This window comes from Komagataeibacter swingsii (assembly GCF_003207895.1).
Classification (GTDB): Bacteria; Pseudomonadota; Alphaproteobacteria; order Acetobacterales; family Acetobacteraceae; genus Komagataeibacter; species Komagataeibacter swingsii.
In genome coordinates, this window is record NZ_NKUB01000006.1 from 1 (window position 1) to 57671 (window position 57671).

The window sequence follows — 57671 nt, forward strand, 5'->3', positions numbered from 1 at the left end:
GGGGCCACCATGACAGGTATGAACGATGTCCCGCCTTTGGCCTGCGCTTTGGCCCGAGCCTCTCGCCGCCAGCGAAACACCAGACTTGGATGGATCCCATACTGTGCAGCCACCTCCCTTATTGGGCGTCGGCTCTCGTAGGACGCGATGACCACTCGCGCGCGAAATTCAGGGGCGTGCCAGCGGCGGCGATCCGAAACGATCTCGATCCGCGAGGCGTCCGCCAGCCTGTCCCGCTCGCCTGTCTCTCTACCGCTCCTTTGGAGCCTCTCTGCGGTACTACCTGCGACACTCGCAGGTAGTACCGCGTCCCTATCTCTTAAATCGCTCATGCTTCATAGCTGAACCAGACCAGAAGTATTCAGCAAGGCGTCAGTCGCCGGGAGCTTACTGCTGATCGAACGGGGTGACGCATGGCGCGACAGGGAAGGGAATGTGCGCTTCCGCAAGGGGCTGCTGGCGACGCTGGAACGGCGGGAACTGGACCGTGATGGCCAGGAGCTGGGGGCATCACGCGGCACGTCATACCGCGTGATGGCAGACGGGGAGAAAATGCGCGGCACGCTGAAGGAGAAGGTCCGGCTGGCCAGCAGAGCCTACGGGCTGGTCGAAAATGCCCAAGAGTTTGTGCTGGTGCCCTGGAAGCCTGTCATCGAGAACCGGATAGGGCAGGAGATTGCCGGTGTCATGCGCGGAGGTGCCCTGGACTGGCAACTCGGGCGGCAGCGGGGGCTGGGATTGTGACGATACGTAATCCTACATTGAATTTGTGCAGGATTATTTGATTGAGAAATTCAATTCCCTGTAGAGGATGAAATCATTAATGCACGTTACGCCAAATGTCTTGCATATATCGGGTATTTTTCGGCGCGAGCGTGTTGCGCTTGGTTTGGAACCCTCTTTTGTGACGACGATGCGATCTGGTTTGACCATAGCTGCGGCAATAAGAAACGGGTCGCGGCCGATCTGTTCCATCTCAACGTCATCCAGATCAGGTGCATATCCGAGAGCTAATACACGCTGCACAGTGGCGCGATCAGGGCTTTCCTCAAGAACTAAAGCCTCCTTTACGTCCGCCCGTTTTAGCCATTCAGCGAGCGGACCGTTCGAAGGAGTGACTTCATTATAGATTTCCAGGGGTATTTTCACGCAGTTCTGGCTTCCCATTTCCAGAAGCCATTCCCAGAACTGAGGAATTCGGTCGATCGGATAGTAGTCTCCGTGAGCACGAATCAGAACGTTTGCGTCGAGCAGATAGAGCGTCATGCAGCGAAGCTTCGCTCTTGAAGAAGGGTGTCGACAGACGTCGGACGCACGCCCAGAATCTTCGCAGCTCTTGTGTGGGTCAGTGTTTCACCCTGGAGCGCACGACGAACCACATTCAAAAGGCTTGTTCCCAGGCGATGGCGACGAACCATGTAATACGAAGGACCACTACCAGTTGATTTCGACGTCCGTTGCTTCTGTTCCCGCCAACGTGCGGCGAATACCTGAAACACAGCTGCCGCAAGTTCATCGGAAATCTTGCCCGTGCTCGCGAGACGGTAGGTGACCACCGCCTGACTGACATTCCATGTCTGGGCGATATGGGTGGTAGCCGTGATAACTTCCGCTACATCGGCGTTATTCAGATCGGGGAGGAGCGGGTCGGTTTCTCGCGGCAGGAGAAACTCCCCCGCAACCTTGTTGCAGAACCGCTCGATCGCGTTTTCAGATACGCTTCCAAGTGGTCCGCTGATACCGCTTTCACCGATCCAGAGATGTGCGAGTTCGTGCATCAGCGTGAAGGCGCGAGCAGGAGCCGCGTCATTGTCGTTGATGACGACAAAAGGTGCGACGTCGTCCGCCAGGGCGAACCCACGAAAGATGTTCTCACCGATATCGGAATGATGAGAACCAAGATCGCCCAGCAGAAGGACATAAATCCCCGTCTTTTCCGCTGCCGCGCGGAGCAACGTGAATAGTGCTACCGGATCTTTCGCCGCCCGCTGCTCATCTACAGTGACGGCCAGTGCAGCCCGGATCGAAGAGACGACTGGCTGGGAGCCTCTTTTCATGGTCGCCGATCCAACGAATGGGAGGCGTAGCTCTTCGTCCTCGTCTTCCAGCACTTCTCGGAGGAGTTGTTGGCGGGCTTTTACGTCCCGAACCAGAGCGTCGAGCAACGCATTCTCTCGAACCGATCCGCGACTCCCGGCGATTGTACGAAAATCTTCGCCACGTTCTCCGCGCTGTGGAGGATGGGGAAGGTAGAACGATACCAGCGGACGCCGATATGCCGCAGCCGCTTTCTGGAGAAGTGTCTCAGTCAGGGGGCGCTCGCCCATTTCGATTGCGCGCAGTTTCTCGACGGCTGTCAGCTTCGCGCTGTCCTTCAGCGCAAGCTTTTCCGCTGCCTCCTCAAGGGATAGCCCTGCGGTCTCCCGCGCCCAGGTCATCATCCCAGGATTGATTTGCACGGTGTGGGCCATTGACTCTCAAAAATTATGCCGTCTGTTGTGACTGGATGATCGTACCTTGTGCGGAGATTACTGCCAAGCGGTGAATGCGTGCGATGCCGGCTGCCGCTCTCATGTGAGCTAATGGTTCATCTTGGATGCGTCGTCCAGAGCGGCAAGGATGACGTTTCCATTGATCCCGATGGCGGTCGTGATGTCGAGAAATTCGATCACATCGATCCGACGCTCGCCGGTTTCGTATTTCGCAACGTAAGACTGCGGCTTGCCGAGCCGCTCCGCCAGCGTAGCCTGGGTCAGCCCCCTGCCGCGCCTTGCTGCGATCAGCAGTTCCATGAGACGGTGCTGTCGCGGAGAGCGCAGCGATTTCGGCATAGGGTGCGGTTCCGGTTGAAACTGAGGAACCGTCCCAATAATCCCGTATCGGGATTATCCCATTTCAGGATATGATCTGCGGACCTGAAGGAAAGGGCAGGATCATGACGTCCCAACCCGAGAACGGAGCCGTTCCAGCCGATGAGGCACCGGACTGCCCACTGCTGACGGCGTACGACCATCTCCATCATGTCACCTATCTCCGCCTCCTCGACGCCGAGGAAGCAGGCGCCGACTGGTGCGAGGTCGCGCGGATCGTACTCGGCCGCGATCCGGCAGCCGACAGGGGCGGCGCGCGGCGATGCTGGGACTCGCATATGGCGCGGGCGCGCTGGATGCGTGACACCGGTTATCGCCAACTCCTGACCATTCCCGGCGGAAAGACGCCGCATTGAACGCTCCCTCCGATTTCTTACACAAAGACCGCCGATTGCCGCACGGCTCCTGAATTACCTTGCCCCGCGCGTGGTTATTCCTCCTGACGGACGGATCATCATCCTGTCACGGAGGTCTTCATGTCCGCGTCACCGCCGGTTTCCGGAATCGCTTCGGGCGGGTGCTGCTGTTCGATCCCACCAATCCGGCCTCGTCGGCCTATAGGTGGTACCGACGTTGTGGTGTTCGAGACCGAAGGGCTGATCGGGTCCGGCGCGGCGTCTTCCGTTCTGTCCTATCTGTTCCATCGTATTGAGGGGAGGCTGGACGGACGGCCGACCCTGCTGGTGATCGACGAAGGCTGGCTGGTGCTGGATGACGGCGACTTCGCGGGTCAGCTCCGGGAGTGGCTGAAAACTCTGCGCAAGAAAAATGCGTCGGTGATTTTCGCGACCCAATCCCTGTCGGACATTGCCAATTCCCGCATTGCGCCGGCCGTGGTGGAAAGCTGCCCGACGCGGATATTCCTGCCCAACGAAAGGGCCATCGAGCCCCAGATCATGGCGCTCTATCGCGATTTCGGCCTGAACGACCGGCAGATTGCCATTATCGCCCGAGCGGCGTCGAAGCGGGAATATTACTGCCAGACCCAGCGAGGAAACCGCCTGTTCGAGCTTGGGCTTGGTCCCGTCGCACTCGGCCTCTGCGCTGCCTCCAGTAGCCAAATGCAGCCCTGCCTAACGGTTTTGCGATCTCCTGCTACGCTTTTCCTTACAGTATCCTGACGACAGGTAGGTGTGGGAAAGGGGAAGCCACATGGCTCAGACATGGGGAGATTTTCAGGCGGTTGTCCAGCTGTCGGCTGGCCTGAATGTGGCGATCCTCAGTTTTGTGGATATCAGTCTGCCTGCCATAAAAGAGCGACGGCGCGTATTTGCCAAGGCACAGCAGGAACTGGACATGCATCGTTCCGCCCCCAGCAAGCTGACCAGCGCGGCACAACTGGAACATGATTGCCAGGTGGATGAAATGAACCAAAAGCTGTATATGTTGTGGAAGGAGTCATCCGCTTTTAGCAACGAAGAAGATTCCCTCATCCATTCTACCGGTATTCTTGGTTTCTTTGGTGCGGTGCTCAGTATGTTCCTGTTGTGGTATTCAGCGGAATACTATGATGTTGTCATTGGCATGACGGGAAAAATGATTATTTCCCTGTCATTTTGTTCCCTGGTCGGGGCATTTATCATCAACTTCATGACAGCATCACAGGCTAGCGTCTTTACTAAAAAGTGTAACGCGATCCGGCAGGAAATGCGTCAGACCCTTTAGCAGCCTGTCGGGTTGGCCATTTTGAGGGTCATAAGGCGGAGGCTAACCTGGCTTATGCTGCGTGAAGCCGTGCCATTCTTTTGCAGTTGTACCCCAACCCGACAGGCTGTTAGAGACTGTTTGAAAAGTCAGCTCATGATAGTGCTTTAAAATTAAAGGAAGTTTTTGGTGAAGCTTTTTGCAAAAGCTTCGAAAGAACGCCGCCTTTTTGAGAAAAAGGCGACACCTAAAAATTTTTATTGTTTTTTATCAATGGGTTGTTTTCAAACAGCTTCTTAGGGGCCTGCCGTGCAGTCCTGCTGGAAGCCTACCAGGAAAATCCGTACTGCATGGTGAAAGCGCGGGTACATGTTCTCTTCAATCCATGACGATTCGGATGCGCAGGCCAAGCTCTGCAACATCAGGTCACCTATGGTCATGCCAAACAGCATGTTGCTGTACATATAAATGTCCTTCACCACATAATGGTTCTGGCGGGCATAACGGTCCAGCCAGCTGGTCAGCACGTTTTCCTTGCCCCCTGCGCGCAGGCTGGTCAGGATCTGCCGGATGTCGGCCGATTCCTGTGATTCGGTAATCAGGGCGCGGATCAGGCTGATCCGGTCGGGCCGGAGAATGATCCGGCCAAGATTCATCAACAGTTCCGTCAGTTCATCCGTCGGGTTTTCACGGTAGTGGCATTTATCCGGCGTGACGTTGAACAACCGGCTGTTGATCAGGGCATGGAACAGGTCCTGCTTGGAATGGAACATCTGGTACAGCGTGCGCTTGGACATGGCGGAATGCTGCGCAACCTTGTCCATCGAGGCCGCGTGGTAGCCGCATTGCTGCAACACCTCGCTTGCGGCATCCAGAATCCGTTCCCGACGTTCGCATTCTTCCATTTCTGGCGGTCGGCCCGGTCCACGCCGGCGGCTGTCGCAATCGTGCGGCGCAGTCGCGGGGGCGTCATGTCCATTCTTGCTCATTCGTAATATGCTCCGACCGCTTTTGTGCGGGTGTCGTGCTTGACCGGCTTATGGAGACGATATAGTTTTCTATTCATTGAAAACCAAATGGTTTCGTTATTTGGCTTTCTTATGGCGGCTATGTGCGGGAAACGGCACACCCGTGATTCAGAAACATTTTATATATAACGGCCTACAAGCCGGTTGGTGACCATGATGCATTACTCCCGTGTCGTAGCCCCGGCGGCTCTGATGCTTGCCCTGGCCGCATGCCAGCGGCATGCGGCTCCGCCCGCGCTTCCACCCCAGCCGGTCAAGGTCGTGACGCTCAGGGCGGAACCGGTGGAAATCCATACGATGCTGCCGGGGCGGACCGAAGCTTTTGAAATCGCGCAGGTCCGCCCGCAGGTCAGCGGCGTCATCCAGCAGCGCCTGTTTGTCGAAGGCACCGATGTGCAGGCAGGCCAGCAACTGTACCAGATCGACCCCCGTGTGTATCAGGCGGCAGTGGACAGCGCGCAGGGCCAGCTCCTGCACGCGCAGGGCAACGAGGTCACCGCCCACGCCAAGCTTAACCGCTATGGGCCATTGCTCAAGGCCCATGCCGTCAGCCAGCAGGACTATGATGACGCGCTGGCCGCCGAACGCGCGGCCCAGGGTGATGTCCTGACCGCCAGGGGACAACTGGAACGCGCAACCGTCGATCTGGGCTATACCCACATGAATGCGCCGATCACCGGGCGCATCGGCCGCTCCATCCTGACCGTGGGGGCGCTGGTGACCGCCAACCAGACCAATAACGTCGCCATCGTGACCCGGCTTGACCCGATTTACGTGGATGTGAACCTGCCCGCGACCGAACTGCTGCGCTTCAAGCGCGAGCTGGCGCAGGGCCGGTTGACGCGTGCGGGCGACAACGCCGCCGCCATCACCATTTCGCTGGAGGACGGCACGACGTACGAACATTCCGGCCGGATGGAATTTTCGGAAGTGAATGTTGACGAATCCACCGCCACGGTCGTGGTGCGGGCCGTCATGCCCAATCCCGAGCGCCTTCTGCTGCCGGGCATGTATGTCCATGCCCAACTGGCCGAGGGAACGGACCCCACCGCCCTGCTGGTGCCGCAGCAGGCGGTGCAGCGCAATTCCCATGGCGACCCGCAGGTATGGGTGGTTGACGCCGATAACAAGGTGAACCTGCGTCCCATCACCGTCGGCCAGGCCATTGGCACGAACTGGCTGGTGACGGACGGGCTGAAGGGTGGCGACCGCGTGGTGGTCGAGGGCCTGCAGAAGATCCATCCCGGCGATACCGTGGCCCCGGCGGATGCATCCGCCCCGTCCAAGGCAGGATAAGCCCCCATGTCTCTGTCGCGCTTTTTTATTGACCGGCCCGTTTTCGCATGGGTGATCGGGCTGATCATCATGCTGGTGGGCGCGGTTTCGATCTTCCGCCTGCCTATCGCCCAGTATCCCAGTATCGCCCCGCCACAGATCGCGATTTCGGTCACCTATCCCGGCGCGTCCGCCGATACGGTGAACGATACGGTCGTGCGCCCGATCCTGCAGCAGATGTTCGGGCTGGATCATCTGGAATATATTTCCTCGCAGTCCTACGCATCGGGACAGATGGAAATCGACCTGACCTTCGCGCAGGGAACCAATCCCGACATCGCGCAGGTGCAGGTGCAGAACAAGCTGCAACTTGCGCAGCCCAAGCTGCCGCAGGAAGTGACGGCGCAGGGGCTGAGCATCACGAAGGCCGTCAAGAACTTCATGATGGTCATCGCCTTCATCTCGACCGATAACAGCATGAGCGGCGCGGACATCGCCGATTACGTGGCGTCCAACATCTCCGACCCCCTCAGCCGCGTGACGGGTGTGGGCGACCATACGCTGTTCGGTTCGGAATATGCCATGCGCATCTGGCTCGACCCGTCCAAGCTGTACAAATACGGCCTGACGGTCGGTGACGTGCAGACCGGCATCCAGACACAGAACATCCAGGTCTCGTCCGGTGAACTGGGCGGCGTGCCTGCGGTCAAGGGCGCGCGTCTGGACGCCACCATCATCGGGCCGACGCGCCTGCGCTCGCCCGAGGAGTTCGAGAAGATCCTGCTCAAGGTGCAGCAGGACGGATCGCAGGTGCGCATCCGCGATGTCGCCCATGTGGAGCTGGGGCCGCAGACCTACAACACCCATTCCTTCTACAACAACATGCCCGCATCGGGCATGGCGCTGAAACTCGCCCCCGGCGCCAACCAGCTCCAGACCGAAACCGCGGTGCGCGCGCAGATCAGGGAGCTGGAACAGTTCTTCCCACCGGGGCTGAAGACCGTTTATCCGCTGGATACGGAACCCTTCATCGTCCTGTCGATCAAGGACGTGATCATCACCCTGATCGAGGCCATCGCGCTGGTGTTCCTGGTGATGCTGGTGTTCCTGCAGAACTTCCGCGCCACTCTGATCCCGACCATCGCGGTGCCGGTGGTGCTGCTGGGTACGTTCGGCATCCTTGCCGTCCTTGGGTTTTCCATCAATACGCTGACCATGCTGGCCATGGTGCTGGCGGTCGGCCTGCTGGTGGATGACGCCATCGTGGTGGTGGAAAATGTCGAGCGCGTCATGACGGAAAAGAAGCTTTCGCCCAGGGAAGCCGCGCGTCAGTCGATGGATGAGATTTCGGGCGCGCTGGTCGGCATCGTGCTGGTGCTGACGGCGGTATTCCTGCCCATGGCGGCCTTCAGCGGGTCAACCGGGGTGATCTATCGCCAGTTTTCCATCACCATCGTCGCGGCCATGTGGCTGTCGGTGCTGGTGGCGATGGTCATGACGCCCGCCCTGTGCGCCACGATGCTCAAGCCCGGCAGCCATGAAAAGACCACGGGGTTCGCAGGCTGGTTCAACCGTCATTTCAGTCGCCTGACCAACAGCTACCAGAAGGGCGTGACCCGCGTGCTGGGGCATGTCGGCCTGTCCATGCTGGTGTTCGTGCTGATAACGGCGGGCGTGGGCTGGCTGTTCATGCGCCTGCCCGGTGGCTTCCTGCCCGATGAGGACCAGGGCCTGATCTTTGGCCAGGTGACCATGCCCGCCGGGTCCACGCTGGAGGAGACGGCGGCGGTCAACCGCAAGGTGGCCGACTATATCCTCAGGACCGAAGGCAGGAATGTCGAATCCGTCTATTCCATGAACGGGTTCAACTTCGCGGGGCAGGGGCAGAGCGCTGGCGCCTTCTTCATCCGGCTGAAGGACTGGGATGAACGCCCCGCCGCCAGCCAGACATCGGCCGCGATCGCCATGCGCATCATGATGCATTTCTGGATGGACCCGGTGGCGCAGATCTTCGCCATCAACCCGCCCGCCGTGCTGGAACTGGGTAACGCCACCGGCTTCGACCTGGAACTGGAAGACCGTGGCCACCTTGGGCATTCCAGGCTGCTGGAGGCACGCAACATGGTGCTGGGCATGGCGGCGAAGGATCACCGCCTGACAGCCGTGCGCCCCAATGGCATGGAAGACGCGCCACAGTTCCACCTGAACATCGACCGTGAAAAGGCCAATGCGCTGGGCATCACCATCGCGGATATCAACACCACGATCGAAGGCGCGCTGGGGTCGATCTACGTCAACCAGTTCCTGCGTGATGACCGTGTGAAGCAGGTCTATATCCAGGGCGAGCCGGATGCCCGCATGATTCCTGATGACCTGAACAAGTGGTATATCCGCAACGCAACAGGCGGCATGGTGCCGTTCAATGCCTTTGTGTCCGGCGAGTGGATCATGGGGCCGCAGAAGGTGGAGGACTATAACGGCCTCAACGCCTTTGAAATCCTTGGGCAGCCGGCAGCGGGCTACAGTTCGGGTGATTCGATCGCCGCGATGAAGGAAATCCTGGCCAGGCTGCCAAAGGGCGTCGGCTATGAATGGACCGGCCTGTCCTTTGAACAGATGGCGTCGGGGTCTTCCACCGGGCCGCTTTACGCGCTGGCCATGATCGTCATCCTGTTCTGCCTTGCCGCCCTGTATGAAAGCTGGGCCATTCCCTTTGCCGTGCTGCTGGTCATTCCGCTGGGCGTGCTGGGGGCGATTGTCGCGACCCTTGGGCGCGGGCTGGCCAATGACGTGTATTTCCAGGTCGGCCTGCTAACCACCGTGGGGCTGGCGGTTAAGAACGCCATCCTGATCGTGGAATTCGCCAAGGCGTTTTTCGAACAGGGCGCAACGCTGGAGGAATCCGTGCTGGAAGCCGGGCGTGAACGCCTGCGTCCCATCCTCATGACCTCCATTGCCTTCGTGGTGGGCGTGTTCCCGCTGGCGATCGCCAGCGGGGCAGGGTCGGCTGCGCGTATTGCAATCGGCACGGCGGTGGTGGGCGGCATGGTGACGGCGACGTTGCTGGCCGTCTATTTCGTGCCGCTGTTCTTTGTGGTCGTGCTGCGCCTGTTCCGTGTGCAGCGCATGTCCGAACGGACAAAGGGAGAGTAATGCAGATGACCGTTCTCCCCACGATCAGGCGCGCCGCCACGGCTGGCATGGCGGCAGTGCTGCTGGCGGGCTGTACCATGATCCCGCATTACAAGCGCCCCACGCCCCCGCTGGCCAAGGCTTGGCCGGCCTATGCCAATACCGGCGATCCAGTGCTTGAAAACCCGCTGGCGGCCGATCTGGGCTGGTCGGAATTCTTTACCGACCCCCGGTTGAAGGCGCTGATTGCCATCGCCATCCGCCAGAACCGTGACCTGCGGCAGGCGGCGGCTGATATCCGCCGGGCACAGGGGCAGTACGATATCCAGCACGCCACCCTGTTCCCCGCCATCAGCGGTGGGGGCGAGGCGATATTCCAGGGGCCATCGGATGCCGCCGGCCTGAGCTTCGCGCCGGGCCTGGATACCGGCAACCCACCCATGTTCAAATACTACCAGATGGGCATTGGTGTTTCGTCGTACGAGATCGACCTGTTCGGGCGTATCCGCAGCATGTCGCGCGAAGCGGCGGAACATGCGCTGATGCAGCGCGAAAACGCCCGTGCGATGCTGATCAGCATCATATCGCAGGTGGCCACGGCCTATATTTCCTGGCTGGGCGACCAGGCGCAGCTTCGCCTGTCGGATGAAACCATGGCCTCCCAGCAGCAGACGCTGGAGATGGTCAAGGCCCGTTTCGCGCATGGTGAGACGGATGAGATGAATGTGCGCCAGACCGAAACGCAGGTTGCGCAAAGCGGCGCCTTCCGCGATGAATCGCGCAGGCATGTGGCGCAGGATGAAAACCTGCTGGCCCTGCTGATCGGCCAGCCCATTCCCGATAACCTGCCCCCCGCGCATCCGCTGGGGCAACAGACCATCATGCAGGACCTGCCGCCGGGCCTGCCGGCGGATGTGCTGGAACACCGGCCGGACATCATGGCGGCCGAACATGACCTGCTGGCGGCCAATGCGGATATCGGCGCGGCCAAGGCTGCGTTCTACCCCCGCATTACCCTGACCGCATCGGACGGGATCAGCAGCCTGCAGCCGCACAAGCTGTTCACTTCGGCCGCTACGACATGGGGTGTTTCACCACAGTTGCAGGTACCCCTGCTGAACTGGGGCCAGAACAGCGGCAACCTGAAGGCATCGCGCGCCATGCGGGCATCCAAGGCGGCGGCGTATGAAAAAACGGTGCAGTCCGCCTTCCGTGAAGTGGCGGATGCGCTGGCCGCGCGCGATACCTACCGTGATGAAACCGCGCAGATGGACCGTTATGTATCCACAACGGGGGATGCCTACCGGCTGGCCATGCTGCGCTACAGGGCGGGGACGGATTCCTACATCACATCCCTTGTCTCGCAACGTAGCTACCTGCAGGCGCAGCAGTGGCGGATATCCATTGCGGTGTCGCGTTACCAGAACCTCGTCACCCTGTACCGTGCGCTGGGTGGCGGCTGGACCGAGCATACCCCCACGCCCCAGCCTGCCAGGGGACAGAAGGCCACGCGCAAGGGATAGTTACGGCCAGGGACCATTTTTAATGGCATGGGGGCATGTTGCGGGACGTGGCACCAGGCATGTCCCGCCGGCTGGCGGCATGAAACGGTTTTTCGGGCTGTCGCCCGCCCCCTTCAATCCGTATAACGGCCGCTACGGCCCTGCTTGATGCGACTGCGGTGCTGTTTGTTGTCCAGCCGCTTCCTGCGCTGCGTGCGTGAGGGACGTGTGGGCACGCGATATGCCTGCACGGTGCTGGCCTGCGCGATCATGTCCTGCAGGCGGGCGACCGCGTCCTCGCGGTTGCGGATCTGGCTGCGGAAACGCCGGGCCGTCAGCACGATCACGCCGTCGGCTGTCATCCGGCTGCCTGCCACCTCGATCAGCCGGTGCTTGACCCGGCCGGGCAGGGTGGGGGAGTTGCGCGCGTCAAAACGCAGCTGGGCTGCTGTTGCGACCTTGTTGACGTTCTGCCCGCCGGGGCCGGATGCCAGGATGTAGGTCACATGTAATTCATCATCGGGTATGATGGGGGATGACATGGCGGTTTACGGTCCTGTCGGGCGGAAGGTATATCGTAAGCTTATGGGCCGCCCTGCATGGGCAGCATTGCTGTGCTGGCCGTTTGCTATCACCATGCCTGCCGCAAGATGACAAGAGCGGAGTAGCACAATCATGAATGATGAGGCGGTCACGGACCAGTTGCGCAAGGCCCTTGCGCAGGCAGCGGGCGATGCGGCGCAGGCCAAGGTGATGCCCGTGGTCAAGATGATTGCGGCCCAGCAGCTTGTGGTCATGGACCTTATGCAGATGCTGGTTGATGCCAGGGTGCTGCATGCGGATGAAATCGCCGCACGCATGCGCCACCATATCGACCATACCGATGCAAAGGACATGGCGGCACGGACCCTGTTTGAACAGGTACGCGCCCGGTTTGCATCCGGTGTCAAACCCTCCTGATATCATAAGGAAGTGTGCATATGGCTGATCATCCCCCCGCCCTGCGGGCCGAAATCGCGGCGCTGAAGACGGAACTGGCGCGTATGCGTGACGAACTGGCCATGGCGCGCAAGACGATACAGGACCTTAACCTGAAACTGCGGCGTGAGCAGACACGTCCCCCCACCGCGCGCTGACACGGTGGCATGACAAGGTATTTTCCATCATGAATGAAGAACGCGACGCAGCCGGCCGGGCTGTGGTCTATCCCACCGTCAGTTGCGGGGCGGAAGCGGTGCAGGACTCCATCGTGGTCATGGACCTGTTCATGGCGACATCGCCCGAACACATGCCCAAGGGCAACAAACGTGTTGTAACCGTGCTGCCGCCGGAACTGGCCCTTAACCTTGCCGAACAACTGCGCCATGCCGCCGAACGCGTGCAGGCGGCACGGGCGGATAAAAAGGCTGAATGACTATTTAAAAAACAATAAAGGTTTCTGGGTGCCGCCTTTTTTCAAAAAGGCGGCGTTCTTCGCAGCTTTTCGAAAAAAGCTTCACCAAAAACTTCCTTATGACGGCGGGATGTTTTCCGGGCGGCCGTCATGACGCCTGAACTGGCGCATGCCGGCATAACGCAGGTTGAGCGCAACCCTTCCCCCCTGCACGGTAGGAATGGTCATGGTATTTTCCAGCCCGCCGCGCATGGCCTTCTGGGACGCCATATGCACGATGCCCACAGGTGGATGGGGAAAGAACAGGTTGGCCAGTTGCCCGGTGCTTTCATCCAGCAGCCAGGGACCAAGGTAGTTGTGGCCGTTATCAAGGAAGGTGACGGGCTGGCCGTCGATATAGACCGCCAGCGCCATGCACAGCTGGTCCTGCGTGAAGGCCATGCCGCGCCGGGGCAGGATCAGCGCCTGCCAGCGCCGCAACACGGGCCAGATCGTAGCATCGCGATGCAGGCAGAACACGCCCGCATTCAGCAGGGGCTTGGCGCCGATGCGCTTGCGGATATGGAATGGCAGCCGGGCGCGGCTGGCATTCTTGTAAAGGAAAGAGCGGATCTGCATCCACCCCGGGCAGATCCAGCGCACCCCCAGCAGGTTGGCGATCTTGGCGCCGATTTCCGGCACGATGGCCAGCGCGCCGCCCTCGCCCGCGGCAAATACCTGTTCCAGCGCCCCGCCGTCCTGCACCCATGTATCGGCATCCAGCCACGCGATCAGGTCGAATTCCGGCAGCATCTGGTCCAGCCACAGCTTGCTTATGTTGATGGCAAGGCTGGGGCGGTTCCGGATGGCGCGCCTGGGGGCATGATCGGGGATATGGGGCGTGATGGTCCGTATGCCCCGTGCCCGCAGCCGCGCCACCTGTTCCGGCGTCATGCCGCAGTCGATGACCCCGATAGGGGTATCGGCATGATCGCGTATGGAGGCGACCAGTTCGTCCACCAGATGGAAATAGCTGTGATCGCATCCGGTGACGATAATCCGGCGGCTGGTCGATTGGGGTGTGGCGCTGGGGGCATGCGGTGTCATGCCCGGCATCATAGGGACAAGCAGGGGGGGCGGAAATATCCCTTCGTCACAGGGGGTTCCGATATCCGCCTTGAGATACCCGCTTTGAGATATCGGGCCGATTCATGAAAGGCTTCTGGTGGAGCTTTTTTCAGAAGGCTTCGGGAAACACCCCTTTTCTGAAAAAAGGCGACACCTGGAAACTTTTATATTTTTCATGCCTTCCCGTCCGTAAGCGGATGGTAACCCGCGCTGAGTGCGGGGTGACGGAAGGCCATGATGGCGCGCAGGCTTTCATGGGCGGCCCATGCCTCGTTCGTGGTGCGTGAATTGCCATGCATGCGGTAGCGGCACAGGATTTCGGGCACGTAAGCGGCCTCGAAACCACGACCGATGAATTTCAGCCAGAAATCATAATCTTCCCAGCCCTGGTCGATATGGCTGTAGCCATCCACATCCGCCCATGCCTGCCGGCGGATCAGGGCCATCACATCAACATAGTTCTCGCGCGCCATCTGGGTGGGGTCCCATATGTCGGCGGAGCCGATGCGCTGTTCCTTGCCGAAATATTCCAGCTGGCTGTACGTGGCGTCAAACCCGCCGTCGCGTGCGGCGTCATGCAGCCGGGCTATGGCGCGGGGGTAGATGGTGTTATCCGCGTCCATTACGAACACGAACGCGCCGACAGTGTGCTTGAAGGCGGTATTGCGGGCCTCGGATGGTCCCTGGTTGCGCGGGTGCACGATCAGGGTGCAACGCCAGAAACGGTCGCGGTTTTCTTCCATCCATGCGGTAATCAGGGCCACGGAATCGTCCCTGTCCGAATGGTCGTCCACCACGACCAGATCAAGGGCCGCATGCGTCTGGGCCGCGACTGAATCGAGGGCTTCGAGAACATACCGGCCATAATTGAAATTGGTGAGGCATATGCTGACAAGGTCAGCCGGCTTCTTGCGGCGGCTGCGGAATGTGAATGCTGTCTGGCCCGTGGCCATCCATGGGGCGGTGATGCTCATGCCTCCGGCGTGCTCCATACATGCGAAATGAACCCGCGTATGCGCGTGCAGCGCGCACGGTTATGGGCGGGTGTCTCGATTGCCCGCATGGCGGCAAGGCGCACTTCCTCCGCCTTTGCCTGGCCATCGGGCGTGTTCAGCAGCCATTCGATCAGGTTGGGTATGTGGCGGCCACTTTCTTCGAGGAAATGCACATTGGGGCGAAAGACCGGATGCGGCAGGCAGGGTTCGGATACCACCACGCTGCCATTGGCCATCGCCCCCTTGACGATGCGATGCCACTCGAAAAATCCATAATCATCACGATGGATGTTCAGCGCGATACGGGAATGCCCCGCTACATGCGACGCTAGGCGTGACAGGGGGTTGTCCCGTGGGCTGCTGTCGATCGGGGTGGTGAATTTGCGGTAATAGAAGTAATTGCGGAACTGCGCGAAAAAGCCAGCATTGCGGGCGAAGAATTGCTCCCGGTGTTCGGACATGCCGCCAAAGAAACTGATGTCCAGTTGCCGGTCGGCAAAGGGGGTATGCCGATCAGGCCGGCTGCGGCACGCGGGTGGCAGGACGCGCACCATGGCATGCTGCATGTCGCCTTTTTGCAGGTAATCCCGTTCAGCGCCGATATTGGGGGTGAAATGGATGGCGGGCAGTCCGGCCTGCCGGAAGCTTTCCGCCATCTGGTGACAGATATCGATCACGCCTGCCGCCATCAGCAGGAAGGGAATGCCCCGTTCGAACCACAGCGTTTGTGGCTGTTCGGTGTTGAACATGATGGCGTCACGGATAATGGTTCCCGTGGCCCAGTCCTGGCCCTGTCCCAGATGGAAGAATTCATGCGGGGCCACGAAAATGCACAGTTCGGGCCGGTCATCGGGGTTGGTGGTTTCATCCAGCAGAACACAGTCCAGCCCGCTTTCGCGCAAGGTCGTGCATAGGTCGGATGCGATTTCATGGATGAATACATTCCCGCGGGAATTGTAAAAGACCCCGATACTGTCGGGCACCAGCCCATCGGGGGCAATGTAGTCCGCATCATCCAGTCCCTTGGCCGCGCATAACGCGCCCAGCGTCCGGGAGACATGCAGGGCGCCGAAAATACGCCGCCCTTCCGGCACGCCATACAGCAGGGCATGTTCGGCCATGTCCGTGGTCGCACGTTCAATGTCGCGGTTGATGTCGTGATAGAGATCAGGGACGAAGAACGGCAGTTGTTCCAGCGTCCTTGCGCCAATGCTCAGGTCTTCCAGATGGAAGCGGGGCAACAGCCCATGATGGGCGATATGGCAGCCACCATGTGTTTTCAGGAAATGGACGAAGGGATTGCGGTTGTTGGCGCCCGCATCGGGATACTGGCGCAGGTATGACGCGGGACGGAAATTGCGGTTGGGCTGGCGTCCTTCCCGGAAGCCGTACCGGACGTAGTGGAGCAGGGGGCCAATTTTCGACCCGGCGACATCCTGATGCACCGACAGGTAGAAATCAGCATCGAACAGACCTGATTTTTCTATGGTTTCAAGATCCTGCTGCTCGGTCGGGGTCAATGCCAGGGGCGGCTCCACGGACAATGTCTTCACCTTGGCTGGGGCGGGATGGGATAACGGGTGGCAAGACCGCCGGGCGGGCGTGCACAGTCATTCTGCTAGGGCAGATCAATTAATAATTGATTATCCGGCTCGCCTCTTTTTTACCCGGATTGCCGGTGAAGCGTGGGGTACGGGGCCTACCCGTATCGCCCTGTCGGCAAGCCGGTGGCGTGGACACGGCCCGCCCAGGGCATGGTCCTGACCGGCGGGCTGCTAGATGACAATCAGGCCAAGCGAGATGGCCCTGAGCACGGTCGTGACGCGGTTGGTGCATTCCAGCTTGCGCTGTGCGTTCTTGAGATGGAATTTTACGGTATTTTCATTCAGCGTCAGGATGTCCGCGATATCCACCGTCGTCCTGCCATTCGCCACCCATGACAGGCATTCGCATTCGCGCTGCGTCAGCAGGGGGATCTCGGATTCCGGCTGCGCGGTCAGGTAATGGTAGTGCTGGTAATATTGCATGGTCAGCATTGCAAGCGCCGCCTGCACGCGCCGCGACACCATCCTGCGCGCGCGTTGTCCGAAATTGACCAGGAAGACCGAAGAATCCGGTCCATGGATCGGCATGACAAATCCATCCAGCAGGCCCAGGTCATGCATGTCGGCGACCAGTATTTTTTCCTGCTTCCTTACCGGGTCGCATGCATGCCACCCAAACCCGGTGTGGCTGGTCATGGCACGACGCAGTACCGGGTCCACCCGCCCGTAATTGCTGTCCATATAATGACTGGTCCAGTGGGTCGGATAGCTGGATGTCGTGGGACGCAGCCCACCGGGCTGGAATTTCCTGATGATCCCAGCGACGCAGTAGAAATCCCCGATCTGGCTGACGGCTTTGTGGAACTGGGCAGCCAGTTCGTCCACGGTGCACGTATTCAGCATCGCTTCCAGCGTATCCATGGCCTGGCTGTTAAAAAGGTCGCGCTTCAAAAAACCGTATCCTGCAATCAGTCTGGTTATGAAACAATCTGCTCCAGCAGGCCTATCATACCCACGGATGTGATACCAATACCCGGTGATGCGCGATGGGGAGATACCAGCAACCCGGCGCGATCAGCGGTTTGCGGGACGGCAAGGCGGCCATTCACGCCTGAGGACATGATCGGCGCCGATGACCGCCCGCAGGGGAAAGATGGCCCCTATGCCCTGTCCGGCCGGGCATGCCGGTGCATTCCGGACAGACCGGGCGGGATGACCGGCTGTGCATGAAGGCTGTCCGCCGGATTGCGCGTATGTGATCCCAAGCCGCGCGGGGCGGGGTTTGGTACGTGTGGCGCGGCGGATGCGCAACGCAGGCCCCCGGCCCGCGCATGTTGCCGCCCGGGCCATGTCAGGCAGGTTAAGGGCATGACACGTATGGCCTGTGGCAGGCTCCCCTTTTTTTGACGCTGCCGAAAATTAATTCTAACATTACGCCTTTACCGTTTTAACCATTTCTGTTTTCGGTCAGGTTATATGAATTCCCAGCCGCCTTCGCTGCCGCGTCTTGCCATTATCGTTCCCTGTTACAATGAATCGGAAGTCTTTTCTTACTGCCTGACGGAACTGGGCGGCTATCTTGACAGGTTGATTGGCGACGGGATGGTCAGTCCCGGCAGTTACCTGTTATTTGTGGATGATGGCAGCCGCGATGATACATGGCGGCAGATCAGTAACGCAATCCGGGTCCATGCCCATGTCCGTGGCCTGAAACTGTCATGCAACAAGGGCCACCAGGCCGCGCTGCTGACAGGTCTGGCCAATGCCGATAACGCCGATGCCATTGTCAGTATCGATGCTGATCTGCAGGATGACATCAATGCCATCGGGGAAATGGTAAAGTCTTATGCAGCCGGACATGATGTCGTGTACGGGGTGCGGGCTTCGCGCCAGACGGATACGGCCTTCAAGCGCATGACGGCGGAGGTTTTCTACCGGCTCATGACCGTGATGGGGGTCAAGCAGGTCTTCAACCATGCCGATTTCCGTCTTTTAAGCTGCCGGGCGCGTGATGCGCTGCTGGAATATCATGAACGTAATATCTATATCCGCGGCCTTGTGCCACTGATCGGTTTCCCGTCGGCAGAAGTCTATTACGACCGTAAGGAACGCACGGCGGGCGTTTCCAAATACCCGTTGCACAAGATGATGGCGCTGGCGCTGGAAGGTATTACTTCCATGACCGTCATGCCGCTGCGGATCATTACGCTGACTGGTTTCATCATCAGTGCCACCGCCATCATGGCAATCATGGCGGTGCTGATCAACAAGATGATAGGCAATCCCATTCAGGGCTGGGCTTCGGTTATTGTCGCCCTGTTCTTCATGGGTGGGGTACAGATGCTTTGCCTCGGGATCATTGGGGAATATCTGGGCAAGATATATCTGGAAACCAAGCGGCGTCCCCGTTCCCATATTGAAGAAAAAGCGGGTTTCAATAACTCATAGTTATTATGTGCCAGGGAGACGACATATGCCCATTGCGTGAAAAACAGGAAAAAACATGAAGCGCCATTTTCTGGATTTTAAAGAATATATCGACAGGAATAACTTGGCGTTTCTTGTTTTTATTTTCACGTTGTGTGGCCTTAATTTTGGTTTTCTTTCCGTGCTTTCCCTTTTGTCCCATTCTGGCGGCATCGTACAGGCGACATGCCAGTGGGACTGCAGATGGTACACGGGTATCGTCCGCCATGGTTACGAACGGCTGCCAAACTTGCACGGTCATGATGGCCTGACACAGGCAAACTGGGCCTTTTTTCCACTCTATCCCCTGGTGTCGCAGGCGGTACGGATGGGCCTGCATATCAGTGCGCTGTGGGCGGAACTATCGGTTAACCTGTTACTGTGGCCGGTGCTAATTTACCTGTGTTACCAGGAGCTTGCGGCCCGTGCGGTTGAACTGGACCGGATTGGCTTCGCCCTTTTCTGTATTATATATCCTTTTAATATCTGGTACACGTCACAGTATTCGGAAGCCGTCTATGGTGTACTCCTGGTCGGCACGCTGCTCCTGCTCCGCAAGAACCATATGGCATGGGCGGCGCTTGCCTGTTTCCTGCTTAGTCTTTCCCGTCCAACCGGGTTCCCCGCCGCAGTCATGATTGCGGGCTGGTGGTTTTTCAGGCGCACCGGCATCACGCCCCGGACACGATCCATTGACTGGGGCCGTATGGCGGTTCCCGCGCAGGAAAGTTTCCTGCTGGTTTCCGCCGCCGGGGCGGGGCTGTCGGTGTTCGTGATCTATCTTTATCACCTTATGGGGGACGGGTTTGCGTTTTCGCATGTAGAAGTAGGATGGGAAAAGCATTTCAGCTTTTTCCTGACCAATTTCATTGGTTCATTCCTGCAGGCAAAGAAAATAAAACTTGGTATCTATTTTATGGCTTCCTGCTATTTCATTTATGGAATGCTTGTAAAAAAGTGGTACCTGAATTTTTCCATCATGGCCTTCATTGCCTTGATGGTAGGATCGACCGGCCTGGAATCAATCGAACGTTATGTCTTTTCAAACCCGCTGATGATTGAATTCCTGGCCTTCCTGACCCTGACGCAGGCACGGATCAGGCGCTGGTCAATCTTGACGCTCCTGTTTGCCCTGCATATCGTTGTTATCGAACTGTGGTTCCGTGGACATATCGCCCTTATTTAAATGAAAAAATATACATATATTTCAATAATATTATTCGCATTCGATGTATTCGCCTTCATCCTTGGCATGAAGCCACAGGTATCACCTGATTATCGGCATTATTATATTGATCATACCATGGACATGGAGACATATGTCCGGCATATGCTGAACGGATAAGATACATGGTCATTACAGTATCGGTCAGGGGATCGGTGATTTCTTGCTGGGAATATGTGTAAAGATATCTGCTGACCTGGCATGTTTCCTGTCCCTGGCATCCGTTCCCCGCCCTGTCGGGCAGGCGGGATATGCCATGACCGCCGGAGGCGGCCATCTCGACGCTTTTTCGGATTGCAGGCTGTTTGCCGGTCTGCCTTTTCAAAGGGCTTCCAGAGGCACCCATCCAGTTGCGCCAGCGCATGCCACAGAACGGCGACAGTAACCATTCTCGTTGACCGGGAACACGGTCAAGCCGGGCGCTTTGGGAGAGACCGGCGCGTCACCCTGATGGATCGCTCCGGCTTGGATACAGGCCCATGCCATCAGGGTTTGTCGCCCGATGGCATGGCCACTGTCGTCGTGGCGCGCGCATGATCTGTCATGATCCTGTCCGGGCTGGCGGGGATGACAGGGCAGGATGGCCGCGCCCTATCCTGTGCTGCCGCCTGAATGACGGGCCTGCGCCGGCATACGGGCCATGATTCATTTTGTTGTTATCGGCTGTAACATATATGGAAAACGATCTGTCCAGGTCAGGGCATAACCGGTTGCGGGCGTAGTGCGGCTGTGGCTCTCCCCTTCCGGTGCGCATTGCGGGATAGTGGGGCCGGACATAAGGCAGGCAGGAACGGGAGGGCACGTGGCCACGCTGGAATGGGAGGGCAAGCACGCCGTCGCGGCCTGTCTGGAACGGATGCGCGCGGGCGTGCTGCGGGTTGATCCCGCCCTGTCCCGTGGGGCGCCGCCGGGGGGTGACATGGTCATCGTGGGGGATAATCTGGCGGCCCTTGGCGCGCTCATGCCCGGTCATGCGGGGCGGGTGGGCATGGTGCTGATCGATCCGCCCTACAATACCGGCCGGCGCGACTGGCTGTATGATGACAGCGCCAGTCATCCCGCCGCCCGGTACTGGCTGGAGGGCGTGCTGGGCACGCAGCGGGCGGGCAGCCTGTCACGACAGGACCGCTGGCTGTGCCTCATGTATCCACGCCTGCTGCAACTGCGGCGGCTCATGGCGGAAAACGGCGTGATCGCCTGCTGTATCGATGACCGCGAATACCCCCGCCTGCGCCTGCTGATGGAGGAGGTATTCGGAGCGGAGAATTTTCTGGCGACGTTTGTCTGGGTCAATACCGGCAATATCGACAACCACAGCCGCATCAAGACCAACCATGAATATGTTGTGGTGTTCGCGCGCGACGCCAGACGCTTCGTGCCCGGCCCGGTGCTAGCCCCGCAGGTGGGCGCGCGCAGCAAGCTGCGGCGGCCGGTCATCCGCAATACCATCATCAAGAACGGACCACGCAACCCGGTGTCCGACCTTGTGCTGCCTGCCGGCTTTCCCGCCCGTCTTGGCGATGGCGTCATTCCCATCCCCGCCGATCCCGGCTTCTGGCCGCGTTTTGACGTGCCGATCATGGTCAGGGATGGCCGTCTGGCACAGGCCGTGACCCTGCGCAGCGGGTGGAGTTCGCGCCGCCAGTGCGCGGCCTTCATCGCGGCGGGGTTTTGCGACATCATCGACCGGCAGGGCCTGAAAACCCGCTTTTACCTGACCCCCAGCGGGGCGGTCTTCATGGAAAAGGACCGCCCGGCCCGGCCCAGCCATATCCTGACCGTGCTGGAGGGCATGGGAACGGTGCAGCAGGCCGCGGCCGAACTGGCGCAATGTGGCGTGCGTTTTGATTATCCCAAGCCGCTTTCACTGGTGACATACCTGCTGCGCGCGTTGTGTCCGGGTCCCGATGCCGTGGTGCTGGATGCCTTCGGCGGTTCAGGCACGACAGCGCAGGCCGTCATGGACCTGAACGCGGAAGATGGCGGCACGCGCCGCTTTGTCGTGATGGAAATGGATGAACGGATCGCCACGACGGTGATACAGCCCCGGCTTGCGCACGTGCTGGCGCGGTATGCCCGACCGGGGGCGGGGTTCCGGTTCTGCCGGCTGGGAATGCCCTGAATGGCATCGCCAGGCCATTCACGGATGGAATGGACGTTTTCGGGGGCGCCTTTTTTCAAAAAGGTGGCGATCCTGGCCGGGGGCAGGGAATATATCCCTGCATGACAGCAATATGCCGGCTCTGCTAATATGGCCGGGTGGAAAAACGGCCCTGTCTGCAAGGGGCAGGAAACTGCCCGGCGCATGATGCATTCCTGTCAGGGCGGGTCATACAGTCGGGGAGAAGCGGTGGATGATCATCTATCATCCGGTGCAGGCGCTGGAGCGTACGGGTCTATGGGCGTTCATGCGGCGGCACCGGTGGATGTGCATGGCCCTGCCGGTCCTGCTGTGCCTGGTGGCCGGCTTTGGCGGCTACCTGAGCTGGAGCAGCCATAGCGATGCCAATTTCGTCAGGCATAACGTCCTGATGAAGCATTCACAGGAAGAGGCAGCCTACGCCCGGCAGGTGGCGGATTATGATGCGACGATCATCCGTGACCGCCGTGTGTTCCTTGATATCACGCGCGCCGATTTCGCCCGCATCGCCCCCCCGGCACAGATGGCGTGGCTTTTGCAGGAATATCGCAAATTCGATATCAGTCGTGTCAAGCTCTATGACGGGCATGAAACACGTCCCTTTGTTCCCGCCCCCTGTTCCGTGCCGCTCTGCTTCGTCCCGATCTTTGTCGAGGAACTGCATGATGACCCCGTAAACCACACCAAATACGTGCAGGTGGGTGCGCTGGAAGACATGTCGCGCACGCTGATTATCGACGCCGAGCAGTTCTGGCGCCTGCGCAAGCTGGTCATTCGTGTCGATGCCATCCTGTTCGCCGCCAAACGTCAGGAAATAGCCGATTTTGAAAAGACAATGCAGCTGCGTGATTCGCTGGACATGCTGCGCGCGGCGTCACAGAAGGTCCACTAAGCGTTTCCGGCGGCCCGCACCATACCCCGGTTACCGGTTTTTCAGGAGTGAGAATGGTCGTTTCCGTCACACATGCACCATTGCAGCCGTCCCCCCCTACGCCAGTGATACCTGTTATCCTGTCCGGCGGCAGCGGCAGCCGGTTGTGGCCGGTATCACGCAGTTCATATCCCAAGCAGTTCTGGCCGCTAGTCTCGCGGCGGACGATGGTGCAGGAGACCGCGCTGCGCAGCCAGGGTGCGGGATTCGCCGCCCCGATCATCGTGTGCAACAACGAACATCGCTTCATCATGGCCGAACAGCTGAAGGAAGTCGGCATTACCGCGCCGCGCATCCTGCTGGAGCCGGTCGGCCGCAATTCGGCCCCCGCCATTGCGGCGGCGGCCCTGCTGGCGGCTGAAACCGATCCCGACGCCGTGCTGTGGGTCATGGCGGCGGATGCCGCGATCCAGAAGCCGGAGAATGTCACGCCCGCGCTGGATATCGCGGTCAGGGTGGCGCGTGCGGGCCGGATCGTGACATTCGGCATGACGCCCACCAGGGCGGAAACGGGATATGGCTATATCGAGAAGGGCGCGCCGCTGGCCGGGTACGAGGGTGCCTACAGCGTAGCGCGCTTTGTTGAAAAACCCGATGCCGCGAATGCCACCCGCATGCTGGAATCAGGGCAGTTCCTGTGGAATTCCGGCATGTTCGTGTTCACCGCCCGCACCATGCTGCAGGAAATGGAAAAATACGAACCGGCCATCCTGGACGCCGTGCGGCAGGCCGTGCGGGGGCGGAAGTCGGATATTGATTTTGAACGGCTGGATGCGAAGGCCTTCGCCAGTTCGCCCGACATCTCCATCGATTACGCGGTGGCCGAGCGCACCAGCCTCATGACCGTGATCCCCGGTGATTTCGGCTGGTCCGACGTGGGGAGCTGGGACGCATTGTGGGAACTTGGCCCGAAGGACGACCATGGCAACGTGACCATCGGTGATGTCGCGGTGTTCAACACATCCAACAGCTATGTGCGTACCGATGGCGTCCTGACGGCCGTAGCCGGGGTGGAGGACCTGCTGGTGGTGGTCAATGACGATGCGGTGCTGGTGACGCACCGCGACAATGCGCAGGATGTAAAGACCATCGTGTCGCGGCTGAAAAAGGATGGCCGCAAGGAAGCGACCACCCATAGCCGCTGCTACCGCCCGTGGGGTTTTTACGAGACCCTGATCGAAGGCAGCCGTTTCCAGGTCAAGCGGATCGTGGTGGAACCGGGGGAAAAGCTGTCGCTGCAGAAGCATTATCACCGTGCCGAGCACTGGGTGGTGGTGGAAGGGACGGCGCAGGTGACGCGCAATGAGGAGGTGCTGCTGGTGCGTGAAAACGAGAGCGTCTACCTGCCGCTGGGCGCCGTGCACCGGCTGGAAAATCCCGGCCGCATTCCCCTGACCCTGATCGAGGTCCAGTCCGGCCCCTATCTGGGCGAGGATGACATCGTCCGGCTGGAGGATGTGTACAGCCGGACCTGACCCGTTCGGGCTGGCAGGCGTTCCTGTGCGGGGCATGGGGTGGCCGCGGCCATTCCATGCCCTTTTTGTTTCCGGGCGCGACCAGCGGGGCAGGAAATTTCATTAATCCTTCATAAAACTGTCATGGACATATCATTGTTATTTGTTTCGGCAGTTTCTTAATGTTCGCCCATGTCTGATGGATAGCCAGACACGTCTGTCTTCTTCATGTCGGAGAACATGAGTATTATGTACTTTCCTGCTCGAATGCTTACATGTGCCCTGCTGGCGACCGCACTGCCGGTGATGGCGCATGCTGCGGATATTACCGGTGCCGGCTCCAGCTTTGCCGCGCCCATTTACGGGGCATGGGGGGCTGATGGACGGAGCGCTGCTGGCGTCAACCTGAATTACCAGACCGTGGGGTCCAGCGCCGGGCAGAACCAGATTCTGGCGGGCACGGTTGATTTTGGCGCATCCGATGTGCCCATGGATCGCCAGAAGCTGGAAAATGCCCACCTGTTCCAGTTCCCCACCGTCATGGGCGGGATCGTGCCGGTCATCAACCTGCCCGGTATCGCCGCCAACCAGATCCAGCTTGATGGCCCGACGCTGGCCGCCATTTACCGTGGCGAGATCGAACAGTGGAATGACCCGAAGATCGCGGCCCTCAACCCCGGCCTGAAGCTGCCCGATACCGCTGTTGCCACCGTGCATCGTGCGGATGGTTCGGGCACGACGGCGGTTTTCACCGGCTACCTGGCCCGTGTTTCCCCGGAATGGCGTGAAGGGCAGGGGGCAGGCGCTTCCATTTCATGGCCCGGCGGCATCGGCGCGCGTGGCAATGATGGCGTGGCCGCGTCCGTGCGCAATACGGAAGGGGCGATCGGCTATGTCGAATATGCCTTTGCCGCCAATGCGCACATGACCACCGTGAAGCTGAAGAACCATAGCGGCGCCTTTGTCGCCCCCGGCATGGACAGCTTCAGCCGTGCGGCGGAAGCCGCGGACTGGAAGGATGCATCGCATTTCGCCGTTGACCTGCTGGACACCAGCGGGGCAGGTGCGTGGCCGATCGTCTCGCCTACCTATGTGCTGGTGCCGGTGCCGACGGCCAAGGCCGAACATGGCCCGGCCGTGCGCAAATTCTTTGGCTATGCGCTGAAGAACGGGGATGCCGCCGCCTATCGCCTTGATTACGTGCCGGTGCCCGCGAATGTGAAAACCGATATCCTGCAGCAGTGGGATGCGGCCAGATAATATAATCCATTAGTAATGACAGCATGAAGCCGCCCGGTTTCCGGGCGGCTTTTCTGTATTCCGGGCTGTCATAAATCCTTCATAAAACTGTATCGGAAACATAACACACAAAACTGGGCGCCCATTCTAAATGAACTCACCCTTCATTACGGAATGATTAATATGATCCGCCGGTCCGCTGTTTCGCTGTTGCTTGGTTCATCTGCCCTCTGGGGTGCATCCTCCTTCCATCAGGCTCATGCGGCGTCCGCATCGGATGCCCAGCAGATACAGGCCCTGCAGCGTGAGATGCAGGAAATGCGTCGTGAAATGTCCGGTCAGATCAGCGTGCTGCGCCAGCGCCTGGTCCGTGCCGAAGCACGCAACACCCCCGCAGCCAACGCGGCACAGGCCCGTCGGGTTGCAGCCAGCAGGGGTGAACCGCTGCCCGACAGCTATGCACGTGATATCCATATCGGTGGCGATAGCGGCACGGGCACCGGAATGGGCAGCCTTATGAAGCGGGCCGACCTGGGCACGCCCCCGTCCGACCGTGGCGTGACATCGTCGTGGGAATCGTTCCGCGCCGCGACGGAAAAGGAAGAAGCCCTGCATATGGGGGGCATGATGGTGGGCTTCCCCGGTGGCCGCCCGACCATCTCGTCTGATGACGGCATGTATGCCATGTCCATCGGCCTGGCTTTCCATGAGGATATTGGCGGCTTCATGGGCATGTCCCCGCGCGCGGGGGAAAAGAAGGGCGATTACGAAGGCCTGACCGAAAATGCCCGCCGCCTGCGTATTCCCATCTCGTTCCGGTACAAGAACTGGATTGCGAACATCACCCCGGATTTCGGGTCGTCCAATGCGGATGGTTCGGCCACGCTGTATGAAGCCAACCTGAACTATGCCGGCTTCCACAACACGGTCATCACCGCGGGTTACTTCCAGCCGCGCGTGACGGAGGAAGATTCCGAAAGCTCGAACGAATTCGAGATGATGGAACGCCCCGCCATTACCGATATCGTGCGTAACATCGCCGCCGGTGACGCCCGCATGAGCGTGGGCGCCCTGCATTACGGCAAGCGCTGGTGGATCGCGGGCTACCTGACGGGGCAGAGCTACGGCAAGCGCGCCGCCGGGTATGACAGCCAGACGGGTGGCACCTTCCGTGTCGCGGGCCGGCCCTATATGTCCAAGGACATAGACGTGCATGTCGGCGTATCGGCGATCAGCGCCTTCAAGGTGGCGCAGGCGACCGCCTCTGATGACCGTTCGGCGACATTTGCCGAACAGCCGGAAGTTGATCTGACCACCACCAAGCTGCTGAGCGCAACCGTCGGTAACGTGGGCAGCATCTGGTCGGCTGGCCCGGAGCTGGGCTTCCGCTGGAAGCGGCTGGTGCTGAAGGGCGAGTATTACAATATCGGGGTCACGCGCGGGAACAATTCCAGCGCCAGTGCCGCCGACCAGGGCACGGTCAACTTCACCGGCTACTATGGCGCCGCCAACTACACCATTTTCGGCAAGCCGCGTTCCTATAACATCAAGGAAGGCGCATTCGCCGCCCCCGGCGTGGACCATGCCTTCGACCCCGCCAACGGGTACTGGGGCGCGCTGGAAGTCTCCGCCCGCTACAGCGTGACCGACCTGAACAGCAACCTGAATTCGGCCAATGCCATCCGTGGTGGCCAGCAGACGGTCTGGTCGGCCGGGCTGAACTGGTATCCCAACCGTCACTTCCGCTTCATGCTGGACTTCAACCACTTCATTGTCAGCGATGACAGCAAGGCAAGCAGCGGCAGCACCTCGCTGTATGACATCATGGGCCGTCACGGCAATTCCGTTGCCGGGCGTATCCAGGCGGCGTTCTAGCATGCCTTTCATCACGGCATGACGCCATGCCTGCCAGTATCATGCGGATACTGGCAGGATGCTTTTTCATAAGACCGGATTTCGTTCAGAAATAAGTAATTAAATAAAAAATCATAATAATAATTGATGTGGGGAATTTATTGATGGATATTTCTGCACAGGCCGCGTCGTCCTCCTTTCTTGTCATGGGGGACATCGCCAGGAAGGGTCCCGTCATAAGGCCCTCCGATCTGGGGGAATGTCTTTTCGATCTTTTTCATGCGGACCCGGAACTGATGCTGGTTGCGGTTGTGGGGGAGGATGGTGTGCCTGTCGGTCTGGTTGAGCGGCAGGCTTTTTTTCTGAAAGTATCAGGCAAGTTCGGGCATTCGCTTTTCAGCCGCCGTCCCGTCGCCCTGCTGATGGATGCCAGCCCGGTCATGATTGACGCCCGGGTATCCGCATCCGATTTTACGGCCCAGACATTGATGGGCCAGCCATCCGACCTGATCCGTGGCTATATTGTTACGGAAAATGGATGTTACCGGGGGACGGGATCGGCGCTGGACCTGATCAACGCATCCCATTCCCATGCGGTGGCGTCCGCCGCCAGCCTTGAAGAAGCGGCGGAAGACCTGCGCCGGGCAAATAAAAGGATATTACGCGACAAGCTGTTCATTGATACGATTGTGGAAAATATTCCCTCCGCCCTTGTCGTCCGGTCCGTGCGGCATGGTCATCCCGTTCTGGTCAACCGCGCGGCCGAGGAGATGATGGGATGCAGGCGTGACCTGCTGCTTGAAAAGGATCCGGCACGGGTTTTTGGTACGGATGAAATCGGTTTCCTGCTGGTCAGCCGGCCGGATGCGGACCGGCAGGGCGTGCGTGAGCAGGTCCTGTGCAACCAGCGCGGCGAACAGCGCGCCATTTCCACCCGTCATGTCACCATTGCCGATGAACGCGGCGGGCCGCGCTGGGAACTGTGCGTGGCCGATGATGTCACGGAACGGCGCAATGCCCGGCACCAGGTCGAACAGCTTGCGCATTATGACCCGCTGACCGGCCTTGCCAACCGCGCGCTGTTCAGTTCCCGGCTGGATGCGCTGTGCGCGGACGCGCGGGGTGCCACATTGCTGTGTATCGACCTTGATTACTTCAAGACGGTCAATGACGTGTATGGCCACGCGGCGGGGGATGCGCTGCTGCGGCAGGTGGCGGAACGGCTGCGGGCCTGCAGCCGGCCCGAAGACCTGGTGGCCCGGCTGGGCGGGGATGAATTCGCCATTATCTGGCCGCTTGTTCCCGAACCGGCGGAACTGACGTGCCGGGCGCGTGAAATTGTCGAGACCGTAAGCAGGCCCTATGTCATTGACGGCCATCATGTCGTCATTGGGGCCAGCGTGGGTTCGGCGCTGTACCCGCAGGATGCGGATAACGCCGAAACCCTGCTGCAATATGCCGATATCGCCCTGTACCGCGCCAAGTCACAGGGGCGCAATGGCTTCCAGTTCTTTGATGCGGCCCTGCGTGATGAAATCCGGACACGCGTGCGGCTGGGCAATGAGCTGCGCGCCGCCATTGCCAGCAGCGGGATCAGCCTGCATTTCCAGCCCCTGTATTCAATGCCGGGCAACCGGATCAGCGCATGTGAGGCACTGGTGCGGTGGTTCCACCCCACGCATGGCATGATCCCGCCGGACCAGTTTGTGGGGCTGGCGGAAGAAAACGGCCTGATCCATGATCTGGGGGAATGGGTCCTGCGGGCGGCCTGCATGGAAGCGGCGGACTGGCCCGCGCAGGTCAAGATCGCGGTGAACGTGTCGCCCATCCAGTTACGTAACCCGCGCTTCCTCGGTATTGTCGAAAATGCGCTGGCGCATTCGGGCCTTGCGCCACACCGGCTGGAAATCGAGATTACGGAAAACATCTTTGTCCAGAACAGCGCCACCAACCGCGACATCCTGCGACAACTGGGCCGGATCGGATGCAGTATCGTGCTGGATGATTTTGGTACGGGCTATTCCTCGCTGGGATACCTGCGTTCCTTCCAGTTCCAGAAAATCAAGATCGACCGTTCCTTCGTGCAGGAACTGCCCGAACGCAGCGCATCAGGCATCATACGGGCCATTATCAGCCTGGCGCAGAGCATGGATATCCCCATCACGGCGGAAGGGGTGGAAACGCATGACCAGTGGGCGCACCTCAATGACCTCGGGTGCAATCAGGTCCAGGGTTTCCTGCTGGGCCGGCCGCAACCTTCCGACATGATCCGCCAGTCCATCATGTCACATGCCTGAACGGTTTCGGCAGCCTGCCTGTGGACCGTAAGGAAGGTTCTGCCGAACCGTGTTGCCGAAAGAGCCGGACGGCGCCGCCTTTTTGGCAAAAGGCGGCGCCCCAGAACGTTCATTACCTTACCATCAATCTGTTATCCTGAAATTTACAGGGTGGCCATGGGCATGTCCGTGATCATTCCGGCCCGCAGCAGCGTGGACAGCTTGCCCAGGGCTTCCCCCCTGTCCACCGACCTGCCATAGGGCATGTTGGGCCGCAGGCGTTCCTCCAGCCGCGCGACCGACCCGCGCCGGGGCCATGGGCGACGCAGCAGCTCCTCCACCAGTTCAGGGTAGCGCCACGGGATGTCGATCCAGGCGGCCGTGCTGTGCAGCGTTTCCGGCTCGGTGCGCAGGATCTGCGGGAACAGGGCGATCATGGTGTGTTCGCGCAGTTCCATGGCGGCGGAGGGCACGGCCACCTGCGCCCGGCCGCGCACATGCTGCAAAAAGCGGCGGATCAGGGTATTACCGCCATGGCACAGGTGCCCGATCTGGGTCAGGCGGGGATTCATTTCTATGAAATGATAGGTGCCGGTCCGTGCGCAACGGACAAAATCCAGCCCAAAGAAACCCGACAGTTTCAATGTGGCGCAGGTGACCCGTGCCGCACGTTCCATATCGGCGGACTGTGTGATCTCGATGACCGTCGCCGCCCCCGTGCGCCCCTGATAGGACACGACATTGACCCCAAGCGTGCCGAGCACTTCCCCATCCCGGCAGGCTACCATGATATTGGCGGGCATGCCGGTTACATGTGCCTGTGCCATGACAGGCAGCGGACGGCGCTCTGTCGCTTCCATGAAGGAATAGATATCGCGGTCCGCCAGCAGCACACGCAGCGCGCAGGCCATGCGCACCGGGTGCGACAGACGATGAAAGCCGCTTTCGGCTTCCTGCAGCGTATCGGCGATCACCACGCCGGACCCGCCCCAACTGCGGTCACGCTTGAACACCCATGGCCCGGCTGTGCTGGCGCACCATCGCCTGACATCCTCCATGGTGGCCAGGCTGGCGGCGGCGGGGGTGGGGATGCCCCGTTCGCGCAGGACATCGATCAGGCTGAGCCGTGTCCGCGCATAGGCAAAATACTCGTGCCGCCCCAGTGAGCGTTCGATCGTGTCGCGACACAGCCGGCCCATGGCGGTTGCGCGATCGGCTTCACCATAAACCTGATGCAGGGTCGCGACGACCCGGTCATCCGCCGGGATGATCAGGTCGGGCCGTATCTGCGCAATGGCGCCAGCCAGCGCCACGGTCGGCGCGACATAGGGATAGGTCCGTATGCTGTCGATCGCCTTCAGGCAGCGCAGGGAATGGCCGGCCGGACAGATGGCGTGGACGGCCACCCCGCTTTCGATGAATTCCACCGCGGCGCGCGTAATGGCGGACCACCATACGGAAGAGATGATGAGAACTGTAAAATCGTTCTTCATGATTCAGGACTTTCCAGCTCATGTCAGGGTGCGGGATTACAGGCGCACGGGTGTCACGACGCGAATGCGGGCTGCGGGGCGGGCTGTGACACGGATTGCCGTCCCAGCCGGGCGCTAAGGCGGCGTGCGGCAAAGCGCGCGCCCCAGGCAAAGCGTAAAAGGGGACCGAAACTGGCCGCCGCCATGGGACCGATGAAGTAAAGTCCCGGCACACTCGATTCAAAGCTGTGCGACAGGGCGGGCATGCCGCCTTCGGTGCGGATGGCGGAGGCCACGGTACGGTCAAGGAATGGAATGCGGTCCACATTCACCTTGACCCCTGTGCCAAGGAAAACATGATCGACTTCCACGGCCCGTGGCCTGCCGGACTGTGTATCGCGGAATTCCAGATGCACGGCGTCATCATGCATCCGTGCCGATTGCAGGTCGACATTAAGCCAGATCGGCACCTGATCGCGCACGACCTGGCCTGTCACCCACCCCGCCGCCGGCCCCAGGTGGCCACGCGTAATGCGCAGGCGCAGCCGTACGGGCAGCATGTGGAACACATCGGGCAGGTCACAGGCCATGCGCGACCGCCATCCTGTGCCCAGGCCCGAAACGGGTTTCCTGATCCGGGTCCACAGCAGCTTCAGGCCGCTGATCTTGCGGGGGGGATGATTGATCCAGATCTTGGGCCTGCGGGTGCAGATAAAGGTCTGTGCGCCCGCTTCATGCAGGAAACACGCGGTATCCACCGCCGACGAACCCGCCCCGATCACCGCGACCCGCCTGCCGGCGAAGCGTTCGAACGCGGTCTCGTCGAATGTATGGCTGAACCGCCCTGGCGGCAGGCCGCGCACGGCCGGGGGGGTATGGGCGAAATGTTCGATCCCCACCGCCATGACCACATTCCGCGCCATGACGGTTTCCCCGGTATCCAGATGCATGACAAAGCCATCCTGCGTGCGCGACAGGTGAGTGACCCGGCATGGCTGCAGTTGCGGCACGTGGGTTTTCTGGAACGTTTCGCCGTATTCCCTGAAGACTTCGGCGGGAATGGGCACCCCGATGGGGGCGTAGGGATATCCCCGTTCCCTGCAGAACCGCGCAAGGGTTGACCGGCGGCCGGGGTCGAACAGGTCAAGCGCGAACCCTTCCGCCTTCAGCCGCAGGCTGGCGGGGACATGTTCGCGCCAGAATCCCATCGGGCGTCCGAAAATACGAAAGTTTACCCCCCTGTCGCGCAAATGGGCCGCAAGGGAGAGTCCATAGGGGCCAGCCCCTATAATGGCTACGTCGGTATTCATCAGAAATCCACCAGCCAGTAAGTCCGATAACGGATCGTTATTTGGTAAAGGGAAGAAAACGCATATCTTTATTTGATATGTGGACAAAATACGCGCGCGTTTCTTGTTTCAGGCCCATCATGACCTGAAGATCATTAAAACGGACGCCATGTCTCGCCACATATTAACCATACATTTACCGTATCTCGGACAACAATCACAAAAAAAACAGATCGGTTCAGGAATGGCGGGACTGGTACAAATCACACACTTTCGACGGTTTTCCATGCGCTGAATCGCGGTATGGCATATTTTTTCCATAAATTATTATGACCAGGGAACTTTTCTGCTGTTCACATACTTTATGTTGGCAGGATATTTGCTGTTCGTTATGGGATTTTCATATATAAAATATAATAGAAATATTTTGTTATCTTAATGGGCCGTATTGGCGATAATTTTATTTTTATGGCCTGATTCTGTATTTATATCCATATTGATAATAAATAAATATTAAAGTAATTATGTATCATTCATATATTTATTGAATGTGAATCCCTAAATGAAAAATAAAGCATTTTAAAAAGCAGGGCGTGTTTTCTGATGGCCATGTTTATGGGAAACATCCGGATCCGTTGAAAACGTTGGCCTGTGCGCTATGGCGCGAATCATAAAGCCGTTTTCGGGCGCCGCCTTTTTTCCAAAAGACGGCCTTCCCTGAAGCTTACTGAAAAAGGCTTCATCAAAGACATCCTTACGGTTATGGCGTTCAGGGCCGCGTGTCGCATGTGACCACCCTGTCAACAGCCATGCCCGCGCCCGGTTGTTCCGGGTGGGGCTACATCATGCGTGACCGCCCTGAAAACCGTTTTTCAGGTTCCGGGTAGCAGCCACATGCATGTGGGATGTGTGGTGTCCGCGGCGGGATTCGAACCCACGGCCCCAGGATTCGTACCACTTCGGCTTTCACCGCCGCCATAGGGGTATGGCGTTCGTGGTCTGGACTGTCCCTTCACCATAAACCGCAAGCGGTTGACAGGTGCTGCCCATCCAGTCTCTACACCTTGCCGGAAAAACCGGCCTTGGCTCGGGATTGGCACGGCATTCGCCAGAGCGTTCCCCGAATTTGAGCAGATCCGCCACGTGGTTTCCCGTCGTGACGCCCAATTGCAAACCAGGAATCCTGTGCTCTATCCGGCTGAGCTACGCGGACACACTTGGGTTTTCTAGACGAGGCCCCGCCGCGCGGCAAGATGTTTCACGAACGGTGGGGGAATATTTCGTCCCTTACTGTCGCCTGCGCATCTGCTGCGCCTGCGCGCACAGCCGGGCGACGTGGCGCAGGCAGAGCACGACATCGGGGCTGCCGGTCTGCTTGCATGCCAGTTCCAGCGCCTGCGTTTCCTCCGCCGCGTGCAGCAGGGCGCTGGCCGACCAGATCGCCATGGCCTGCCCGAAGCTGTCGGTGCGTTTGAAGAATACGGGGGGACGCAACTGCCGCATGGCATCCGCCCGGCTTGCCCCCCCATCCACCGCAAGCCGTGCCCGGCGCAGCCGGTGGATGTGCGACAGCAGCACGCGCGTCAGGGCGACGGGGCTGCTGCCGTCGGTGGCCAGCGCGCGTTCGGCCGCGGCATCGGCCCCCCTGCGGTCGCCCGCCATGGCGGCAAAGGCCGCGTCTTCCAGTGATACGCCCGCCGCGTCGCCAACGCAGGCGCGCACGTCTTCCAGTCCCAGCCTGCCGCCCGTGCCGGCGAACAGGGCCAGTTTTTCCACCTCGCTGCGTGTCGCGGCCCGGTCGGGGCCGGCGCGTTCCACCATCCACCCCAGCGCATCGGGGTCGATGCCGACATCCTGCGCCGATAGCATCTGCCGGATGGCGGCTTCCAGCGTGCGTCCTTCCTCGGGGTAACAGCCGATCACCCCGCACTGCCTGTCCTTTTCCGCAAAGGCCCGCAGTTTCGAACGCGCGGCAAGCCCCGGCGCTTCCATGATGACCAGCGTATCGGATGATTGGGCCAGGCTGCGCTGCAATGCCGCCAGCACGCTGTCGCCCGCGTCACGCAGCCAGACCACGCGACGGCCGCCGGTCAGGGCAAGGGCGGTGGTTTCTTCTTCCAGCCGGTCATGGTCATCGCGGCCCAGGATGGCGACGCGGAACGGGTCCTGCAGGTCCGGACAGACCGCCTTCGCCGCTGTCGTGGCCCGTTCGCGGATCAGGCCCGCGTCTTCCCCATGCAGGATGATGGCCCGCAGCGCGCCCGGTGCCTGCAGGGTGGCGTTGGTGCTGCGGGCATCGATCTTCACCGGGCCTAGTTCCCACCGCCGATGCTGATGCCCGAACCGGGGACGGTATCGCCATCCGCTGGCGTGGCGCCGGACCGCGAACCGCCACCCGTGCCGGATTGGGGCTGGTTATCCATCGGCCCGCTTTCGGTGGTCAGGCTGCTGCCTTCGTTATTTTCCTCGTTTAGCTGAGAATCGGTCCGGCCCGTTGCCAGTGCAGGCAGGCCGTCCGCCCCCGGCTGCTGGGATGGCATCTGGTTGTTGGGATTGACGATGCTGTTGGGATCGACATAGCGGGGCTGGTTCTGGCCCGTCGCCGATCCATCTATTGCCGGGGTGGCATGGGTACGGAACCATGTCGCCACCTGCTGCGTCACCTGGTCGGCCATGTTCTTGGCGACACGGGTGCGCACGTTTTCCAGGTCCAGCGTCAGGGCGAAATACTGTTCATATGTATTGTTCACCCCGTCCACGACCGACGCATCGCCGCCCGCCAGCAGGCGCGGCGTCTCCCCCAGCAGGTAAAGCTGCCAGTGGGCGAAGGCGGTTGTCCGCGTGCGGCCGCTGGTATTGTCCGCATGGATGTCCACGGCCTCGTTCATGAGGTAGGTGCGGATCTGCAGCGCGTAGCGGGTCGGGTTTTCCGGTGACGCCCCGCTCAGGTCCTGCTGCAGGAACTGCCGTAGCTGCTGGCCGTACCGTTCCTTGATGATGGGTACGTACACCTCTTTCAGTTCCGCCAGCACATCGGTCACGGTAGGCTGGCCATCCGCGCCGATATGCTTTCCCGTCGTCGTGTACATGGGCGAAAAGCCGCACCCCGCCAGCAGCAGCAGCAGGGCGCCCAGGATGACGGGATGACGGACGGGACGGGCCATGGATTATTTCGCAACCACGAAATTGACGATCCGGCCCGGTACGTGGATGCGTTTTACGATCCGCGCCCCGTCCAGCAGGCGTGCGACATTCGGCTCGGCTTCCGCCAGGGCGATCACCCTGTCCGCCGGCAGGTCAGGCGCCACGGCAATGGTGCCGCGCAGCTTGCCCATGATCTGCACCGCAATGGTCAGTTCATTCGCCTTCAGCAGGTCGGCGATGGCGACCGGCCATGTGCGCTCCACCACCGGCGGGCCATCGGGTTCAAGCTGCGCCATCATCGTTTCCGCCTGATGGGGCACCATCGGCGCGCATAGCAGCGCCAGCGTGGTGGCGGCTTCGCGCCGGGCGAACGCCATGCCGTCCTCACCCGCCGCCTTTTCCGCGTCCGCCAGGGCGGAGGTCAGCTCATGCAGCCGCGCGACCGCCACGTTGGCGCTGAAGGTTTCCAGCGCATCGGTCACCGCCGCGATGGTGCGGTGGGTGGCGCGGCGCAGGGCATCGGCAGTGCGGGACAATGTCGCGGCGCACGGTGTGCCCGCCGGGACCTGTTCCGCTACCGTGCGGACAGTACGGAACAGGCGCTGCAGGAAGCGGGCGGCGGCGGCAACGCCGGCTTCCGTCCATTCCATGTCGCGTTCCGGCGGGCTGTCGGACAGCACGAACCACCGCGCCGTATCGGCGCCGAAGCGTTCGATGATGGCGACGGGGGCCACCGTATTGCGCTTGGACTTGGACATCTTTTCCACGCGCCCGATGGTGACGGGCTGGCCATTGTCGCGACGCACGGCGCTGTCGCCCCGGCGCTCGACCTCATCGGGGTACAGCCAGTTGCCCTGCGCGTCACGGTAGCTTTCGTGGTTGACCATCCCCTGCGTGAACAGCCCATTGAAGGGTTCATCCACATGCAGGTGGCCTGTCTCATGCATCGCGCGGGTGAAGAAGCGGGCATAGAGCAGGTGCAGGATCGCATGTTCGATCCCGCCGATATACTGGTCCACCGGCAGCCAGCCATCGGCTGCGGCTGGCACGGTGGGGGTCGGGGCATGTGGCGCGGTGAAGCGGGCGAAATACCATGAACTGTCCACAAAGGTGTCGCAGGTATCGGTTTCGCGCAGGGCGGGCTTGCCGCATTTGGGGCACGCCACATGCTTCCATGTCGGGTGGTGTTCCAGCGGGTTGCCGGGGCGGTCGAACGTCACGTCCTCGGGCAGCTTGACCGGAAGCTGGTCATCGGGCACGGGCTGCGCGCCGCAATCGGTGCAGTGGATGACGGGAATGGGGCAGCCCCAGTAACGCTGGCGCGAAATGCCCCAGTCGCGCAGCCGCCAGTTGACCACGCCCTTGCCGATTCCCATGCCTTCCAGCCGGGTGATCGCTTCTTTCTTCGCCGCTTCGGTATCAAGCCCGTCAAGGAAGCCGGAGTTGAACAGCGTGCCGTGGCCGTCACATGCCCTGTCGGTCATGGTGAAGGTGCCGGCTTCCGCCCCCGGCGGCAGGATGACGGGGGTGAAGGGCAGGTTGTACTTGCGCGCGAAATCAAGGTCGCGCTGGTCGCCGCAGGGGCAGCCGAACACGGCACCCGTGCCGTAATCCATCAGCACGAAATTCGCGATCCAGACCGGGAAGGACCTGTCGGGCATGAACGGGTGGGTGACCCGCAGCCCGGTATCGAAGCCGCGCTTTTCCGCCGTTTCAATCGCCTCTTCCGATGTGCCCAGGCGCTGGCATTCGGCAATGAATTCCCCCGCCGCCGCGTTTTTGGCCGCAACCTTGGCCGCCAGCGGATGGTCGGCGGCGATGGCCAGGAAGGACATGCCGAACAATGTGTCGGGACGGGTGGTGAACACTTCGACCGAATCAAGGTCGGTATCGAAACCGGCGGGCGGTTCATGCAGGCCGAAACGAATCTTCGCCCCTTCCGAACGCCCGATCCAGCGTTCCTGCATGGTGCGCACCCGTTCGGGCCAGCGCGGCAGGGTGGACAGGCCATCCAGCAGTTGCGGGGCGAATTTCGTGATTTTCAGGAACCACTGCGACAGCTTCTTCTGCTCGATCAGCGCGCCCGAGCGCCAGCCGCGCCCATCGACCACCTGTTCGTTCGCCAGCACGGTGTTGTCCACCGGGTCCCAGTTGACCCAGCTTTCGCGCCGCTCGACCAGCCCGCCCCTGAGCATGTCGAGGAACAGCTTCTGCTGCTTGCCATAATATTCCGGCAGGCAGGTTGCGATTTCGCGGTCCCAGTTGAAGGAAAAGCCCAGCCGCTTGAGTGTCGCGCGCATGGCGGCGATGTTGTCCATCGTCCACTGGCCGGGATGCACGCCGCGTTCGCGCGCCGCGTTTTCCGCCGGCAGGCCGAAGGCGTCCCAGCCCATCGGGTGCAGCACGCTGAAGCCGCGCGCGCGCTTGTAGCGCGCCACCACGTCACCCAGCGTGTAGTTGCGCACATGGCCCATGTGCAACTGCCCCGACGGGTAGGGGAACATTTCCAGCACATAGTATTTGGGCCGATCGGCGGGGGGCACGTCGGGGACATTGAAGATGCCGGAAGATTCCCAGCGTTCCTGCCACTGCGGCTCGGCCGTGTGGAAATCATAGGCGGGGGTGGCGCTGTCCGGTGGGGTGCTGGTTTCGGTCATCTTCTTCTGGTTCGGTATGCGGTGGGCAGGGATATCCCCGCCGGAAAGGTGCGGGCCGCGCGGTCACGCGCCACCTGGTGGGTCGGCAACGGGGCGGGCAGGGGTCAGTGCTGCCCGCTATCGGTGCGCAACTGGCGCGCGCGGGTCAGGATACGCGCGGTGATGTCGGATACGGTATTGGCCGCGACCGGGGTATCGACCCACTGGTTGTCCTGGAACACCTGCCGGAACACCGATACGCGCACCGCGTCCGAACGCAGGCTGCGCGACAGGATGAAGCAGGTGATCTTGAAGCGTTCATCCTTGGTCGCGGGCGGCGTGTACCAGTCCGTCAGGATCACGCCCGCCACCGCATCAGCGGATGCGAACGGCATGAAGGACAGCGTATCCAGCGCGCCACGCCACAGGAAGGCGTTGACCCCGTTGCTTTCCAGCGGGGTTGAGCCGCCATTCGCACCCCGGTCCTCCTTCAGCAGGCGATTCTGGGGAATGGCCAGCCCGCTTCTGTCGTGCTGGGGCGCGCTGCCACAGCCGGCCAGCAGGCTTATGGCCAGAAGTGCGGGGGCTGCCGCGCGCGGCAGCAGGTGGCGGCCCGGAAGGGCGGCGGGAGGGGCAAAACTGGGCGGACGAAGGGTCATGATGCCTCTATGGACGCCGGGGATGGCCCCCGCATGTGGTAATCCAGCCATGCGCCTGAACTGCCGGCCATGCCGGGCAGGGTGCGTTCTGGCCTGTCGCGTTATCCTTTCTTCATATCCTGCCCCGCCTGTCCCGCCAAGTCGCACGGCCACTTTACCCTGCGTTGCGTGACAATCCGTGCTCGCGGGCGCAAAAATGGCGTCATCTTCCAACAGCAATGGGACATGAATGAGACATTCAGCCATATGGCGCGCCACCGCCCTGTGCATGGGGGCTGTCTTTCTGCCGCCATCGGCCATGCCCTCCCACGCGGCCGCGGTGGCGGGCGGCGGCACAGGGGCGTCCCACGCGGCGGACATGGCGGTGCGCCTGCAACCGGCCGAACAGCAGGCGGTGGTGCAGGCCCGTCCCGCCCCGGCATCCGGCGCGGGCATGGGGCCTGCTGACCTGCTGGCATGGCCGGGCGTGCCCCGGCTGGGGCTGCCGGTGCTGCGCATGCCCGATTTTGCGGTGCCGCCCCCATCTGGCGCCGGCATTACCAACCCGCCGCTGCCATGGCTGGCGCTGGCCGCGACATGGGACCCCGACCTTGCCCGCCGTGCGGGCAGCGCGCGCGCAAGGTCTGAATGGCAGCAGGCACGTGCGGTGCTGCGCGTGGGCGGGGTTGACCCGCTGCCATCGGGCCGCCTGCAGGCCGGCGAGGACCAGGTCCTTGCCGGCAGCATGGCGGGCATGATCGGCGCGGGACTGCTGGCGGGGCATGTCCTGCCGGTCTTCGGTTCGGTCGCAAGGGAAGAACATGCCCGTGCCGATGGCGCCATGCCCGACCGCACGACGCAGGTGCCCGCGGCCGGCCTTGCGTCACAGGGGTTGCTTGGCGTCGCCATGGCGCTGGAAACCGCCCATGGGGGGGCCATACTGTGCGGGGGGCTGGCCCCATGCCAGACCGTGACCGGGCTGGGGGCGATGGTGCATGACGCATGGCGTTTTCCCGGCATGGTCATGGCGTCGCCCGGCGGGGCGGGCGTGGCCAGGGAGGGGGACATCGCCCCCACGCTGGCCGCCGTGGCGGCGGGGGTGGACATGGAACAGGTGGCGGCGGACGAGGGCAGCCGCGATGTGCTGGGCGCCGCCCTGCGGCAGGCGGTGCGCGAGGGCGGCGTGAAACCGGCGCAGGTGCAGGCCATGGTCACGCATATCCTTGCCTCGTTCTACATGTCGGGCAGCCTTGACCATCCCCCCTCGTTCGCCAGCGCGCGTAACGGGGCGCAGTCCGCAGCCGATACGCTGGTGGCGGATGTGGAGGCGCAGGGCGCGGTCCTGCTGCAGAATGAAAACAGGGTCGTGCCGTTTGATCCCGCCCTGGGGCCAGTGCTGATGCTGGTCCGGCCCGCGCTGCGCCCGGCTGCCGAAAAACTGGCGGACGCGCTGCGCCATGCGGGGCTGAACGTGACGCTGTCCGTCACGACGGAGGGGGCAGGCCCCCCCGGCACCCTGCCGCCCGCCACCGCGCAGGCCGCGCGCACGCTGGTGCTGAGTGACGGCAATGTCGACAACCGGATGATTTCCACGCTGGCTGAAATGGGCGGCCATGTCGCCGTCGTGCTGGCGGCCGACGACCCTGACCGGCAGATGCCCTGGCTGGATACGGTGGACAGCGTGGTGCAGGCATGGGCGTGGCGCGATGAATACGCCCAGCCGCTGGCGGCCCTGCTGTCGGGACAGCAGGATTTTTCCGGCCACCTGCCGGTCACGCTGACCGGCGGCTTCTACCCGCCGGGCATGGCGGATGCCGATTATCGCGCCTTCACCCGCGCCCATGTCGTCCCGCTATTCCCGTTTGGCTATGGCCTGTCAACGCATGGGCACGTGACGTTGAGCGACCTGCGCGTCGTGCGTGACGGGAACCATATGGTCGCAAGCTTCGCCGTCACCAATCCCGATGATACGCCGGTGCGCGCGGTGCCGCAGCTTTACGTGGAAATGCCCGATGACCTGCCGGGCGCGGCGCGCAGGCTTGCCGGCTGGCGCAGCGTCATGGTGGCCCCGGGCCATACGGTGCGGCTGAGCGTGCCGGTCAGCCTGCGGCTGGTGGGGCAGTGGAACCCGGCGGGTGGCAACTGGAATGTGGCGGCGGGGGATTATACCCTGTCACTCGGGCTGTCATCGGTCATGATGGTGCGGCATGCGGTACTGCACCTGCCCGCACTGCATGTGCCCGGTGCGCTGGACAGCACGCCCGTGCCGGTCGTAACGGCTGAATAGGCGATGGGGCGGCCTGCCCTGATGGCACGCTTGGCGGCTGTCCCGCCGCAGGCTCCGGGCAATCCCGGCCGGGCATGATGCCGGTGACGCCTGCCTTGGGGGAAGGTCCCGGCCGATACGGCAAAAGGGACACCGGCGCTGCCCAAAAGGGCGCGGCGGCTGCCGTCCACGCGGTGATGGTTCCCGGTGCGGGATGCGGGACGCCTGTGTCGGCCAGCGCGCATGAACCGCACCGGCAGGCCCCGGGGCCGAATGGCCCGGGCGCGGCCTGCCGCGCTTGCCGGGCGTAACGCGACCCAAGGCTCTTACAGAATTTTTACTTGCCCCGTCCCGGATGGGGGCGGCATGGTATGTTTAGGTATGAAAATAACAATAATAACATTCATTACGCAATAAGTGAAAAATTCTATGCCGTTGATCGGAAATATATCGTCTTTCTGGTCGGGTTTCCTCTTTCATTCACGCCCGTTGCCGCCCTGGCCGCGCGGCGGCGCGGATGATGCCTGATCCCACGGCAAGGTTGCGTGTGATCCTGTAATGTTCCGGTCATCGCGATGCGGACATCCCTTTCCCGGCTTTAAATGACATTCCCATGCCCCCATTTCGTCGCGTGCCCGCACGCCCGCATCCTGCTGCCGTCCGCTCTCCACCGCTGAATCGCGCAAGGTGGCCGGTGCGCGTCACGCCCGGTGCGCGCCCGCTGCGCCATGTGGGGGGCGTGGCAATGCTGGCCTGCACGCTTGCGACGACATTTGCGACTTCAGCCGTGCAGGCCGCCGGACCCCGTCCGGCCGTCCCGTCCGGTACGGCCGCGCCGGATAGGGTGCCTGCCGTGGCTCCCGTGGCGGTGAACGCGGCACCCGTGCGGCGCAAGCGCCCGATCGTGGAAACGCGGCTGGACGCGCTGTTCAATACCGAGAGCATTTCCGCATTGCTCAACCATAATGATGACGCCCTGCGCCACAGCGACCTGAGTGCGGGATATTTCGTGGCGGAACAGGCATTTGGTAACCTGGTGCCGCAGATCAGGCCGTGGCGGGACTGGCTGGGCGACCGGGGCTTTTCCTTCGAGCTGACCTACAAGGGCGAGGGCATGGCCAATGTGGGGGGTGGCCTGTCGAGGGGGATGGACTACGTGCATGACCTGCGCGTGAGCATGCTGTTCGACCTGGGGCGGCTTGCAGGGCTGAACGGGTGGTACCTGCACGGCATCATCATGAACCGCGAGGGCCGCCAGGTGGGCTGGGACCATGTGGGCGAGCGCAACGTGCTGCTGACCGAGGTATGGAGCATCCATGGCCCGGCGGCGGCGCGGCTGGCGGACCTGTATGTCGAGAAATCGTTCCTGCACAACCGCATCAACATCAATATGGGCCGCATAGCCCTGACCCATACCTATGCCACCTCGGTCCTGCTGTGCACGTTCATGACCCAGTGCTCCGCCCCCATGGCGATTCGGGAGCCTGCGGGGTGGAGCGTGTATCCCAAGACATCATGGGGCGGCACGGTGCGCTTCCGCCCCACGCGCGACCTGACGCTGCGCACCGGCATATACAGGATCGGTCCCAAGCCGCAGGACAATACCGGCTGGGCGTGGGGTAGCGAGACCACCACCGGCATCCAGACGCCGGTCGAGGTGACATGGGAGCCTTTTTTCGGCCCCCGCAAGCTGCCAGGCCATTACAAGCTGGGTTACGGGCATGATACGTCGCCCTATCCCGACCTGATCGGGGCGGTGCCGGCCGCCTATGCCGCCATCATCCACGCGCATAGGGAAAAGCCGCGCGATACGTTCTATGTCGAAGCCGACCAGATGGTGTACCGCAAGCATGGCGAATACCAGATGGCGGGCGGCTACCTGCTGGCGGGCTATATCCACAACACGCCCAGCATCTCCAGCTTTGCCGATGAATTCTATTTTGGCGCGTCGCTTCTGGGCCTGATCCCGCACCGGCCGTTCGACCGCTTCGGGGTCATGTATTCGTACTACCAGATGAGTCCGCGCCTGACCTATGGCCAGAGCCTGCGCCAGTCCGCCGGGCTGGCGCTTGGTCCCTACGTTACGGGACCGCAGACGCATTCCGCCATTCTGGAAGCCTATTACGGCATTCCCGTAACCCCGGGCCTGGTCATGACACCGGAGTTTGAATACGTGATGCGCCCCGGTGAGACATCGGTCATTCCCAACGCCATGCTGGTGGGGCTGAAGGTTATTGCAAACCTGTGACAATGCCGGGCGGTCGCCCGCCCCATGCGGGGCCGCGCAATCGTTCGGGCCATGGCCCTTTCGTGATCGTGCGGCCCATGGCCGGGCCGGCGGCGCCATGTCACATCCGGTAAAAAAGGATATTATGGACCATGAACGCCAACGGGGATGGCCTGGCCATCGGAGCGGATACGGGATTGAGCCGGTCGGCGCTGGTTACGGCGCGGCATGTGGTTGCCGCCTCGTTCCTGGCGTGGATGCTGGATGCGTGTGACTTCTTTATCGTCCTGTTCACGCTGGATGACGTGGCGCGCGGCTTCGGCGTTTCGTTGCAGGGCGTGCTGCTGGCGCCCACCCTTACGCTGCTGACCCGGCCCATCGGGGCCTTCCTGTGCGGGCGGGCGGCGGACCGTTACGGGCGCAAGCCGGCCATGATCACGATCATCATGGTCTATTCCGCAATCGAGGTCCTGTCCGCCTTCGCGCCCACGCTTGCCACGTTCCTGCTGCTGCGCGCACTGTTCGGCATTGCCCTGGGGGGTGAATGGGGCGTGGGTACGTCGCTGATCATGGAAAGCGTGCCGCCATCATGGCGGGGCATGGCGTCGGGCATCCTGCAGGCGGGGTATCCGGCGGGGTACCTGCTGGCATCCCTGGTGTTCCTCCTGCTGCCGGTCCTGGGGTGGCGCGGGCTGTTCGTGCTGGGGGGCAGCGCGCTGTCCTCGGCGCTTTACATCTGGCTGCGCGTGCCCGAAAGCCCGGAATGGCTGGCGCGGCACAAGAACCGAGACGGGGCGGTGCCGCCGGCCACAGGGCTGTGGTCCCTCGTGCGGGGCAACATGGCGCTGTGCGCATTCGCGGTGACACTGATGGCGGGCTTCAATTTCATGAGCCACGGGTCACAGGACCTGTATCCCAAGATATTCCTTGGCCTTGAGCGCGGGCTGTCCCATCCGTCCATTACGCTGGTGGTGGTGCTGTACAACATCGCGGCCATCGCGGGCGGGCTGTTCTTTGGCATGCTGTCACAGCGGATCGGCCGCCAGTACAGCATCGCCCTGGCGGCCCTGCTTACCCTGCCGCTGCTGCCGCTATGGACGCTGCCCCATTCAACCGCGTGGCTTACGCTCGGCGCCGTGTGCATCCAGTTCTGCATACAGGGGGCCTGGGGCGTGGTGCCTGCTTACCTGAGCGAGCTTTCACCCGCATGGGCGCGCGCCACGTTTCCCGGCCTGGCCTATCAGTGTGGCAACCTTCTGGCCGCCAGCAATGCCCTGATCCAGACCAGCCTCGCCACCCTGCTGGGCACGGGGCTGGCCGTCCCGCTCATGCTGACCGTGGGGCTTGCCGCACTGGTCGTGCTGGGGCTGACGCTGGCCAATGCCCGGCTGCATCCCGCCACGCGGTAGGGGCGTGCGGATGGATGGCGCATGAAAGAACCGGGGCGGGCACAGGTTGGGGGACCAGGCGACTGGCCCGATCGCAATGCCGGATGTCCGGCCCCGGGGCCGGGTGACACCGGCGCGGCGCCATGGTGCCTTTGGCGCCAGGGAACTTTACTGTCCCGGCCGGATCACGGCGCAGGGCAGGCCCTGGTTTTTCAGCGTGGCGCAGGCCTGCGTGGCCGATGCCTGTGACAGCCCGGCAAGGCGGGCGCGATAGATCACGCCGCCAGCAGGCTTGTTGACCGGTATGACCATGCTGCGCGCGCCCTGCAGGGCGGCGAAATCCCCCTGCCGCGCCATGGTGGTGGCGAAGCGGGCCTGCCCTTCGGCGGTGAAGGCCCCGACCTGCACCATCCATGCGCCATAACCCGCGCCAGCGCTGGGCGCGGGTGCGGCGGCGGTGCGGGCGTCGGTATGGCAGGTGGTGCTGGCCGGGTCATACGCCAGGTTTGCGTCCTGCACGCAGGCGGTGCGGTGCTGCACGGGGGCGGGCGGGTTGATGGTGGCGTACTGGATATAGGTGTGGTCGGGCTGGATCGTGGTATTGATCGGGCCGAGTGCCGGCGGGTTGGCGGCCACGCGCTGGCCCGCGCCCCCATAGACCGCCAGTGGCCCGCTCAGCGCCACCTCGTTGCCAAGGTTGGGGGTGATGATGCGCAGGTAGCGCACCGTCTGGCTGGGCAGCGGCCGGCCGTTTTCAAGGTAATCGTTCAGCCGCAGCGTGCCCGCGTTATAGGCCGCAAGGAACCCCGGCGCGCCATACAGCCCGTACAGGATGCGGATATAGGCCGTGCCCGCAAGGATGTTGTCATGCGGGTTGTACGGGTCGGCGCCAAGGTGGTTGCGGCGCTGCATGTCGGCATAGGTGGGCGGCATGAGCTGCATGAGGCCGATCGCCCCGCTGGCCGAACGGGTCAGGTGCCCGTCGATATATTCATGGCCGCCGGATTCCTTCTGGATCACGGCGCGGATCCACTCCTGCGGCACGGAAAAACGGGTGGAGGCATCGGCAATGTAGGGCTGCCACGGGTCGGTCACGGGGCCGGGCGCGCGGTAGGCGGCCTTGCCCTGGTAATAGCTGTTGTAACGGGACGTTCCGCCCCCCGAACTGGCGCAGGCGGCAAGGCCTATGCCGGTCAGCGCCAGCAGGCCAAGGCGCGCCATGCCCCGGATGGAGGGAAGGGTCGGGGACATGTTCAGATCAGGCACAGTTCCGCCAGTTCGTTGCGTAGGGCTTCGGGCAGCACGTCGCCCGTATGGCTGCTGGCCAGCAGGTCGGCCGGCGCGTCTTCGGGCCGCAGGTAGCGCCAGCCCTGGAACGGGCGCATGGCGCGGGGCTGGACGGGGATGATTTCGGGCGCCATGACCACCAGCGCGCAGGGCGTGCCATCCTCCCGCGTGTCGGGCTGGATGGCGGTAATGCGCTGGCGGCACAGGATGCGGCCCGCGATCACGCGGTAGATCGACCCCCCATCGAGTATTTCCGCGGCCCGGCGGGGATACATGCGCGTGCGGAACCATGGCATGCCGGCGGCGCTGGTGCCGTCCAGGTCATCGACCGGCGGGGTCTGGAGGGACTGGCGCGCGGCCAGGTCCTCGATGGAACCGATGCCAACCGCCAGTTTGACCATGTGCAGCATGCGGCGCGTGCCTCCCTCAGTGGCCCTGAAGCGGCAGGTCGGCCTGCGCCTGCCGTGCGAAAGTATCGCGGAAGCGGTCGGCGTCAATGCTGCGCACGATATGCATGGTGCGCAGCGGGCTGTCATGCGGGGCAAGCGAATCGGGCACGACATAGGCATGGCCGTAATGCGGGCCACGGCTGGTGTCGATATCCATGCGGGCGTCCACGGCCGATGTCACCAGCGATGGGTCGGCTGCGATGGCGGTCGTCATTTCATCCCACATGGGCAGGGGATCATAATATTTCCCGATATAGTCGGTCAGCGGGGTCTTTCGGGCCGTCAGCCGCGCCAGGTACTGTTTCGACAGCATGAGGTCGTTCGACACGCTGCCCACCACGGTAATCCTGTTCCACGGCGCGGTCAGGGTGATGTGGGCGGCCTCGGGATCAAAGATCATGTTGAAATCGGAGGCGAAGTCCGCATTGCCGGTAATCGACATCATGCTGGTGTCCAGCATGCCGCCCATGAACACAAGCTGCCTGGCCGTTGCGGCAAAGGTCGGGTCCTGGCGGATCGCCAGCGCAAGGTTGGTCAGCGGTCCCGCCGCGACAATCGTGACCTCATGCGGGTGGGCATGCACCTGCTCGATCAGGAACTGCGCCGCACCCTGCGCCGCGGCGGCCATATGGGGCGCGCCTTCCTTCATGGCCGGGATGGCGGGCTGGGTATCGGGTGCCCTGTCGATCGAGCCGATTGCGCCCCACGCGCCTTTCCATGGAATGGCGCCATACTGCTGTTCATGCAGCTTCATTTCGGCGCGCGTGTTGACCAGCGGATAGACCGCGCCATCAACAACGGGCACGTCGGTGCGGCCCATGATTTCCAGCAGGCGGCGCAGATGCGCCGATTCCGCGTTTTCCCACCCGTCCCCGGTCACGACCGTAAAGCCCAGCACGCGCACATGTGGGTTGGCCAGCAGCGGAATGATGGAAAGCTGGTCCGACCCGCCCGGCCCAAGGAAGTCATTATCCTCGATCACCAGTTCCGGCCCGGCTGTTGCGGGGGCCGGGGCGGCGAAGGCGGTGGTGGTGACCAGCACCATTGCCGTGGCGCATGCGGCAAGCCGCGCGGTCAGCGAAAGGGCGGATGAAAACACGCGGCGTACTCCATTGGCTTTCGGGAAGCGGGCAGCCATCGTATTGCCAAAATTCCTAAAGCACCAGCGCGGCCAGCAGGCTTTCCAGCCGCAGCCTGCCTGCGGCGGTGGCCCGCAGGGTGTGGTGGGCGGGATCAAGGACCAGATAGCCTTCCGCGATCGCGGCCGTCATGATGTCGGCATCGGTCGCATCCTGCACCGTCATGCCGGAGCGGCGGGCGAAGCGCGTGGTGGAAATCCCGTCCGCCAGCCGCAGCCCCATCAGCAGCATTTCACGCGCCCGGTCGCGGTTGTCCAGCCGTTCTTCCGCATGCGCGCCGGTGCCGGTGCGTTCCACCCGTTCCGCCCACGGTTCGGGCGCGCGGTGGCGGCGCGTGGCGCAGGTCACGCCATTGCGGGTCAGCCGCCCATGCGCCCCCGGGCCGATGCCCAGATAATCGCCATACCGCCAGTAGGTCAGGTTATGGCGGCTTTCGGCACCGGGGCGGGCGTAGTTGGATATTTCATACCCGCGCAGCCCGTGGCGGGATGCGACCTCGGCGGTCAGTTCATACAGCCGGGCCGCGTCATCCCCATCGGGCAGGCGGAAGCGGCCCTGGCGATACAGGCTTTCGAATTTCGTGCCCGGCTCGATGGTCAGCTGGTACAGCGACAGGTGGTCCGACACCAGCGACAGCGCCGCCTCCAGCTCCGCGCGCCACGCCGCTTCGTCCTGCCCCGGGCGGGCGTAGATCAGGTCGAACGAGATGCGGTCAAACAGGCTGCGCGCCGTCTCCAGCGCCGCAATGGCCTGCGGCGCGTCATGCTCACGCCCCAGAAAGCGCAGGGCCGCGGCGTCAAGGCTCTGGATACCCACGGAAATGCGATTGACGCCGGCATCACGGAAGGCGCGCAGCCTGCCGGTTTCCACGCTGGTGGGGTTGGCTTCCAGCGTGATCTCGACATCATCCGTCAGGCCGAACAGGGCGCGGGTATCGCCAATCAGCCCGGCCACTGTCTCTGGCGCCATGAGCGACGGCGTGCCGCCGCCAAAGAAGATGGAGCCGATGGTCGGGCGCTCGGCCCGGTCGTCGCCCATGCGGGCTGCCTCATGCGCCAGTTCGCGCCGCAAGGCCGCGCCAAAGCGCGCACGGGGGATTTCATCGCGCACATGGCTGTTGAAATCGCAGTACGGGCATTTGGACAGGCAGAACGGCCAGTGCACATACAGCGCCAGCGGTTCGGCCATGCTGGATGCGGGATTGGGTGAAAACCCTGCCAAGGCAACTCCTTGCAAACCATCAGAAGTTTCTGGTGAAGCTTTTTTCAGGAAGCTTCAAAAGGAATGCCGCCTTTTTGGGAAAAAGGCGGCATCCAAAAACTTTTATCCTGTTCAGGAACGTCAGATCGCCAGCCGCACGCCCAGCTCCACCACGCGGTCGGGCGGGATGCGGAAGAACTCGGTCGCCGGCGTCGCGTTGCGCGCCATGAACAGGAACAGCGACATCCGCCACCGCGACAGCTTGGGCACCGACGAGCGCACAAGCAGTTCGCGGCTGGTGAAATAGGATGCCTGCAACGCATCGAAATCCAGCCCGCTGGCCTTCAGGTCCTCCAGCGCGCGGGGCAGGTTGGGCATTTCCATGAAACCGTAGCGCAGGATGATGCGGTAGATGTCGGGGGCCAGTTCCTGCAGCGCCACGCGGTGGCCGTGGTCGGCTTCGGGCTGGTCCAGCGTCTGCACGGTCACGAACAGCACGTGGTCATGCAGCACCTTGTTGTGCTTGAGGTTGTGCAGCAGGCAGGCCGGCACGAAATCCGGGTTCCCGGTCATGTACACCGCCGTGCCCGGCACGCGGATGATGCGCGACTGCGGCAGGCGGGCCAGGAACGAGTTCATCGGCATGCTGTCCTGCTTCTGCCGGTTCATGATCAGCTGGCGGCCCTTTTTCCACGTCGTCATCATAAGCGTCAGCACGATGCCCAGCAGCACCGGCACCCAGCCCCCCTGCGGGATCTTGAGCGCGTTGGAGGCAAAGAACGTCGTGTCCAGCAGGAAGAAGCCGCCGAATGTCGCGATCGAGGCGGCGCGTGACCAGTGGTACAGCCTGCGGAACACCACCATCGCCAGCACGCAGGTACACATGAACGTGCCCGTCACCGCGATGCCATAGGCCGAAGCCAGCGCATCCGAACTGCGGAAGGCCAGCACCAGCAGCAGCGCGCCCACCATCAGGAAGCGGTTGAATTCCGGCAGGTAGATCTGGCCTTCCTCCTCCGCATTGGTGTGGGTGACGCGCATGCGCGGCAGGTAGCCCAGCTGGATGATCTGGCGGCACAGCGAGAACCCGCCGGAGATGCCCGCCTGGCTGGCGATGACGGTCGCCATGGTGGACAGGATGATCATCGGCACCTGCAGCCAGTGGGGGCCAAGCAGGAAGAACGGGTTGGCCAGCGCCTTGGGGTCGGCGATGATCAGCGCGCCTTGGCCCAGGTAATTCAGCGCAAGGCAGGGCAGCACGCAGAACAGCCACGCATACCGGATGGGCTGGCGGCCGAAATGCCCCATGTCGGCATAAAGCGCCTCCGCCCCCGTGACCGACAGCACGACCGAACCCAGCGCGATGAACGACAGCCAGCCGTGATAGACAATGAACTGCACGGCATAGGTTGGCGATATGGCCAGCAGGACGGCGGGGTGATGCAGGATCTGAAGCCCGCCCAGTATGCCCAGCAGGCTGAACCATACCAGCATGATCGGCCCGAACACGGTGCCCACCTTGCCCGTGCCGTAGCACTGGACCGAAAACAGCCCGACCAGCACCATCAGGGCTATGGGAATGACAAGGTCACGGGCCGCGGGAAAGCTGACCTCCAGCCCTTCCACCGCCGAAAGCACGGAAATGGCGGGGGTGATCATGCCATCGCCAAAGAACAGGCAGGCCCCGCCAATGCCCACCATGCCCAGTGCGATGCGCAGCCGGTTGCTGGGTGCGACACGCTGGGCAAGGGACATGAGCGAGATGATCCCGCCCTCCCCATTATGGTCGGCGCGCATGATCAGGATGACGTATTTCACCGTCACGATCAGCAGCAGCGACCAGATGATCAGGCTCAGGACGCCCAGCACTTCCCACGGTTCGATACGGTGATGCTGCGATACGACCATGATGGTCGAGCGCAGGGCGTAGATCGGGCTTGTGCCGATATCGCCAAACACCACGCCCAGCACGCCCAGCAGGGCGGCGAAGCCCACGGGGTTGGCCGCGTGTTCGTGCTGGTCCGCGCCGTATTCGGTAATCTTGGGCGCGGTCGTGGCCCTGTTGTCCACGGCAGTTGCGTGATGACCTGCGCCATCCGGCGTCGTCGGGGATCCGGGGGCAGATGGCCCCGTGGGTTGCGTCATGTCGTGACGGCTCCGCGGCAATGAAGACAGAAAACCGGCATCACATCGCGACCGGATAGTTCCGCATTACCGTCTCGTCCCATGCGCAGCAAGGGCCGTCTCCGCTCGGGTGCCATTCAGGCGCGTTCAGGCATGGGCCGGACGGGCGCCAAAAATCGCGCTGCCCACCCGCACCAGGGTGGCCCCGCAGGCGATCGCGCGTTCGAAATCGGCCGACATGCCCATGGACACCACCGGCAGCCCGTGCCGCGCCGCCATGTCCGCCAGCAGCCGGAAATGCGGCGTCGGGTCCTGGTCATGCGGCGGGATGCACATGAGGCCACGCACGCTTTTGCCAAAGCGCGTCGTGCTGCTGGTGATGAAGGCATCGGCTTCTTCCAGCCTCACGCCCGATTTCTGGGTCTCATCGCCGGTGTTCACCTGCACCAGCAGGTCGGGCAGGCGGCCCGCCTTCTCGCCCGCGCGTGCGATGGCGTCCGACAGGGAGGGGCGGTCGAGGCTTTCGATCATGTCCGCGATCCTGACGGCATCCAGCGCCTTGTTGGTCTGCAGTCCGCCGATGATGTGCAGCCGCAGGCCGGGCCAGCGTTCGCGCAGGCCGGGGAATTTCGCGGCGGCTTCCTGCACGCGGTTTTCACCGAATATCCGCTGTCCCGCCTCCAGCGCCGCGATGACGCTGGCCTGTGGATGGAACTTGGAAACGGCCACGAGTTCGATGGTGGAAGGGTCGCGGCCCGCCGCCCGCGCACTGGTGGCGATGCGGGCGTGGATGCCCGTCAGGGCATCCGCTATGGATGTGGATGTTGACATGGCTCTAGGCTTGGCCTGAATACCTCCCCGGTCAAGCCCCCGCGTGCCGCAGCTTTCAGGTCAGGATTACATGAAGCCTTCCCCGTCCCCATCATCCCGCCCCACTGGTCGCAGGCCCGACAAGGACCGCCCCGACCGGCGTGGTGGCAAGGCCGCCCCTGATCCCACGCGCGACATCGCGTTTGATATTGTCGAAGGGGTGATCGTCCATCGCCGCATGCTGGACACGTCGCTGGACCATTCGGCCGCCGCCCGCACGGCGGAACCGCGTGACCGTGCGGCCGGCCACCGGCTGGCCGCCACCGTGCTGCGGCACATGGGCACCGCGAACGAGGTGCTGTCGCCCTTCCTCAAGCGCGAGCCGCCCGAACCCGTGCGCGTGGTGCTGCTGGTGGGCGTGGCGCAGCTCCTGTTCCTTGATACGCCGGCGCATGCCGCCGTGGCCACCTCCGTCGCCCTTGCGCGCAGGCGGGGGCTGGTGCCGTTCGCGGGGCTGGTCAACGCCGTGCTGCGGCGCGTGGCCGCAGGTGGCGCGCAGGCGCTGGACGGGCTGGACCAGGCGCGGCTGGATGTGCCGCCGTGGCTGTGGCAGTCATGGGGCAGGCTTGCGCGCCCCATCGCCCGCGCGCTGGGCCATGAGCCGCCGCTGGACCTGACCATCCGCCCCGGCGCCGAAGCCCCGCCGGGCGGCGAGGTGATGCCGGGCGGCAGCGTGCGCTTTGCCGCGGGATCGGCAAAGGTCGTGGACCTGCCCGGTTTTGCCGAAGGGGCGTTCTGGGTGCAGGACATGGCGGCCAGCCTGCCCGCGCGGCTGCTGGATGTGAAAGCGGGCGAGCGCGTGGCCGACCTGTGCGCGGCGCCGGGTGGCAAGACCGCGCAGCTGGCCTTTGCGGGGGCGGAGGTGTTCGCCATCGAGCGCGAAGGCCGCCGCATTGAACGCCTGCGCGCCAATCTGGCCCGCCTCGGGCTGTCGGGCGTGCAGGTGATCCATGAAGACGCGGCGCAGTGGCGGCCCGACGCCCCGCTGGATGCGATCCTGCTGGACGCGCCGTGCTCGGCCACCGGCACCATCCGCCGCCACCCCGACGCCATGTGGATCAAGCGCCCGCGCGACATCGCCACCATGACCGAGGGGCAGGACCGGCTGCTGGCCGCCAGCCGCGACATGCTGCGACCGGGCGGGCGCGTGGTCTATGCCGTCTGTTCGCTGCAACCCGAGGAAGGCGAGCAGCGCGCCCTGGCCGCGGCCGCGATGGGGCTGGTGCCCGATCCCTTTACGCCGGATGAACTGGCCTTCCTGCCGCAGGCCCGCACGCCGGAGGGCTGGCTGCGCACCCATCCCGGCATGCTGGCCGATCGCGGCGGGATGGACGGCTTCTTCGCCGCGCGTTTCCGTCGCGCCTGACATGGCGGGGATGAGGAAAGATTCGCGTTAGTCATTGATTGCTGTTAAAAAACAGGCATGGCTGCTCTCGAAACACCCCTCATTGCCCCCAGCGTCCTGTCGGCCGATTTTTCCCGCATGGCGGAGGAAGTCGCCGCTGTCGAACGGGCTGGCGCGGACTGGCTGCATCTGGATGTCATGGACGGGCATTTCGTGCCCAACCTGTCCATGGGGCCGCAACTGATCAAGGCGCTTCGCCCGAAATCGAAGCTGCCGTTTGACGTGCACCTGATGATCGCACCCGTCGATCCGTATATCGAAGCCTTCGCAAAGGCCGGGGCCGACCATATCCACCTGCATGTGGAAGCCGGTCCCCATACCCACCGCTCGCTCCAGCATGTGCGTGACCATGGGGTGAAGCCCGGCATCGCCATCTGCCCCGCCACCCCGCCCGAAGCGGTGGGTGAGGTGCTGGACCTGGTGGACATGATCCTGGTCATGACGGTCAATCCCGGGTTTGGCGGCCAGGAATTCCTGACCAGCCAGTTGCGCAAGATCGAAACCCTGCGCCGCATGGCGGATGCGACGGGACGCGACATCCGCATTGGCGTTGATGGCGGCATCACGCCACGGACCGCGCCGCTGGCGGTTGCCGCGGGGGCGGACATGCTGGTCGCCGGCACGGCCGTGTACGGGCAGGATGATTACGCCGCCGCCATAAAGAGCCTACGGACCGGGACGCATAACCCGGCGTGAGGGTATGGTCCCTGATGGATCGGAGGGATAAGGCCCCATGCCGCTGAAGCGTCTGGCGCGGGGGGCGCGCCTTTCCTTTGCGCGGATGCCCCTGCTGGGGGGTGGCAGGCACCTGCCCGTCGCCCCCGCCCATAACGTGCGTGACCTGTGGCCGGGCGACCCGGCGGCGGGTGCGCAGCTTGCCCGTGGCAGCCTGACATGGGCGGGCTATACCCATCCCGTCGGGCCGGGGCTGTGGAATTCACCTGATTTTGAACCCGCTTTCCGCGAAGGGCTGCTCAGCTTCCGCTGGTTGCGCGACCTGCGCGCGGTGGGTACCGATGCCGCGCGGCTGAAGGCGCGCGCGCTGGTTGACGACTGGCTGCACCATCCCGCGCAGGACCCGCTGGCGCTGGAATGCGGCGTGATTGGCGCGCGGGTCGCGGCATGGCTGGGGCATTATGATTTCTTTGCCGCGTCGGCCAGCGATTCCTTCCGCCAGCGCCTCATGGCCCGCATCCTGGTCGAAGGGCGCACCATTGCCGCCCTCATGCCGCCTGAACGGCACGGCTGGCAGTCCCTGACCGCGCTGAAGGGGCTGCTGGCGGTGGCCGTGGCCATGCCGGAATATACCGGCTTCCTGGCCCGCTACCGCCGCTATATCGATAACGAGGTGGAAAGCCAGGTCCTGGCCGATGGCTGGCATGTCGAACGCAGCCCCGAAGTGCAGTTGCGCGCCGTGCGGGAACTGGCGGAAATGCGGGCCATGATGCAGGCGGTGCAGCATGCGCTGCCGCATTCGGTCGCCATTGCGCTGGACAAGATGAGTCCCGTGCTGCGCGCCATGCGGCATGGCGATGGCGGGCTTGCCCTGTTCAATGGCAGCCATGAACGCAGCGCAACATTGATCGAGATGGTGCTGTCGCAGGCCACGCGCACCCGTGTCGTGGCCCATTCCATGCCTGATGGCGGTTTCATGCGCATGCAGGCCATGCGGTCGCTGCTGCTGGTGGATGTGGGAATTCCGGCCCCCCCCGAATATGACCGTAACGCGCATGCGGGTACGCTTTCATTCGAATTTTCCTGCGCGCGCCAGCGCCTGGTCGTCAATTGCGGCGGCGGCGTGCTGCCCGCGTGGAAAGAGGCCCTGCGCCAGACCGCCGCCCATTCCGTCGTGGTGGTGGAGGACATGTCGTCGTCCGAATTCGGGCCGGATGGCACGGTGCGGCGCAGGCCGGCCCATGTGGGCGTGGACCACGCCGTGGCCGAGGGCGCGCACTGGCTGAACCTGTCGCATGACGGCTACCATCCCTCGGCTGGGATTACGTATTACCGCCGGCTGTATCTGGGTGGCGATGGCGAGGTCCTGCGCGGGGAGGAAATGCTGGAAGGCGAGCGTGAGGTGGCCTTTGTCCTGCGCCTGCACCTGCATCCCTCGGTCATGGCGGTCGATGCGCAGGATGGCTCCATCCTGCTGGAGGCAGGCGAGCAGCACTGGCGTTTCCGTGCGGCGGGCGGTGATGTCGCCATCGAGGACAGCGTCTATTCCGGCGGCCAGGTCCCGCAGCCGACCCTGCAACTGGTCGTGCGCGTTGATCCCGCTTCCCGCCGGCAGGACGCGGATGGGGATGGCGACGATACCCGGATCACGCAGGCCGATGGGCCGCCGGGCAAGGTGCGGCAGGTGGTGCGCTGGGCGCTCAGGCGTGAAAAGCTGCTGTTGCTGGCATGAAGATCCTTGAAATCACGAATGTTGATTTCTCGTTACGCCAGTTCCTGTTCCCCCTCATGCAGGCCCTGCGCGACCAGGGGCATGATGTGGTCGGGGTCTGTGCCGATGGCCCCTTGCTGGCGGATGTCCGGGCATGTGGCCTGCGTGTCGAGGCCGTGCCCATGTCGCGCACCCTGTCCCCCCTTGCGCAATGGCGGGCATGGCGGGGGCTGGTGGGCCTGATCCGGGCGGAAAGGCCCGATATGGTCCATGCCCACATGCCCATAAGCGGCCTGCTGGCGCGTTTTGCGGCATGGTGGTGTGGCGTGCCCTGCATTGCCTATACCTGCCATGGTTTCCTGTTCAACCAGCCGGGGTCGCGTGTGCGGCGCGCCATGGCCCTTGTGCTGGAATGGCTGGCGGGGAAGGTGACCGATATTTACCTGACCGTGTCGGAACAGGAAGCCCGCGATGCCCGCAGGCTGCATATCCACCCCTGCGCCACGGCCATTGGCAACGGGCGCGATCCGGCCGTTTTTCACCCCATGCCCGGACAGCGCGCGGCCCTGCGTGCGCAAATGGGCGTGGGGGCGGGGCAGGTCGTCATCCTTGCCGTCTCCCGCCTGGTGCGCGGCAAGGGCTATCCCGAGCTGCTGGCGGCCATGCTCGCCTTGCCCGATAACGCGGTGTTGTGGATTGTGGGCGAACGCCTGCCCAGCGACCGTGGCGTGGACCTTGGCGCGTGTTTCGCCGCGGCACGGGCGGCCCTTGGCGCGCGCATGGTCATGTTCGGATATCGCGCGGATGTGGCGCCGATCATGGCGGCGGCGGATATCTTTGTCCTGCCCAGCCATTTCGAGGGCCTGCCGATGAGCGTGATCGAAGCCATGCTGTGTGGCCTGCCGGTGGTGGCAAGCGACATTTCCGGCCCGTGCGAGCAGGTGGTGGCGGGTGAGACCGGCCTGCTGGTGCCACCGGGCGATGTCGCGCGGCTTGCCGCCGCGCTGGACCTTCTGGTGCATGATGGCGCGTTACGCCAGCGCATGGGGGACGCGGGACGGATACGCGCGCTGGCCTGTTACACGCAGGCCGAAACCATGGCGCGCACCGTGGCCCTGCTGGCGGCGGGGCGTCGGGCCGCCCACGGAACGCGCAGCCAATAAGGAAGAAGTTTTTGGTGAAGCTTTTTTCAAAAAGCCTCGAAGAATGCCGCCTTTTTGGGAAAAGGCGGCGTCCCGAAACTTTTATTGTTTTTTATCAAGAGACTGGCCTGAAATATCCCCTTAAGGTCCCGGGGCCTGCTGCTGCTGGCCGTCGCCGCCGCCCATGATCTGGATCAGCGCCTGCGTCTGTGCCGTATGGGACTTGAGCAGGCTGACATTGTCCGGGTTCAGCGGCGGCATTGACTTGCTGTCCTGCGCGGGGTGCTGCATCACGGCGGCGGTCATGCCAAAGGTGGTGATGCCCATGACGAAATCACGCGCCGTCATGTGCGCCTGCTTCAGGATCGGCTCAAGCTGCGGCATGGCTTCCGTGCGCTTGATGGTGTCTTCAAGCGACATGTTCGGTGTTTCGGGGGGCGAGATGCGCGAATTGCGGATCTGTTCCATTACCGGCGTCATGCGGGTGAAGAAATCCTTGGGCAGCCTGTACCGCGCCACGGTTTCCATATCGTG

At 62.5% G+C, this 57671-nt stretch carries 47 protein-coding genes and 1 pseudogene (1 of these 48 running past the window's edge); 25 read left to right on the plus strand and 23 right to left on the minus strand.

What is annotated here, in order from left to right; translation table 11 throughout:
- The coding region (locus tag CFR76_RS06520) for a transposase (RefSeq protein WP_244191814.1) at positions 1–332 on the minus strand (332 nt) is incomplete at its 3' end.
- Between the two features lie 64 nt (positions 333–396).
- Here CFR76_RS06520 and CFR76_RS06525 point away from each other — a divergent pair.
- On the plus strand, positions 397–744 hold the full coding sequence (locus CFR76_RS06525; RefSeq protein WP_264986476.1) for a DUF3363 domain-containing protein: 348 nt from the start codon (positions 397–399) through the stop codon (positions 742–744).
- A gap of 33 nt (positions 745–777) precedes the next feature.
- On the opposite strand, the gene CFR76_RS06530 is transcribed toward CFR76_RS06525, so the two are convergent.
- The 3 genes from CFR76_RS06530 to CFR76_RS06540 all read right to left on the minus strand — a co-directional run bounded on the left by CFR76_RS06530 (position 778) and on the right by CFR76_RS06540 (position 2792).
- The gene (locus CFR76_RS06530) at positions 778–1266 is read right to left on the minus strand and encodes a DUF4411 family protein (protein WP_006560424.1); all 489 of its coding nucleotides are present in this window, start codon (positions 1264–1266) and stop codon (positions 778–780) included.
- On the minus strand, positions 1263–2471 hold the full coding sequence (locus CFR76_RS06535) for an XRE family transcriptional regulator (protein ID WP_110556407.1): 1209 nt from the start codon (positions 2469–2471) through the stop codon (positions 1263–1265). Before CFR76_RS06535 ends, CFR76_RS06530 begins: the two co-directional genes overlap by 4 nt.
- A gap of 108 nt (positions 2472–2579) precedes the next feature.
- The gene (locus tag CFR76_RS06540) at positions 2580–2792 is read right to left on the minus strand and encodes a helix-turn-helix domain-containing protein (RefSeq protein ID WP_244191816.1); all 213 of its coding nucleotides are present in this window, start codon (positions 2790–2792) and stop codon (positions 2580–2582) included.
- Positions 2793–2935: 143 nt separating this feature from the next.
- On the opposite strand from CFR76_RS06540, the gene CFR76_RS06545 reads away from it, so the two are divergent.
- The 3 genes and pseudogenes from CFR76_RS06545 (at position 2936) to CFR76_RS06555 (ending at position 4535) form a co-directional block, all read left to right on the plus strand.
- Complete coding sequence (locus CFR76_RS06545) at positions 2936–3226, plus strand: DNA -binding domain-containing protein (protein WP_110556506.1); 291 nt, start codon at positions 2936–2938, stop codon at positions 3224–3226.
- Positions 3227–3427: 201 nt separating this feature from the next.
- Positions 3428–3922 (plus strand): annotated as a pseudogene (locus tag CFR76_RS06550) (TraG/VirB4 family ATPase); the annotation flags it as partial.
- A gap of 100 nt (positions 3923–4022) precedes the next feature.
- On the plus strand, positions 4023–4535 hold the full coding sequence (locus CFR76_RS06555) for a hypothetical protein (RefSeq protein WP_110556409.1): 513 nt from the start codon (positions 4023–4025) through the stop codon (positions 4533–4535).
- 275 nt (positions 4536–4810) lie between these two features.
- Here CFR76_RS06555 and CFR76_RS06560 read toward each other — a convergent pair whose 3' ends face one another.
- Complete coding sequence (locus CFR76_RS06560) at positions 4811–5503, minus strand: TetR/AcrR family transcriptional regulator (protein WP_244191817.1); 693 nt, start codon at positions 5501–5503, stop codon at positions 4811–4813.
- Between the two features lie 192 nt (positions 5504–5695).
- Between CFR76_RS06560 and CFR76_RS06565 the strand changes: the two genes are divergently transcribed.
- The 3 genes from CFR76_RS06565 to CFR76_RS06575 are packed head-to-tail and all read left to right on the plus strand — an operon-like array spanning position 5696 to position 11472.
- Positions 5696–6838: an efflux RND transporter periplasmic adaptor subunit gene (locus CFR76_RS06565; protein WP_110556411.1), complete on the plus strand. Its 1143-nt coding sequence runs from the start codon at positions 5696–5698 to the stop codon at positions 6836–6838.
- 6 nt (positions 6839–6844) lie between these two features.
- On the plus strand, positions 6845–9970 hold the full coding sequence (locus CFR76_RS06570) for an efflux RND transporter permease subunit (protein WP_110556412.1): 3126 nt from the start codon (positions 6845–6847) through the stop codon (positions 9968–9970).
- On the plus strand, positions 9970–11472 hold the full coding sequence (locus tag CFR76_RS06575; protein WP_110556413.1) for an efflux transporter outer membrane subunit: 1503 nt from the start codon (positions 9970–9972) through the stop codon (positions 11470–11472). Before CFR76_RS06570 ends, CFR76_RS06575 begins: the two co-directional genes overlap by 1 nt.
- A 113-nt stretch (positions 11473–11585) precedes the next feature.
- On the opposite strand, the gene arfB is transcribed toward CFR76_RS06575, so the two are convergent.
- Positions 11586–11993, minus strand: a complete 408-nt coding sequence (gene arfB, locus CFR76_RS06580; RefSeq protein WP_110556414.1) for an alternative ribosome rescue aminoacyl-tRNA hydrolase ArfB — start codon at positions 11991–11993, stop codon at positions 11586–11588.
- A 133-nt stretch (positions 11994–12126) separates the two neighbouring features.
- Between arfB and CFR76_RS06585 the strand changes: the two genes are divergently transcribed.
- From CFR76_RS06585 to CFR76_RS06590, 3 genes are read left to right on the plus strand one after another with little or no spacing between them, the layout of a single operon-like run.
- Positions 12127–12411: a hypothetical protein gene (locus CFR76_RS06585; protein WP_110556415.1), complete on the plus strand. Its 285-nt coding sequence runs from the start codon at positions 12127–12129 to the stop codon at positions 12409–12411.
- Positions 12412–12431: 20 nt separating this feature from the next.
- Positions 12432–12587 (plus strand): hypothetical protein, encoded by a 156-nt coding sequence (locus tag CFR76_RS17965; RefSeq protein WP_167331474.1) that lies wholly within the window; start codon positions 12432–12434, stop codon positions 12585–12587.
- Positions 12588–12616: 29 nt separating this feature from the next.
- Positions 12617–12865 (plus strand): hypothetical protein, encoded by a 249-nt coding sequence (locus CFR76_RS06590; RefSeq protein ID WP_110556416.1) that lies wholly within the window; start codon positions 12617–12619, stop codon positions 12863–12865.
- A 96-nt stretch (positions 12866–12961) separates the two neighbouring features.
- Here CFR76_RS06590 and CFR76_RS06595 read toward each other — a convergent pair whose 3' ends face one another.
- From CFR76_RS06595 to CFR76_RS06610, 4 genes are all read right to left on the minus strand, one after another.
- Positions 12962–13942, minus strand: a complete 981-nt coding sequence (locus CFR76_RS06595) for a glycosyl transferase (protein ID WP_110556417.1) — start codon at positions 13940–13942, stop codon at positions 12962–12964.
- A 182-nt stretch (positions 13943–14124) separates the two neighbouring features.
- Positions 14125–14925: a glycosyltransferase family 2 protein gene (locus tag CFR76_RS06600; RefSeq protein WP_110556418.1), complete on the minus strand. Its 801-nt coding sequence runs from the start codon at positions 14923–14925 to the stop codon at positions 14125–14127.
- On the minus strand, positions 14922–16484 hold the full coding sequence (locus CFR76_RS06605; RefSeq protein WP_244191818.1) for a CgeB family protein: 1563 nt from the start codon (positions 16482–16484) through the stop codon (positions 14922–14924). The genes CFR76_RS06600 and CFR76_RS06605 overlap by 4 nt, the downstream gene beginning before the upstream one ends.
- Before the next feature lie 237 nt (positions 16485–16721).
- Entirely contained in the window at positions 16722–17441 is a 720-nt protein-coding gene (locus CFR76_RS06610) for a helix-turn-helix transcriptional regulator (protein ID WP_110556419.1), read from the minus strand.
- Between the two features lie 525 nt (positions 17442–17966).
- Between CFR76_RS06610 and CFR76_RS06615 the strand changes: the two genes are divergently transcribed.
- The 8 genes from CFR76_RS06615 to CFR76_RS06650 all read left to right on the plus strand — a co-directional run bounded on the left by CFR76_RS06615 (position 17967) and on the right by CFR76_RS06650 (position 30096).
- Positions 17967–18938, plus strand: a complete 972-nt coding sequence (locus CFR76_RS06615) for a glycosyltransferase family 2 protein (RefSeq protein WP_110556420.1) — start codon at positions 17967–17969, stop codon at positions 18936–18938.
- A gap of 55 nt (positions 18939–18993) precedes the next feature.
- A complete protein-coding gene (locus CFR76_RS06620) occupies positions 18994–20142 on the plus strand; it encodes a hypothetical protein (protein WP_110556421.1) in 1149 nt (382 codons plus the stop codon).
- An 841-nt stretch (positions 20143–20983) separates the two neighbouring features.
- Positions 20984–22303 carry a site-specific DNA-methyltransferase gene (locus CFR76_RS06625; protein WP_110556422.1) on the plus strand — a complete coding sequence of 440 codons (1320 nt, stop codon included), beginning with the start codon at positions 20984–20986 and terminating at the stop codon, positions 22301–22303.
- Positions 22304–22535: 232 nt separating this feature from the next.
- Positions 22536–23213: a hypothetical protein gene (locus CFR76_RS06630; protein WP_110556423.1), complete on the plus strand. Its 678-nt coding sequence runs from the start codon at positions 22536–22538 to the stop codon at positions 23211–23213.
- A 53-nt stretch (positions 23214–23266) separates the two neighbouring features.
- Positions 23267–24727, plus strand: a complete 1461-nt coding sequence (locus CFR76_RS06635; RefSeq protein ID WP_110556424.1) for a mannose-1-phosphate guanylyltransferase/mannose-6-phosphate isomerase — start codon at positions 23267–23269, stop codon at positions 24725–24727.
- A gap of 246 nt (positions 24728–24973) precedes the next feature.
- On the plus strand, positions 24974–25966 hold the full coding sequence (pstS, locus tag CFR76_RS06640) for a phosphate ABC transporter substrate-binding protein PstS (protein WP_110556425.1): 993 nt from the start codon (positions 24974–24976) through the stop codon (positions 25964–25966).
- A 162-nt stretch (positions 25967–26128) separates the two neighbouring features.
- A complete protein-coding gene (locus CFR76_RS06645; protein ID WP_110556508.1) occupies positions 26129–27820 on the plus strand; it encodes an OprO/OprP family phosphate-selective porin in 1692 nt (563 codons plus the stop codon).
- A 143-nt stretch (positions 27821–27963) separates the two neighbouring features.
- Entirely contained in the window at positions 27964–30096 is a 2133-nt protein-coding gene (locus tag CFR76_RS06650; RefSeq protein ID WP_244191819.1) for a putative bifunctional diguanylate cyclase/phosphodiesterase, read from the plus strand.
- Between the two features lie 143 nt (positions 30097–30239).
- Here CFR76_RS06650 and CFR76_RS06655 read toward each other — a convergent pair whose 3' ends face one another.
- The 6 genes from CFR76_RS06655 to CFR76_RS06680 form a co-directional block, all read right to left on the minus strand.
- Positions 30240–31568 (minus strand): ATP-grasp domain-containing protein, encoded by a 1329-nt coding sequence (locus tag CFR76_RS06655; RefSeq protein WP_110556427.1) that lies wholly within the window; start codon positions 31566–31568, stop codon positions 30240–30242.
- Positions 31569–31621: 53 nt separating this feature from the next.
- On the minus strand, positions 31622–32857 hold the full coding sequence (locus CFR76_RS06660; protein ID WP_110556428.1) for an NAD(P)-binding domain-containing protein: 1236 nt from the start codon (positions 32855–32857) through the stop codon (positions 31622–31624).
- Between the two features lie 1266 nt (positions 32858–34123).
- Complete coding sequence (gene holA, locus CFR76_RS06665; protein WP_110556429.1) at positions 34124–35143, minus strand: DNA polymerase III subunit delta; 1020 nt, start codon at positions 35141–35143, stop codon at positions 34124–34126.
- 5 nt (positions 35144–35148) lie between these two features.
- Positions 35149–36000 (minus strand): hypothetical protein, encoded by an 852-nt coding sequence (locus CFR76_RS06670; protein WP_110556430.1) that lies wholly within the window; start codon positions 35998–36000, stop codon positions 35149–35151.
- Positions 36001–36003: 3 nt separating this feature from the next.
- Complete coding sequence (gene leuS / locus CFR76_RS06675; RefSeq protein ID WP_110556431.1) at positions 36004–38637, minus strand: leucine--tRNA ligase; 2634 nt, start codon at positions 38635–38637, stop codon at positions 36004–36006.
- Positions 38638–38741: 104 nt separating this feature from the next.
- Positions 38742–39275 carry a DUF3576 domain-containing protein gene (locus CFR76_RS06680; protein WP_110556432.1) on the minus strand — a complete coding sequence of 178 codons (534 nt, stop codon included), beginning with the start codon at positions 39273–39275 and terminating at the stop codon, positions 38742–38744.
- A 229-nt stretch (positions 39276–39504) separates the two neighbouring features.
- Between CFR76_RS06680 and CFR76_RS06685 the strand changes: the two genes are divergently transcribed.
- The 3 genes from CFR76_RS06685 (at position 39505) to CFR76_RS06695 (ending at position 45156) form a co-directional block, all read left to right on the plus strand.
- Positions 39505–41541, plus strand: a complete 2037-nt coding sequence (locus tag CFR76_RS06685; RefSeq protein ID WP_110556433.1) for a glycoside hydrolase family 3 protein — start codon at positions 39505–39507, stop codon at positions 41539–41541.
- A 592-nt stretch (positions 41542–42133) separates the two neighbouring features.
- The gene (locus tag CFR76_RS06690; RefSeq protein ID WP_244191820.1) at positions 42134–43768 is read left to right on the plus strand and encodes a carbohydrate porin; all 1635 of its coding nucleotides are present in this window, start codon (positions 42134–42136) and stop codon (positions 43766–43768) included.
- A gap of 131 nt (positions 43769–43899) precedes the next feature.
- Positions 43900–45156, plus strand: coding sequence for an MFS transporter (locus CFR76_RS06695; RefSeq protein ID WP_110556434.1), 1257 nt, complete (start codon positions 43900–43902; stop codon positions 45154–45156).
- A 147-nt stretch (positions 45157–45303) separates the two neighbouring features.
- On the opposite strand, the gene CFR76_RS06700 is transcribed toward CFR76_RS06695, so the two are convergent.
- From CFR76_RS06700 to CFR76_RS06725, 6 genes are all read right to left on the minus strand, one after another.
- A complete protein-coding gene (locus CFR76_RS06700; protein ID WP_110556510.1) occupies positions 45304–46356 on the minus strand; it encodes a lytic transglycosylase domain-containing protein in 1053 nt (350 codons plus the stop codon).
- Positions 46357–46388: 32 nt separating this feature from the next.
- Positions 46389–46832, minus strand: a complete 444-nt coding sequence (locus tag CFR76_RS06705; protein ID WP_110556435.1) for a DUF1489 family protein — start codon at positions 46830–46832, stop codon at positions 46389–46391.
- A gap of 16 nt (positions 46833–46848) precedes the next feature.
- On the minus strand, positions 46849–47916 hold the full coding sequence (locus CFR76_RS06710; RefSeq protein WP_110556511.1) for a nucleoside hydrolase: 1068 nt from the start codon (positions 47914–47916) through the stop codon (positions 46849–46851).
- A 109-nt stretch (positions 47917–48025) separates the two neighbouring features.
- A complete protein-coding gene (hemW, locus tag CFR76_RS06715) occupies positions 48026–49198 on the minus strand; it encodes a radical SAM family heme chaperone HemW (protein WP_110556436.1) in 1173 nt (390 codons plus the stop codon).
- Positions 49199–49351: 153 nt separating this feature from the next.
- Complete coding sequence (locus tag CFR76_RS06720) at positions 49352–51355, minus strand: potassium transporter Kup (RefSeq protein WP_110556437.1); 2004 nt, start codon at positions 51353–51355, stop codon at positions 49352–49354.
- A 126-nt stretch (positions 51356–51481) separates the two neighbouring features.
- Entirely contained in the window at positions 51482–52165 is a 684-nt protein-coding gene (locus CFR76_RS06725) for a YggS family pyridoxal phosphate-dependent enzyme (protein ID WP_110556438.1), read from the minus strand.
- A gap of 70 nt (positions 52166–52235) precedes the next feature.
- On the opposite strand from CFR76_RS06725, the gene CFR76_RS06730 reads away from it, so the two are divergent.
- The 4 genes from CFR76_RS06730 to CFR76_RS06745 are packed head-to-tail and all read left to right on the plus strand — an operon-like array spanning position 52236 to position 57158.
- Positions 52236–53570 (plus strand): RsmB/NOP family class I SAM-dependent RNA methyltransferase, encoded by a 1335-nt coding sequence (locus CFR76_RS06730; protein ID WP_110556439.1) that lies wholly within the window; start codon positions 52236–52238, stop codon positions 53568–53570.
- A gap of 57 nt (positions 53571–53627) precedes the next feature.
- Complete coding sequence (gene rpe / locus CFR76_RS06735) at positions 53628–54305, plus strand: ribulose-phosphate 3-epimerase (protein WP_110556440.1); 678 nt, start codon at positions 53628–53630, stop codon at positions 54303–54305.
- 37 nt (positions 54306–54342) lie between these two features.
- Entirely contained in the window at positions 54343–56016 is a 1674-nt protein-coding gene (locus CFR76_RS06740) for a heparinase II/III family protein (RefSeq protein ID WP_110556441.1), read from the plus strand.
- Positions 56013–57158 carry a glycosyltransferase family 4 protein gene (locus CFR76_RS06745; RefSeq protein ID WP_110556442.1) on the plus strand — a complete coding sequence of 382 codons (1146 nt, stop codon included), beginning with the start codon at positions 56013–56015 and terminating at the stop codon, positions 57156–57158. Before CFR76_RS06740 ends, CFR76_RS06745 begins: the two co-directional genes overlap by 4 nt.
- Positions 57159–57278: 120 nt before the next feature.
- On the opposite strand, the gene CFR76_RS06750 is transcribed toward CFR76_RS06745, so the two are convergent.
- Positions 57279–57671 carry the 3' portion of a hypothetical protein gene (locus CFR76_RS06750; protein WP_110556443.1) on the minus strand. It continues 144 nt past the right edge of the window, so 393 of the gene's 537 nt are visible here — the last part of the coding sequence; the start codon falls outside the window, past its right edge; it ends in the stop codon at positions 57279–57281.

What these genes read in the sequence shown, in the direction of transcription:
- CFR76_RS06600 (WP_110556418.1), bottom strand. Translation starts at nt 14,925, where the DNA reads ATGAGCATCACCGCCCCATGGATGGCCACGGGCCAGACAGCATTCACA.
- CFR76_RS06645 (WP_110556508.1), top strand. Translation starts at nt 26,129, where the DNA reads ATGATCCGCCGGTCCGCTGTTTCGCTGTTGCTTGGTTCATCTGCCCTC.
- CFR76_RS06615 (WP_110556420.1), top strand. Translation starts at nt 17,967, where the DNA reads ATGAATTCCCAGCCGCCTTCGCTGCCGCGTCTTGCCATTATCGTTCCC.
- CFR76_RS06565 (WP_110556411.1), top strand. Translation starts at nt 5,696, where the DNA reads ATGATGCATTACTCCCGTGTCGTAGCCCCGGCGGCTCTGATGCTTGCC.
- CFR76_RS06570 (WP_110556412.1), top strand. Translation starts at nt 6,845, where the DNA reads ATGTCTCTGTCGCGCTTTTTTATTGACCGGCCCGTTTTCGCATGGGTG.
- CFR76_RS06545 (WP_110556506.1), top strand. Translation starts at nt 2,936, where the DNA reads ATGACGTCCCAACCCGAGAACGGAGCCGTTCCAGCCGATGAGGCACCG.
- CFR76_RS06700 (WP_110556510.1), bottom strand. Translation starts at nt 46,356, where the DNA reads ATGGCGCGCCTTGGCCTGCTGGCGCTGACCGGCATAGGCCTTGCCGCC.
- CFR76_RS06630 (WP_110556423.1), top strand. Translation starts at nt 22,536, where the DNA reads ATGATCATCTATCATCCGGTGCAGGCGCTGGAGCGTACGGGTCTATGG.
- CFR76_RS06530 (WP_006560424.1), bottom strand. Translation starts at nt 1,266, where the DNA reads ATGACGCTCTATCTGCTCGACGCAAACGTTCTGATTCGTGCTCACGGA.
- CFR76_RS06650 (WP_244191819.1), top strand. Translation starts at nt 27,964, where the DNA reads ATGGATATTTCTGCACAGGCCGCGTCGTCCTCCTTTCTTGTCATGGGG.
- arfB (WP_110556414.1), bottom strand. Translation starts at nt 11,993, where the DNA reads ATGTCATCCCCCATCATACCCGATGATGAATTACATGTGACCTACATC.
- CFR76_RS17965 (WP_167331474.1), top strand. Translation starts at nt 12,432, where the DNA reads ATGGCTGATCATCCCCCCGCCCTGCGGGCCGAAATCGCGGCGCTGAAG.
- CFR76_RS06690 (WP_244191820.1), top strand. Translation starts at nt 42,134, where the DNA reads ATGCCCCCATTTCGTCGCGTGCCCGCACGCCCGCATCCTGCTGCCGTC.
- CFR76_RS06720 (WP_110556437.1), bottom strand. Translation starts at nt 51,355, where the DNA reads ATGACGCAACCCACGGGGCCATCTGCCCCCGGATCCCCGACGACGCCG.
- CFR76_RS06560 (WP_244191817.1), bottom strand. Translation starts at nt 5,503, where the DNA reads ATGAGCAAGAATGGACATGACGCCCCCGCGACTGCGCCGCACGATTGC.
- CFR76_RS06635 (WP_110556424.1), top strand. Translation starts at nt 23,267, where the DNA reads ATGGTCGTTTCCGTCACACATGCACCATTGCAGCCGTCCCCCCCTACG.
- CFR76_RS06685 (WP_110556433.1), top strand. Translation starts at nt 39,505, where the DNA reads ATGAGACATTCAGCCATATGGCGCGCCACCGCCCTGTGCATGGGGGCT.
- CFR76_RS06655 (WP_110556427.1), bottom strand. Translation starts at nt 31,568, where the DNA reads ATGAAGAACGATTTTACAGTTCTCATCATCTCTTCCGTATGGTGGTCC.
- CFR76_RS06740 (WP_110556441.1), top strand. Translation starts at nt 54,343, where the DNA reads ATGCCGCTGAAGCGTCTGGCGCGGGGGGCGCGCCTTTCCTTTGCGCGG.
- CFR76_RS06680 (WP_110556432.1), bottom strand. Translation starts at nt 39,275, where the DNA reads ATGACCCTTCGTCCGCCCAGTTTTGCCCCTCCCGCCGCCCTTCCGGGC.
- CFR76_RS06555 (WP_110556409.1), top strand. Translation starts at nt 4,023, where the DNA reads ATGGCTCAGACATGGGGAGATTTTCAGGCGGTTGTCCAGCTGTCGGCT.
- CFR76_RS06710 (WP_110556511.1), bottom strand. Translation starts at nt 47,916, where the DNA reads ATGGTGCTGGTCACCACCACCGCCTTCGCCGCCCCGGCCCCCGCAACA.
- CFR76_RS06575 (WP_110556413.1), top strand. Translation starts at nt 9,970, where the DNA reads ATGCAGATGACCGTTCTCCCCACGATCAGGCGCGCCGCCACGGCTGGC.
- CFR76_RS06620 (WP_110556421.1), top strand. Translation starts at nt 18,994, where the DNA reads ATGAAGCGCCATTTTCTGGATTTTAAAGAATATATCGACAGGAATAAC.
- CFR76_RS06660 (WP_110556428.1), bottom strand. Translation starts at nt 32,857, where the DNA reads ATGAATACCGACGTAGCCATTATAGGGGCTGGCCCCTATGGACTCTCC.
- CFR76_RS06730 (WP_110556439.1), top strand. Translation starts at nt 52,236, where the DNA reads ATGAAGCCTTCCCCGTCCCCATCATCCCGCCCCACTGGTCGCAGGCCC.
- CFR76_RS06540 (WP_244191816.1), bottom strand. Translation starts at nt 2,792, where the DNA reads ATGGAACTGCTGATCGCAGCAAGGCGCGGCAGGGGGCTGACCCAGGCT.
- CFR76_RS06670 (WP_110556430.1), bottom strand. Translation starts at nt 36,000, where the DNA reads ATGGCCCGTCCCGTCCGTCATCCCGTCATCCTGGGCGCCCTGCTGCTG.
- CFR76_RS06590 (WP_110556416.1), top strand. Translation starts at nt 12,617, where the DNA reads ATGAATGAAGAACGCGACGCAGCCGGCCGGGCTGTGGTCTATCCCACC.
- hemW (WP_110556436.1), bottom strand. Translation starts at nt 49,198, where the DNA reads ATGGCCGAACCGCTGGCGCTGTATGTGCACTGGCCGTTCTGCCTGTCC.
- CFR76_RS06705 (WP_110556435.1), bottom strand. Translation starts at nt 46,832, where the DNA reads ATGCTGCACATGGTCAAACTGGCGGTTGGCATCGGTTCCATCGAGGAC.
- leuS (WP_110556431.1), bottom strand. Translation starts at nt 38,637, where the DNA reads ATGACCGAAACCAGCACCCCACCGGACAGCGCCACCCCCGCCTATGAT.
- CFR76_RS06535 (WP_110556407.1), bottom strand. Translation starts at nt 2,471, where the DNA reads ATGGCCCACACCGTGCAAATCAATCCTGGGATGATGACCTGGGCGCGG.
- rpe (WP_110556440.1), top strand. Translation starts at nt 53,628, where the DNA reads ATGGCTGCTCTCGAAACACCCCTCATTGCCCCCAGCGTCCTGTCGGCC.
- CFR76_RS06585 (WP_110556415.1), top strand. Translation starts at nt 12,127, where the DNA reads ATGAATGATGAGGCGGTCACGGACCAGTTGCGCAAGGCCCTTGCGCAG.
- CFR76_RS06745 (WP_110556442.1), top strand. Translation starts at nt 56,013, where the DNA reads ATGAAGATCCTTGAAATCACGAATGTTGATTTCTCGTTACGCCAGTTC.
- CFR76_RS06725 (WP_110556438.1), bottom strand. Translation starts at nt 52,165, where the DNA reads ATGTCAACATCCACATCCATAGCGGATGCCCTGACGGGCATCCACGCC.
- CFR76_RS06695 (WP_110556434.1), top strand. Translation starts at nt 43,900, where the DNA reads ATGAACGCCAACGGGGATGGCCTGGCCATCGGAGCGGATACGGGATTG.
- CFR76_RS06595 (WP_110556417.1), bottom strand. Translation starts at nt 13,942, where the DNA reads ATGATGCCGGGCATGACACCGCATGCCCCCAGCGCCACACCCCAATCG.
- pstS (WP_110556425.1), top strand. Translation starts at nt 24,974, where the DNA reads ATGCTTACATGTGCCCTGCTGGCGACCGCACTGCCGGTGATGGCGCAT.